Here is a 51,517-nt window from a genome sequence, read left to right as displayed (position 1 = left end):
CGCGGGCGGGGGGGGGGGCGCCGCGCCGGGGGGGGCCGGCCCGGGGCGGGCGCGGCCCGCCCCCGGGCCGCCGCCGCCCCCCCCGCCCCCGCCGCGCGCGCCCACCGGGGCCGCGCGCCGGCTCACTCGCCGCCGCCGCTGGGGGACCACCGCAGTTCGACGCCGCTGCGCCGACCCTCCTCGGTGACGCTCACGGCCAGGCCCATCGCCCCCCACTCGGCGGGGTTCTGCACCTCGGTGTCCGTCAGCACCTGGCGCATGTCGAAGTAGCCGGCGACCACGGCGTCGTCCATCTCCTGCATGGTCTGCTGGAACACCGGGTCGTCGCCCAGGCGCCCGGTGGCGCTGCTGCCGCTCGCCACGACGACGGCCTCCCCGTCGGTGCTCACACCCGGGGGAGTGGCGTACGGGTCGGAGGCGGCCACGTTCTCGACGAAGTCGCCCAGCACGCCCTCGTCGCCCCCGACCGCGCGGTACTGGAACGAGAACTCCTCGCCGCCGCCGTAGGCCGAGCCGAAGAAGCTGTCCAGGTCCATGCCGGTGACGCCGAACGCCGTGGACGAGCCCAGCAGGTCGGTGAAGCCCTCCGGCAGCGGAGCGCCCATGGCGTTGAACTCGCGCTCCATCTCCTGCATCTCGCCGCTGCCGCTCAGGAACGGGATCTCGTCGCTCTCGTAGGCGTCGGTCAGGGCCGTGTCCAGGCCGCTGGCGCCGAACGCCATGACGGTGCTCTCCGGCAGCGACTCCATCGCCGCCACGCTCGCGCCCGGCGTCTCGGCCAGCCAGGCCAGGTCGGCGCTGTCCACCTCGAAGTCGAAGACGTCCGCCCGCGCCTCCAGGTAGTCGCCGTCGATCCGCAGCGACGCGGTCGCCCGGCCGCTCACCTCTCCGGTCTCCGCGGCCATCCCGCTCTGGAGCTCCGCGGCGACGCCCTCCACCTCCATGAGGCGGGTGAAGTCCGTCCAGCCCACGGCCAGGCTTCCGCCGGGCACGTCGGCCACGTCGCCGGAGTAGACGTCGGAGCCCTCCAGGGTCCCGTGCTCGTCCACCTGCGCGGCCCGGTCGGCCAGCGCCGCTTCGGAGGTCGAGAGCAGGGCGAAGCCGTTGGTCATCTCGAAGTGGAGGGTGTCGTCGCCGCTCGCGAGGGACGCCAGCTCCTCCTCGGCGCGCCGCTCGTCCTCGACCGCCAGCGCCATCGCCATCGCCAGGCCGGAGCCCTCGTCGACCTCGGCCGCGGCGTCGGCGGTCGGCCACACGGAGACGCCGACGCGCTGGCCGATCCACTCCTCCACGTCGGCCTGGCGGGACTCGGGGAAGGCCTCGACGAAGACCTCCGCGAACAGCTCCGTCATGTCGCCGTCGGGCTCGTCCATCTCCTCGGTCAACTCCGCCGGGAGCTGGTCGACGAACCGGATCAGCTCCATGGCCTGGGACCCGTCGATCGACAGGTCGACCTTGCCGAACGCGACGGAGCTGCCGGGGAGCACGGACTCGGGCTGCGGACCGCCGAAGCTCACCAGGGAGACGGTGGCCCAGACGGTTCCGCCCATCACGACGAGCGCCACACCCGCCGCGGCGGGGATGAGCCAGCGGTTGCGCCCGCCGCCACCGCCCGGAGGCGGGCCGTACCCGCCGGAGTACTGGCCGGGGGGCGGGCCCCCGGGGACGCCGCCGCCCGGCGCGCCGGGCACACCGGGCGGAACGCCCGGAGCGGCGTACTGCTGGCCGGGGACGGGGCCCTGCGGCGGAGGGAAACCCTGCCCAGGCTGCCCGGGCGGCTGAGGCTGCCACTGGGGCTGCTGTGAGGGATCGGGGTGGGACATCGGACCTCCGACGGGGGAATTCTTCGCGCGCGACCGCGCAGCCAACGCCGGGTCTGATGCCTGCCGACCCCGGTGTGGTTCGCGTTCCGCGCCACTTTCGGACGGCCGGTCGGGGAGAAGGGCGCCCGAGCCGCCCCCACCGGCCGGGGGAGCGGCGGGATCCTGCCACCGGGCGCCGGGGCCGGGCCCGGACAGGGGTGTCCGGGCCCGGAACGCCGGGTCAGGGCGCGGAGGTGAGGTCCACGCCGCTGTACGCGGACAGCTTGCTCAGGCGGTGCTCGCTGAGCACCTGGCGGACGGTGCCGCTGCGGCCGCGCATGACGAGGGAGTCGGTGACGACGCGCGAGGACTCGTACCGCACGCCGCCGACCAGCTCGCCGTCGGTGATGCCCGTCGCGGCGAAGAACACGTCGTCGGACGCGACCAGGTCGTCGGTGTACAGCACGCGGTCCAGGTCGTGCCCGGCGTCGAGGGCCTTGCGGCGCTCCTCCTCGTCCTTCGGCCACAGGCGGCCCTGGATGACGCCGCCCAGGCACTTCATGGCGCAGGCCGTGATGATGCCCTCCGGGGTGCCGCCGATGCCCAGGAGCAGGTCGACGCCGGTGCCGGCGCGGGCCGCCATGATCGCGCCGGCCACGTCGCCGTCGCTGATGAACTTGATGCGGGCGCCCGCGTCGCGCACGTCCTGCACGAGCTGCTTGTGGCGGGGCCGGTCGAGGATGACCACCGTCACGTCCTGGGGCGACTTGCCCTTGGCGCGCGCCACCGCGCGGACGTTGTCGGCGACGGGGGCGGCGATGTCCACCACGTCCGCCGACTCCGGGCCCGCGGCCAGCTTCTCCATGTAGAACACCGCGGACGGGTCGAACATGGTGTTGCGCGGGCTCATCGCGATCACCGCGATGGCGTTGGGCATGCCCATGGCGGTCAGGGTCGTCCCGTCGACGGGGTCGACGGCCACGTCCCAGTCGTGTCCGCCGCCGTCGCCCACGCGCTCGCCGTTGTAGAGCATCGGGGCGTTGTCCTTCTCGCCCTCGCCGATCACGACCGTGCCGTTCATCGACACGGTGCTGATCATGTGCCGCATGCCGCGCACGGCGGCGCCGTCGGCGCCGATCTTGTCACCCTTGCCGACCCAGCGGGCGGCGGCGAGCGCCGCGGTCTCCGTGACGCGGACCAGCTCCAGCGCGAGGTTGCGGTCGGGCGCCGCGGGCTGCGCGGACGGGCTACTGGGCTGCGACATGGACGTGACACCTTCCGACAGGGAACAGGGCGGGGGGACAGGTCTTAGGGTAGTCACCCGACGTGATCCCCGGGCGGCCCCGGGTACCCCCGCGGCGGCCCGAGCCGGTCCTCCGGAGGGCTCGAAGGTCTACTCTGGCGGGATCCGGACCGGAGCGGCCGGACTGGAGTGAGGGTGTGACAGTGGACAAGACGGACAAGCCGGAGAAGCTGGTGAAGCCCGCGCGGGTCTCCCCACGCGGAGCGGCCACCCGCAGCGCCCTGCTCAGGGCGGCGGCCCAGGTCTTCCACACGGTGGGTTTCGCCAAGGCCGGCGTCAGCGAGGTCGTCTCGGTGGCGGGGGCCAGCGTCGGGAGCCTCTACCACCACTTCACCGGCAAGGCGGACCTCTTCCTCGCCCTGTACGAGGAGTTCCAGCAGCGCCAGCAGGAGCGGACCCACCAGGCGGTCGTGGAGGCCCGGGCGGGCGGTGAGAGCGATCCCACACGGCTCATGAACATCGCCGCGCACGCCTACCTCCTCGGATGCATCGAGGAGGGCGACACGACCCGCCTGTTCTTCAGCGGGGACGGCCCTCCCGGGTTCGACCACCAGCTGCGGTCACGGCTCACCCGGTGGACCGACCGCAACGTGGCGCTGTTCCGCAAGGCGGACGAGCCGGTGGACGAGGCGCTCCTGATCGTCGTGAGCGGGGCCATGCTGCTGGCCGTGGCCGAGGTGGTGCGCCGCGACGACGCCGAGGCGCGCAGGCTCGCCGACGACATCACCGGCCTGCTCACCCGGCTCGAACCCCGGCACCGGACCGCGGACCCCGAGGGCTAGGCGGCGTTCCGCGGGGCGTCGCGGGCCCGCGTCCGCCGGGCCGCCTCCCGCGTCGCCGACCCCGCTCGGACGGCCGGGCCCGGGGACGGGCGGGACCGACGCGGGGCGGGGGTGCGCGTCGTCAGGGCGTGTTCCGTGGATGCCGTCCGTCGCGAGCGGCGCATCCGGTGCGTTCATCGCAAGGCCGAAGAAGGAGTCAGGGCGGGGTCCTGTCGACAGAGGGGAACGCAGCGAGGGGCGTGCCGGGGCGACGCGCAGCGAGGCGAGTGTCCGCGGAACAGGCCCTAAGCCCACCCCGGGTCGGAAAGGCCCCGGACCTGCGGCAAGCTGGACCCTGTCATGAGTGAGTACAGCCGGTCCAGCGCGACCTTCAAGAACTACGCCATCTCCCTCGGGATCCTCGTGGGCATCGTCCTGATCATGGCGTTCGTGGTCTCCACGCGCTCGGGCGAGCACATCCCCACCGTGGACTACCGGCCGGACGCCGACGTCCTGGGGGAGGCCGCCGACTACCCCGTGAGGGCGCCCTCGGCCGAGCTGACCGACGAGGGGTGGACCCCCACCAGCTCCACCCTCAACGTGAGCGGGCCGGTCGAGTGGAGCGTCGGTTTCGCCACCGCGGCCGACAGCCACGCCATGTTCACCCAGAGCGACGCCGACCCCGAGCAGGTCGTCGCGGAGCGCGTCAAGGAGGCCGAGCGGGTCGGCGCGGTCGCGGTCGGCGGACGCGAGTGGGAGCACTACGACTCCGAGGACTGGGGCGCCCTGGTCCTGCGGGAGGACGACGTGACCCTGGTCGTCTCCGGTTCGGCCGACCTCGACGAACTGGCCCACCTGGCCGAGGGGCTGGAGGACCGCCCCGCGCCGGAGGGCGGCGGGGACGCGGAGCCCTCGGAGTCCCCCGAGGTCTAGGCGTACTGACCTGAGAGGTCAGGTACGCGGGTGGCGGGAGGACCGCCGACGGCGGTGGGGAACCGGTGGTGACCGTCGTGGCGCAGCCGCCCGGTGAACGCCTCCGCGCGTTCGGTCCCGCCGGTGCGGGGGCGGGCGCAGGCCCGTTCCCCGGCCGGGGCGCGGTGGAAGCGTTCCGCCCTGCCGTCGGCCCGGGGCCGGCAGGGGCGGGTCCGCTTGCGCTTGACACCGGCCCCGGACACGGCGAACGCCCGGCGGGCGCACCCGCCGGGCGTCCGGTGTGCCGGGGCCGGGACTACTCGGCGCGCAGGTCGCGGCGGAGCTCCTTGGGCAGCGAGAAGGTCAGCGTCTCGTCGGCGGTCGTCACCGGGGAGACGGAGCCGTAGCCGTGCCCGGCGAGCTTGTCGAGCAGTTCGCGCACCAGGATGTCCGGCACGGACGCGCCGCTGGTGACGCCGACCGTGGTCACGCCCTCCAGCCAGGCCTCGTCCATGAGGGACGCGTTGTCGATCAGGTAGGAGGCGTCGGCGCCCGCGTCCAGGGCGACCTCGACCAGGCGGACCGAGTTCGACGAGTTGTCGGAGCCGACCACGATGACCAGCTCGCACTCGGGCGCCATCGCCTTGACGGCGTCCTGGCGGTTGGAGGTGGCGTAGCAGATGTCGTCGCTGGGCGGGTCGAGCAGGTTCGGGAACCTCTCGCGCAGGGCGTCGACCGTCTGGGTGGTCTCGTCCACCGAGAGGGTGGTCTGGGACAGCCAGGAGACGTTGTCCGGGTTGCGGACCCGGACCTTGTGGACCTCGTCCGGGCTCTCCACGATCTGGATGTGCTCCGGGGCCTCACCGCTGGTGCCCTCGACCTCCTCATGGCCGATGTGGCCGATGAGGATGATGTCGCGATCCTCCGCCGCGAAGCGCTTGGCTTCCTTGTGGACCTTGGTGACGAGCGGGCAGGTCGCGTCGATCGTCTTGAGCTGCCGCCTCCCCGCCTCCTCGTGGACGGCGGGGGAGACGCCGTGCGCGGAGAACACGACGATGGCGCCCTCGGGCACCTCCTCGGTCTCCTCGACGAAGATCGCGCCGCGCTCCTCCAGGGTGCGCACCACGTGGGTGTTGTGCACGATCTGCTTGCGCACGTAGATCGGGGCGCCGTACTGCTCCAGGGCCTTCTCGACGGTGATGACCGCGCGGTCGACACCGGCGCAGTAACCCCGGGGGTTGGCGAGGAGCACACGGCGTTGGTTCGTGGCAGTCGTCATCGCAGTCATGCGTACATCCTAGGTGGCTTGGTCCGTGTACGACCCTGGTGTGGGCGATGGCACCGTTACGGGGATATCCGCGCCCGACCGGGGCCAAGGTGACGGTATCGCAACAGGATGTGTCCGGTCGTGGATCGAAGTGGCGAAATCGTTCGCCCATCCCCTGCTCGGGGTGTTCCCCCTCCTCTATCCTGGTTCACCATCGCATCTGTCACAGGCGGTTCGCCCCGACTCGGCCTTGCCCGGTCTGCTGGACGCGTGCCGCCGACCCCACCGCCGAGACCACCCAGGAGCCCCCGTCCTATGTCGAACCCGACGATCGCCACGAAACTGATCACCCTGGCCAAGGGAATCTTCGGGCGCAAGAAGCAGGCCGCCCCCGCGGACACCGCCGCCCCCGAGCCCGCCGCCGCTGCGACCGGGGAGAAGGCCGCTGCCGGGAGCCCGGCGCCCGCCGGGGAGAAGGCCGCCGCGCCCGCCGCCCCCGAGCCCGCCGCGGAGGCGGAGGCCCCCGGGGCCGAGGCGTCGGAGGCCGCGGAGAAGGCGCCCGCCGTCTCCGAGCCCGCCGCCGCGGAGCCGGCGCAGGCCCCCGGGGAGAAGGCCGGGGCAGGGGCGACCCCCGCCCCGGAGTCCGGGACCCCCGAGAAGGAGGAGACCCCCGGGAAGGAGGGGGCCCAGGTCCGCACGGAGCCCGTCGTCCCGGCCACCGAGGACGTCCCCGAGGAGGCCCCGGCCATCGCCGAGGAGCTGGCCGCCGCGGAGGCGCACACCACCGTCGCCAGCGACGAGGTGCTGGAGAAGGTCCGCAAGGATGCGGCGCCGGCCGTCGAGGACCTCGCCGTGCCGACCTACGACGAGCTCACCCTCCCGTCCGTCCGCGCGCGCCTGCGCAAGCTCACGATCGAGCAGGTCCGCGACCTGCGCGCCTACGAGGTCGCGCACGGCGGGCGCACCGAGTTCATCAAGATGTACGACAACCGCATCGCCAAGCTGGAAGCCGGGGCGTAGCGGCCGGCGGGCCCGGCGGGCGCCTGTGCCGTGCCCCGGCGGAACCACACGGGGGCGGGGAACGTCCTACTGACGAGCGCACCCCGGCGCTTCCCCGCTCGAAGGACTATGACCATGCGTTCTGCGACTTCCACCGCCGCACTCCTCGCAGCGGCGGCCTTCTGGCTGACCGGCTGCTCGGTCGGCATCCCCGGCACCGACCAGGAGGTCAGCGTCGACCCCGACGGCGTCTCCGTCGGCAGTGAGGACGGAGAGGTCTCCGTCGACTCGGACGGCGACGTCACGGTCGGGAACGAGAACGGCGACGTGACCCTCGACGAGGGCGGCGGCGTGACCATCGACGACGGGACCGGCGACATCAACATCGCGTCGGTCGAGGGCAGCGTCACCGAGGACTGCGACGGCCGCGACGTCAACGTGACCGCCAGCGGCGCGGAGGTCGTCCTCAACGGCCAGTGCGGCGCGGTCACCGTCACGGGCAACTCCCTCACCGTCCACGTCGGCGGCGCCGAGTCCATCCGCGTGACCGGTGCCGAGAACACCGTCCACCACGCCGGGGGCGACCCCGACATCACCGACATCGGTATCGACAACACGGTGTCCGCGGGCGGGGACGCCCAGGGCTGACCGGGTCCGGGCGCGGCCGCCACGGCGCGCGGCCGCGCCCGGTGACCGGCCTGCCCGGAACTGTCCCCGGCCTCCCCTAGGCTCGGTTGCCATGGGCATGGAGAGTTCCGCCGAGGCGCCGCAACCGGTACGAGTCGTCCTCAACGCCGTCGGCCAGTGGATCGGCCGCCTGGGCCGCATCTGGGTCGAGGGGCAGATCGCCGAACTCAACCGCCGGGGGCGGATGGCCTACATCACGCTGCGCGACCCGGTCGCGAACGTGTCGGTGCGCGTGGTCTGCCAGACCTCGGTGCTGGACGCGCAGAGCCCGCCCCCCGAGGCGGGGGCGCGTGTCGTCGTGCACGCCAAACCCGACTTCTACGAGGTGCGCGGCACCTTCTCGCTCCGCGCTCTGGAGATCCGCCACGTGGGCCTGGGCGAGCTCCTGGCCAGGCTGGAGCAGCTGCGGCGCACCCTGGCGGCGGAGGGGCTGTTCGACGAGGGGCGCAAGCGGCCCCTGCCCTTCCTCCCCGCCACGGTGGGGCTGGTCTGCGGGCGCGACTCCGCGGCGGAGCGCGACGTGCTGGAGAACGGCCGCCGCCGCTGGCCCGCCGTCCGCTTCGAGGTGCGCCAGGTCGCCGTCCAGGGCGACCGGGCGGTCCGCGAGGTGCTGGAGGCCCTGAAGGAGCTGGACTCGCACCCGGAGGTCGACGTCATCGTGATCGCCCGGGGCGGCGGCTCCCTGGAGGACCTGCTGCCGTTCTCCGACGAGGCGCTGGTGCGTGCGGTCGCGGCGGCGGGCACGCCCGTGGTGAGCGCGATCGGCCACGAACAGGACACCCCGCTCCTGGACCTCGTCGCCGACGTGCGCGCCTCCACGCCCACCGACGCGGCCAAGAAGACCGTCCCCGACGTGGGAGAGCAGCTGGAGATCATCAGGCAGCTGCGCGACCGGGGGCGCAGGGTCCTCACGGGCGCGCTGAAGCGCGAGCTCTCCTGGCTCTCGGGCATCCGGTCCCGTCCGGTCCTGGCCAGCCCCGTGCGGGAGATCGACCGGCTCGCGGAGCAGGTCGCGGACATGCGCGACCGGGCCCGCCGGAGCCTCACCCTGTCGCTCGACCGGGCCGGGGAGGGCCTCGGCCACACGAGGGCGCGCCTGCACGCCCTGTCCCCGGCCACGACGCTGGCACGCGGGTACGCCGTCGTGCAGCGCCAGGACGGGTCGGTGGTGCGCTCGGCGGCGGAACCGGACGCGGGGGAGTCCCTGCGGGTGAGGTTCGCCGAGGACAGCCTGACCGCCACCGTGGAGTCCGTCCACACCGAAGACACCACCGAGGGGGAGTAGAGATGGCCGCCAAGGGCACGAAGACCGACGGCAAGGACGGCGGCGGGGCCGCCGTGCCGGAGCTGAGCTACGAGGAGAGCCGCGAGGAGCTCAACACGGTGGTCCGCCGACTGGAGTCGGGCGGGCTCAGCCTCAAGGAGTCCCTGGCCCTGTGGGAGCGGGGCGAGGAGCTGGCCCGCGTGTGCGAGCAGTGGCTGGAGGGCGCCCGGGCCAAGATGGCCGCCGCCATGGACGAGCGCCGGGAGGACGACCCCCCGGCGGACGGGGACGCGCCCTTCTGATCCGCGCCGGCCCCCGGCGACGGCCCGGCACGCGGTGGGAACGCCCGCCGGGGGAACGGGGAGCCGGCCCCCGCGGGGTGCGCCCGGCGGCGGCGCTACCCGCGGCCGTTGAGCTCGTCGCCCAGGTCGCGGAGGTTGCCGGGCAGGCCGCGGAAGACCCCGATGACCAGGACCAGCGCGGTGCCCAGGAAGAGCCAGGGGGCCGCCTCGGCCAGCCGCGAGGCGAGGCCCAGGAGCAGGACCCGCGCGAACCCCTCGTTGCCCAGGGCCAGCACGCCCTCGGCGGCGGCCACGGCCACGAAGAACGCCAGGGGCGGGCTGACCGACAGCGGGAGCAGGTCGGCGGGGCGGACCGAGGACGCCGTCGCCAGGCAGGCGACCGTGAAGGCGATGCCCGGCACGGCGGGGACGCCCGACCACTGGGCGATCATGGTCCCGGCGAAGCTCAGCACGGCGATGACCAGGACCCCGCCCCGGCCGGTCAGGCGGGGCGGCCGGCGCACGGGGTTCCCCTCCGGGGCGCCCGGGGCCGCGCCCGCTCTCCTCCGGGCGCTCCGCGCGCCCCTGCCGCGGCCCTCGGGCCGCACGAAGTACGGTGCGTGCCCGGGCTCCGGACCGTCCGCCTTCCGCGGGGGCATAACCGTTCGCCTCCCCAGTTTATTACTCACGGTTCTTAGTGTGTCACTTCTAGTAATCGTAGGGCGTCTTTTCCGGGGAACGTGTCGCCATTTCGGTCACTTGCCCCTTCCGTCGCGAACACGCCTCCCACGCGTCGGACACCAGCATGACGCACCGCGGTTCCGCCGCTCCGGAGGCGGTCGCCCGAGTTGTCCTCGGCCGCCTTGTCGAACCTGCCTCGACCTGCGGTTTCACGACCCGTGCACGCTCTTTCGGGGCTCTTTTCCGGTCGAACCATTGCTTTCGTTACCCACATGCCGAATACCGTCGAAATGCGAGCCCTCCCGGTCTCCCACGTCGGGAACCGCCCCACGGACCCCGTCGCGCCCCGGGGGGCCGTCCGCCACCGGTCCGCCGAGCGCGTACCCGTCCTCTCCCGGGACGTCCGGCCCGTACCCCGACAACTCGGGGGCCGCCACCGTGCGCGGGCGCTCCTCCACGCCGCTCGGACGGTCCAGCCCGCCCTCCACGAGGCCCAGCTCGCCGAACCGCCGGGCGGTCACGAGCACGCGGCTCTCCAGCGACCCCACCGTCTGGTTGTAGGCGGTCACGGTCCTGGTCAGCGCCCGTCCCAGGCCCTCCACGTGCCCGCCCAGCCTCCCCAGCCGTTCGTGCAGCTGCTTGCCGAGGTCGAACACCGCCCTCGCGTTCTCGCTCAGCGCCTCCTGCTGCCACGCGTACTGCGCCGTCCGCAACAGGGAGATCAGCGTCGTCGGCGTGGCGATGTGGACCCGCCGCGCCATCGCGTGTTCCAACAGGTCGGGGTCGTGCTCCAGGGCCGGGGCCAGGAAGGCCTCTCCGGGGATGAACAGCACCACGAACTCCGGCGCCGGGGTGAACGCCGCCCAGTACGACTTGGCCGCCAGCTGGTCGACATGTGTGCGGAGGTGCCGCGCGTGGGCGCGCAGGCGCTCCCCCGCGGCCTCCTCCCGACCCGCCTCCACGGCGTCCAGGTACGCGGAGAGCGGCACCTTGGAGTCCACGACGATGTTCTTGCCCCCGGCCAGGCGCACCACCATGTCGGGGCGCTGCGACCCGTCCCGCGTCGCCGCCTGCTCCTCGAAGTCGCAGTGGGGCCCCATTCCCGCCAGCTCCGCCACCCGGCGCAGCTGCAGCTCGCCCCACCGGCCGCGCGCCTCGGGCCGCCGCAGCGCGGTCACCAGGGACCGGGTCTGCTCCCCCAGGCGCTCCGACCCCTCGCGCACGTACTCCACCTGCTTGGCCAGCTCCGCGTGGGCGGCCACGCGTCCCGCGTCCACCTCCCTGAGCTGCCGCTCCACCCGGTTCAGCGTCTCGGTCAGCGGTTCCACCATGCGCTCCACCGCCCGCCGCCGCTCGTCGAGGTCCCCGCCCGCCTGGGCGCTGACCGCGCGCAGGCGTCCCTCCGCGAGCTCCAGGAAGCGCTGGTTGGTCTGGTCCAGGGCCTGCGCGGACAGGGCGCGGAACCGGTCGCCGAGCTGCTCCTCGACGTAGGCCGCCCGCTCCTCGGCGGCCCGGGCGTCCGCACGGGCCTCGGCCTCCCTCCCGCGGGCGAGGATCCAGCCCACGGCGGCGCCGATCGCCAGGCCGACCAGGAGCATGAGTACGAGTGCGAGACCGTCCATGGCGCACATGGTGCCAGCCGCCGTGCGCCCCGGTCTCCCCGCCACGCAGGACATCGGCGGGCAGGCCGACCAAGTCCGGCATGTCCGACGCCCCGGGCCCCGCGGCCGTCCCGCGCGGGGCCGTCCCGTGGGAGGCGGCGTCGCCACCGGGGCTCCGGGGGGCGGTGGGAGGACGCGGACCCGAGTCCGCATCCGGACACCCTCTTTCCTCGTGCAAAAGTTTTCGAGACCCTGGAGGTCCGTACGCGAAGGCCGGAGCCCCGCACCGGCCCCGGATCCCCCGCAGTCCCCCTATCCGAGGAGGCCCCTCCCATGCGACTGGAGACCTACAGCAGCGGCGCCGGAGACCACACCATCGCCCTCGTCCACGGGGCCATGGCACACCACGGGACCTGGCACGCCGTCGAGGCCGAACTGGTCGGCCGCGGCCACCGTGTGCTCGGCGTGGACATGCGCGGCCACGGACGCAGTCCGCGCGGCCGCTACAGCGTCGAGGCGCTCGGGGACGACCTGGCGGACTCCCTCCCCACGGGGCTCGACGCGGTCGTCGGACACTCGATGGGCGGGGTCGCGCTCTCCCTGGCCGTCGAGCGGCTCAGGCCCCGCCGGGCGGTCTACGTCGACCCGGCGTTCCGGCTCCCGCCCATGGCCGACGACGCGGGCGAGCGCATGCGCAGGGTGTTCGCCACCGCGGACGTCGAGGGCGTGCGCCAGCTCAACCCCAGGTGGAGCGACGCCGACGTCGAGAAGGAGCTCAGCGGCTTCGCCTCCTTCGACCCGGCGTTCTTCGACTTCGTCGCCTCGGAGGTCGCCGGAAGGGACTTCCTCCCGGAGAGGCCGGCCGTCCCCTCCCTCGTCCTGCGCGCGGGGAACGGCATCACCGTCGACCCGCGTGCGGCACGGGAGCTCGCCGAGCGCGGCTTCACCGTACGGGTCGTGGAGGGGGCGGGCCACTGCGTCCACCGCGACGAGCCGGCGGCCCTGGTCGACGCCCTGGACGACTGGGCGCGCGGCCGTGCGCCGTCGTCCCCCCGCAAGACCGCGGCCGGAGCGGCCCGGGCGCTGCTGTAGCCGCCCGGGAGCCCTCCCGGCCGACCACGGCCCCGCCCCCGGGCCGCGCGCGGTCCGGGCGGGCCCCGGCGCGGGCCGCCCCGCCGGCTCAGGCGCTCCTGGGACCCGGGGAGCAGGCCCCGAGCGCCTCGCGCCAACCGGACACCGAGGCCCAGAAACCGGAGGGGGCCGGCTCGGGCGTGAACAGCCACATCCTCTCCGAGGCGGGTGAGGCCCGTCCGGCGATCTCCGGACGCGGCCGGTAGGGGGGCCTCCCGCTCACCGGGTACCACGTGTACTCCAGCGGGTCGAGCAGCGCCATCAACCGCTCCTCGACCCCCCGGTCGGGCCGGACCCTGACCAGCATCCACGGCCGGTACCGGCGCAGCACCTCCAGCCCCCCGGCGACCACGTCGGGCTCCGTGCCGACCGTGTCGATCTTCACGACCGCCGGGGCGGCGGACGCGGTCTCGCTCCACCGGGCCAGGGTGCTCACCCCCACGGTGATGTGGGACAGGTCTCCCCGGGCGGCGTGCACCAGCGTGTTGCACATGTCGTTGTTCCTGGCCCGGCGCAGGTGGGCGGTGCCGTTGTGGTTGCTCAGCGCCAGCTCCACCACCGAGAACCCCAGGTCCGCGGAGGACGACACCGCGCGGGCGGCCGAGGCGATCTCGGGCGTGGGCTCGAAGGCGAACACGGGCCGGCTGCTGCGCGCGGCGGCCAGCACCGAGTAGACCCCCACCCCCGACCCGACGTCGAGCACCGCCCCGGGCCGCGTGTGGCCGAGCATGGCGAGGAAACAGGCCAGGCTGTCGGGTTCGTGGCGGGCCAGGCCGAACGCGGCCAGGCGCCGGGGCACCGTCAGGTCGCCGGGGAGCCGCAGGGTGAGGCTGTCCGGCCCGGTCCCGCGGGCGTCCGACGCCAGCCGGGGAAGGGCGAAGGTGAAGCTGCGGCTCCACGGCGGGACGTGCGCGGGGTCCAGACCGCCCAGCCGCCTCGGCAGGCGCACGCGGATCTGCCGTGTCGCGAAGCGGACGAGCGGGTAGCGGCGCACGAGCGCCCGGAGTTGTTCGGTGACCACAGTTGTCCTCCCCCAGGAACGTGGCCGCGGCAGGGGCGGGTGGGCGGAAGGCCCCGCCGCCCCCGCGGCGGGGCCGCGCCGGCGCGCGGTACCCCCGGACGTGCCGCCCGCCCGTCGCGCCGGGTCGGTCGAGGAGCCCACCGTGCCCCTGTGGCCCCCGTCGCCCCCGCCGGGCGCGGACCGGACGTCCACCGGATGCCGCCTCCCCCGTGTCAGCGGCCGTGTTTTCGACCGGGGACGCGGGGTGCGGGAGCCCGGTGCGCGGCACACGGCCGCCCGGACGGTTTCCGCCCCCGGTCCCCGGAGACGTTGAACGAACCTACTGTGAGCAGCGTCCCCTGTGCAGCGTGTTTCGGTGATCGGTCCCGGTTTCCGGCGGCGGGGGACCGTCCCACCCGCCGGTCCGCATAGACTCTGGCCTTGTGAGTCTGTCTATCGGGATCGTCGGCCTGCCCAACGTCGGCAAGTCCACCCTCTTCAACGCCCTGACCAAGAACGACGCTCTGGCGGCGAACTACCCGTTCGCGACCATCGAGCCCAACGTCGGGGTCGTGGGCGTGCCCGACGGCCGGCTCGGGAAGCTGGCCGAGATCTTCGGTTCGGCCAAGGTCCTCCCGGCGACGGTGGACTTCGTCGACATCGCGGGCATCGTGCGCGGCGCCTCCACCGGTGAGGGCCTGGGCAACAAGTTCCTCGCCAACATCCGCGAGAGCGACGCCATCTGCCAGGTGATCCGGGCCTTCGACGACCCCGACGTCACGCACGTCGACGGCGACGTCGAGCCCTCCCGCGACATCGAGACCATCAACACCGAGCTGATCCTCGCCGACCTCCAGACCCTGGAGAAGGCGCTCCCGCGCCTGGAGAAGGACGCCAAGCGCAACGCCAAGGACAAGGACGCCCAGGAGCTGCTCCAGGCCGCCCGGCGGGCCCAGGAGGTCCTGGACGGCGGCACGTCGCTGTCCGCCGCCGAGGGCATCGACCTGGACCGGCTGCGCGAGCTGAGCCTGCTCACGGTCAAGCCGTTCATCTACGTGTTCAACCTCGACACCGACGAGCTCGCCGACGAGGCGCTGCGCGGCAAGCTCCAGGCCCTCGTCGCCCCGGCCGAGGCGATCTTCCTCGACGCCAAGATCGAGGCGGAGCTGGCCGAACTGGACGACGACGAGGCACAGGAGCTCCTGGAGTCCCTGGGGCAGTCCGAGTCGGGCCTGGCACAGCTCGCCCGGGTCGGCTTCGACACCCTCGGGCTCCAGACCTACCTGACCGCCGGGCCCAAGGAGGCCCGCGCCTGGACGATCAGCAAGGGCGCGACCGCCCCCGAGGCCGCCGGCGTCATCCACACCGACTTCCAGCGCGGCTTCATCAAGGCCGAGGTGGTCTCCTACGACGACCTCGTGGCCGCGGGCGACATGCAGACCGCCCGCGCCGCGGGCAAGGTCCGCATGGAGGGCAAGGAGTACGTGATGGCCGACGGCGACGTGGTCGAGTTCCGCTTCAACGTCTGACCGGACCCGGGATCCCGCAGCACCCGTGAGGGGCCGCGCGCCGCCGTGACCGCGGCGGCACGCGGCCCCTCACGCGCTGTCGGCGGGCGCCGCGCCCGGCACGGGGGCGGACCGGCCCGGTGCCCGCAGCCGGGCCAGGACGCCGAGCACGAGCAGCGCCTGCGCCGCGGTGTAGGTGAGCATCACCCAGAAGCCGTCCCCGGGGAGGCCGAACCCGGGGACGAACGCCCTGAGGGCGATCAGGCCGTCGGAGACGAGGAACAGCGCCCCGCCGACCCCCGCGAGCGGGTGGACCCCGGTGGCGAGGACCGCCGCCGTCCCCAGGCAGAGCCCGTACAGGAGCACCGGGACCAGCAGGTCTCCCGCGCCGGGGGCGCAGGCCAGGGTCAGCGCCCCCACGGCCGCGGCGTAGGGGACGAGGAGCGCCCTGCGGCGGTGGAGGACGCTGTCCGACCGCAGGGGCGCGAAGGCGACGGCGTACACGACCTGCGCGACGAGGAAGAACCCCACCATCAACAGGAACGCCGTGTCGCCCGAGGCCAGCGCGGGCGCGGTGTCGCCGAGCCAGGAGAGGCCGAGGGCGGTCGCGGCCAGGGCGGCGAGGCGTGCGCCCGGCCGGGCGGCCTCCGCGAGGAGGACGGCGGCCAGGACGGGCATCAGCAGCGCCTGTGTCGGGCGGGACCAGTCGTCGGCGCCGTGCCACTGGACGGCGAGGTGGAGGGCGGACAACGCGGCGTAGAGGGCCAGCAGGGCCCGAGCGAGGGGGCGGCGGGGGAGCATCGCGCCATCCTAGGCGCCGCACCGCGCCCCGCAGGGCCCCGGGGACCCCGCCGCGGGGGCGCCGTGCGTGCGGGGGCGGTGGGAGGGGTGGGGCCGCGGTGGCGTCCTCGGGCTCCCCGGAGGGCTTTCGGATCCGCCGGAAGGAGATCCCGGTTACATCCCGTCAACGGTTTCCTGCCCCCGGAGGACAGAACTTGCTCCCTGCCGAGTGACTAATCGCTTTCCGGCCCAACCAAAACTGCGCCGATGTACACAGCCCCACCTTGAGTTCTCTGAACCGTTGCTGTGGTATGCACCTTTTGGGAAGTTCTACCGTTGCGCGCAATGCGTTGTTGGCGGGGAAACGCGGAGTCACGGAGGCCGCTCCCAACCCCCACAATGCCTCACTATAGGGATGGGGTAGACAAGGGCGTGGCGGATACGCCGTCCGAAGCGGGCGGCGCGGAACTGTGTGCAGGAGGCGGGGATGGCGAAGGCGTCACGACGCGGCACCGCCGTACGTGACCGGGAGGGCGACGAGATGGAGTTCGACGCCCCCCGAACCCGACGGCCCCGTGCCGGGTCGGGCGGGCGCTGGTGGGTCGGCGTGGGACGCGCCGTCCTGTGGGCGTTCATCATCGTCGTCGTCTTCAACGGCATCTGGTTCCCCCTGCGCGGGGGGTTCGCCCTGCCCACGGCCTCCGAGGAGCCCGAGCAGGCGGAGGAGCCCGCCTACCCGGAGACGGCGGCCGCGGCCTTCGGCCTCCGGTTCGCCGACGCCTACCTCGACACCGCCGACACCGAGGCGCGACTGTCGGCCCTGGCGGCGTTCGTCCCCGAGGGCGAGGCGGCCGGGCTCGAGGTCCCCGCCGACAGCCTCACCGGGGACAACCTCACCGTCGTCGCCGTGGACGTCCACGACGACCACAACGCCTCCATCATCGTGCGGGCCGACGTCAACGGCGAACCCATGCGCCTGGACGTGCCCGTCTACGCGGACGGGGACTCACTGGTGGTGGCCGGCGCCCCGGCCTTCCTCGCCCCGCCCAGCCGGGCGAGCCTGCCGGAGGAGGCCTCCTTCGAGACCGACCCGCAGGCCGCCGAGCAGCTGACGGAGGTGCTGTCGGGCTTCTTCGAGGCCTACGCGGGGGAGCCCGCGCACCTGGAGCGCTACGTCGAACCGGGCGTCACCATCGCCCCACTTCCGGAGAACAGCCTGGAATTCGTCGAACTGTCCGATATGGCGGTGCCATCACAGTCCCCGAACGGGGATGATGACGTACGACGGGTAGCGGCCACGGTCACGTGGAGCGTCCCGGCCCCCGACGGGGCCGAGGTCGGACAGGTGACACAGAACTACCTGGTCACGGTCGTCGACTCCGGTTCGGAGTGGCACGTCCGCGACATCCAGGGAGCCCCCCGCTCGTTCGGCGGGTGACGGGGCCAGTAGGCAAGGAGACGAGAAGAACCATGAGCACACCGGTCACGACAGCGGAGGACGGCGCCTGACATGCTCCCCCTGCTGTCATCCACACCTGACGTGTTCCATGCCGTTGGCGCCACCGACCTGCTGACCCTCGCGGTCGGGACCACCCCGACGGAGAACGCCCCCGACACCGGGGGCCTCGCCGACTTCCTGCGCGGCTTCTTCGGGCCCCTCTTCCTCGTCATCGTGTCCATCGTGGCGGTGTTCTTCCTGTTCACGAGGGAGATCACACGGTTCGCGCAGTTCATCATCCTGGCGATCTTCATCGGGATCGTGTTCTACGTCCCCGGCATCATCGAGGTCATCGCAGTGGCGCTCGCCCGAGCGATGGGCGTATCGACGGAATAGGCGAGGGAGGCCGGGAACGTGGATCTGCCCACGTACACCAACATCTGGCGTATCGAGAAGCGGCTGTACAAGCTCTACGATTTCCGGCTGCCCATGCCGCTCCCGGTGGGCACGTTCGGGGTCGCCCTGGGCGTGTTCGCGCTCTGGGTGGTCCTGCTCAGCATCCTCAACGCGCCCTTCGTGTTCGGCAACGGCTGGCACCTGGTGCTCTGGGTCGTGCCCCCCGGGGTGATCACGGTGCTGGCGACGCGGCCGGTCATCGAGGGCAAGCGGCTCACCGAGCTGCTCCTCTCCCAGGCGCGCTTCCTCGCCGAGGCCAGGGTGTACACCCGTCTGGCCCCCGAGTACGAGCCCTCCGAGGTCCGCGTCGCGGTGCGCGTGTGGCACCGCGACCCCGAGGCGGGCCCCCTGGCCGTGCCCAGGCGCCGCCGCGCCGAGCGCCGGGCGGTGGAGGCCGCCCCCGCCGCGGCCCCGGCCGAGGAGACGCCGGCCGTGCGCCCCGCCCCCGCGTCCGCGCCCCCGCTGCCCGGCCTGGCCGAACGCGTCTCCGCGTCCGCGCCGGCGGTCGAGGAGGCGCCGGCGCCCGCCGCGCCGGGGAGGGGCGCCGGGCCCGGGGACCGCGAGCCGGTCCGCGTCCCGGCGGCGCCCCTGCTCCCGTCCTCCGCCGTGCGCGCGTCCGCGGCGCCCTCCCGGGCCGCGTCCCCGGAGGAGCGGACCGCGCCGGAACGGGCCGGGGAGGCCGGGGCCCCCGCGCGCGAGGAGCGCGTCCCGGTCGCCGTCGCGTCCCTCGCGCGACCCGGCGACCGGGCGCCGGAGGAGGCCCGGGGCGGGGCGTTCCACGCCTCCGGGGAGCCCGGGGGGCCCCACGGGGACCCCGGCACGCCGGACGGCCCCGACGGGCCGCGCCGGGGGGTCGGCCGCCGCGTGCTCAACTACTTCGGGTGGGGCCTGCGACCGGAGCGCCCCGCCGCCCCGGAGGAGGCCGGGAGCGGCGACGACGGCGAACGGGACGCGTTCGACGACGAGCCGGTCCACCGGACCGAGAACGACGAACAGCGCGACAGCGACGCGTGGTTCGCCAACCTGCGCGCCTCCTCCGGCGAGACCCCCGTCGGCCTCACCTCCAAGAGCGCCTACTCACTCGGCGACACCGGCGCCCTCAGCCGGGACGAGGTCGCCGACGCCGTCGCCGGGAACCGGGCGCCGGGACGGGAGCGCCGCCGTGCCGAGGAGGTGATGTCCGCCCCCGACCCCGAGCCGCAGGAGGACACGCCCGCCGCGCGGCGCCTGCGCGGCCGCACCCAGGGGATCCGGGTCGCGAAGGACCTGGAGGAGCGCCGCACCGAGCAGGTGCGCGAACGGGGCCCGAAGGAGCAGCGCCCCGTCCGGGCCCAGGGACTCGGCCTCCCCGAAGCGGGGACCGCGCCCGCCCCCGGCGAGGGGGACCGGGCCTCCGAGGAGCCCCGGGCTCCGCGCCGCCGGGGACGCCCGCACGCCGCCCCGTGGGACCTGGACGAGGGACGGACCGGGGAGGGCCCCGCCGACCACGCGGACCTGTCCGACTACGCGGTCCGCTTCGCGGCCGCCACCGGCCGGCCCGCCGCGGAGACCGCCGTGCCGTGGCTGCCCCCGGCCGCCGCCTCCCCGGAGGAGGCGGACCGCGGGGACGACGGGCGGGCTCCGGAGCACGGGACCGGTCCGGCTTCCGGCCAGGACGCGCGGGTCGCCGTCGACGACGACCACGACACCGGGGAACCCGGGGACCCGGCCGACTCCGCCACGGTCTCCGGGGCCCCGCAGGCCCCGGTCATGCGGGAGGAGGCGCGGACCCGGGGCCCGCGTCCCCCGGAGTCCCCCGCGACGGGTCCCGCACCCGACGCCGCACCCGACGCCGAGGCGTCCCGCACCGCGGCCGCGGTCCCCGCACCGGAACTGGACCACGGCACCGGCGAACAGGACGCCATGCCCCGGAGGCCGGAGGAGGAACCGCAGGACCGGGGACCGGAGTGGGACGCGCACATGTCGGTGCTCGACCGGCACCTCATCACGGCGGACACCCCTGCCCCGCCCCGCCCCAAGTTCGCCGACGCCGTCCCCAGCACCGAACGGGACGCCCCCCGGGACCCCGGCGAGTGGTTCGAGGACGGGAAGAAGCGCCACCCGGACCAGCCCAAGGTCGGCGACCGCGGGAACCCGGTCATCCCGGCCGGCGAGCTGCGCGAGGACGCCGTCGCCGTGTCCGGACCGGCCGGCGCACCCGGCACGGAGGAGGTCCGGACGGAGGCCGCCGAGCCGGTGCGCCGCGCGCCGGAGCAGGAGGACGCGGCGGAGCCGGCCGGGCGCGCGGAGACCGTCCCGGAGCAGGCGGCCCCGGAGGAAGGGGCCAAACCGCCCACCCAGCTCGACCACGGGACCGGCGAGCTCGTCAGCTTCGCTGAGGTCCGCGACGAACCCGGTCGGGCCGACCGCAACGTGCGCGCGGACCCCGGAGCGGGCCCGGCGCGCCGGCGCACGGTCTCCGACCTGGAGGAGGCCGAGGCCGCGGCCCTGGCCCGCCGCGCGGCAGCGGTCCGCGACGCCGGGCGCGGGGAGGACGGCCGCGGAGACGGCGTCCGCCCGGCGGGGACCCGCTCCGAGATCGCCCGCTCCGAGGCGGCCGGTTCCGGGACGGAGGCCGCCGCGGCGGCCCCGCGAACCAGGTGGACCATGCGCGCCACCGGCGCGGCGGAGGACGCGCCGCCCGCCCCGGGGGACGCACCGGACCGGCGGGACGCCTCCGCCGACGCGGACGGGCACGAGGGCGCCGCCCGCGGCCCCAGGGGCAACCCCGGCATGGCCGACGCCCTCGCGGCGGAGGGCCCCGGATCCGGGGACCCGTGGTCGCGGGGGACGGCGGACCCCGGCGGCACGGGCGCCGCCGCGCCCGCCGCCGCGGCCCGGGACTCCGGCGACGGGGCGCCCGGTACGGACCCGGAGCCCCCCTCGGACCCGGGGGCCGCGGACGGCGACGACCCCGGTGACGGCGTCTTCCACCGGGTCGCCCAGAACGCCCGCAAGCTCGGACAGCTCTTCGGCCAGCCCGCCCCGGGCGACGAGCCCGAGGCGTCCCCCCGGGACCCCCGGCCCCAGCTCGAACTCGACCACGGCACGGGCGAACAGGAGAGCCTGGGCGACACGCCCAACGGCGTCCCGTCGCAGCGGCCCCGGCCTCCCGAGCCCGTCAGGGAGCCGGAGGAGCCCCTCCGCGGCGAGCCGGGCGGCAGCGAGTCCGGCGGCACCCGGGGCTGGCGGCGCCTCGCCAAGGTCGTCACCGGCGGGGCGGCGCCCGTCCGCTCGGACCTGCCCCCCAGCGACATCGAGCGGCTGCGCACCCCGCTGGAGGGCCCGCGCAGCCTCGTGGTCCTGGGGTGCACCGGAGGGGCGGGGCAGACGGTCACCGCCCTCATGATCGGCCACACCCTGGCCGCGCACCGCGACGACCTGGTCGTCGCGGTCGACGTCAACCCCGGACCCAACGGCCTCTCCCGCAGGGTCGGGGCCCAGACCCCGGAGACCCTGACCGCCCTGCTCGCCAACGCGGACGCGATCGGCGACTACGCCCGGATGAGCGGCTACACCAGCCAGTCGGGCACCGGACTGGAGGTCGTCCAGACCCTGGACGACCCCTACGTCCAGACCCTGGACGACCGCGACTACGGCCAGCTCGCGTCCCTGCTCGGCTCGTTCTACGGCATCACCCTGCTGGACCCCGCGGCCACCGGCGTCGCGCGGGCGCTGCCGGTCGCGGACGGCCTGGTACTGGTCGCCCCGGCCAACGCCGACGCCGAACGGGCGGTCTCGATGACGTTCGACTGGCTGGACGGCAACGGCTACAACGCGCTGCGGGCCAACTCGGTGCTCGTCGTCAACGGCGTCAGCAAGCGCAGCCTCAAGGACGTCGACGCCGCCGAGCGGGTCGCGCGCGGGCGCTGCCGGGCCATCGTCCGCATCCCGTGGGACGACCACCTCGGCTCGTCCTACACCAGGATCGACGTCGGGGCCCTGCGCCCGGCTACCAAGCGCGCCCACGGCGCGCTCGGAGGCGTCCTCGTCAACGCGCTCGTCCGGTAGCGGCCGGGACCGGCCCCGGCCGCCGCCCGGCAGGCGGCTACCGGGCCGGGAACCGACCGGCGCCCGGAGCCCTCGGGGGCTCCGGGCGCCGGTACGGCACGGGGACACGGTGAACCGCCGCGCGGGCAGGAGCGGGGCCCGTCCGCGCGGCGGTGGTTCAGCGCCCCACGGGGGTGAAGTCCCGGGAGGCGATGTGCTCCGGGCGCGGTCCCGCGGAGCCGAACGGCGTGGTGCAGGCGTTCTCGACGCTGTTGAACACCACGAACACGTCCGATCGCGGGTGCGGCGTGATGTTGTCGCCGGAGCCGTGCATGCAGTTGGCGTCGAAGACGGTCGCCCCGCCCGCGGGACCGGTCAGCACCTCGATGCCGTGCTGGTGGGCGAGCAGCGAGAGCGAGCTCTCGTCGGGCACGCCGACGCCCCGCGTCTTGGGCGGGGTCCGGTGGTGCGGGCTCGGGGCCGGGTCCACGCACGAGACGAACGTGCGGTGCGAGCCGGGGATGGCCATCAGGGCGCCGTTGTGGGGGTGGTTCTCGGTCAGGGCGACGGAGAAGCTCACCGCCCGCATCCGCGGCATGCCGTCCTCGGCGTGCCACGTCTCGAAGTTGGAGTGCCAGAAGAACGAGCCGCCGCCGAAGCCGGGCTTGTGGTTGACGCGGCTCTGGTGCACGTACACGTCCGATCCCAGGATCTGGCGTGCGCGCCCGACCAGGCGCGGGTCGTTGACGAGTTCGGCGAAGACGTCGCTGAGCTCGTGCACCGCGTAGACCGACTGGACGCCGCCCGACTCGGGGTCGACGACCACGCGGTCGTCCTCCCGGAGGCCGGGGTCGGCCGACAGCCGCTCCAGCTCGGCGCGGTAGGCCTGGACCTCCTCGCCGCTGACGAGGGAGTCGATCTGGGTGTAGCCGCGCCGGTCGTAGTCCGCGATCTCCTCCGCGGAGAAGGGCCCGCCGTCGGCAGACCCCCACACGGTGGGGGACCTGCGGTACAGGAGTGCGGGCTCGTGGGCCTTGCGGGTCGGGTACTCGTCCGCGGTCGGTATGTCTATCAGGAGAGTCATGGCCTGTCCCCGTGGGGTTCGTCCTCTCTGAGGTAGACGGCGTTCCCTACGACATGCGAACTTAACAAATATCGGCCGGAGATTCCTGAATCGCCCACGGCTCTCGTGTTTGTCGTTTACATTTCCGGGTAGGACCGTTTTACTTATGGGCCGAAACGCATAAATGCGCTCTCGCCGGCCCCGCCCCGACCGCCCCCGGCGTTCGGATCCTCCGGGCCCACCTGCCCTCCGTCGCCCCCGGTGCCCCCGGTCGGCGTGCCCGGACGTCCGCGCAGGTGGCCGCTCCGCCGTCACAGGCAACGAAACACGCCGTCACCCAGGGCGATTTACTTGTGATCTGGTTCACGAGTAAACGGTACAGAGGTCGGGACAAAATTAAGGGGGGAGACGCGGGGCCGTCACTTCCGAACAGGTGCGAATTCCCTGTCCGGTACTGGCGCGGAAAGCGTCGTTACCCCACAGTAGTGGGGTCCTTGTTTCCTCGACCCGCTCAAGAGGAGAAAAACGTGACCCCCTTCCCCCGCGCGGTCCCGCGCGTACTCGCGGCCGCCGCCGCGGCGACCCTCGCCGCCGTCATCGGATGGTCCACGCCCGCCGCGGCGGACCACGTCCTGCCGCCCGGCATCCCCAGCACCTCCGAGGCCCGCGCCCAGCTCGGCTCCCTGACCGTCGCGGCCAAGGGGCCCCAGACCGGCTACGACCGCAGCCTCTTCCCGCACTGGAACGTCGTCGACAGCCCCTGTACCGCCCGCCAGGTCGTCCTGCTCCGCGACGGGCACGACGTGGTCACCGACGACGACTGCCAGCCGACCTCCGGCAGCTGGTACAGCGCCTTCGACGACACCTGGGTGTACGACGAGCCGTCCGACATCAGCGTCGACCACCAGGTGCCGCTGAGCGAGGCGTGGAAGACCGGCGCGGCCGACTGGTCCACGTCCCGGCGCGCCGACTTCGCCAACGACGTCACCAGCTCGCAGCTGTGGCTCGCCACCCCGTCCAGCAACGGCTCCAAGGGCGACAAGGACCCGTCCCAGTGGATGCCGACCAACACCGCCGTCCACTGCGACTACGTCAAGTCCTGGATCAACGTGAAGTACGTGTACGACCTCACCGTGACCTCCGCGGAGAAGTCCTCCGTCCAGGGCACCCTCGACTCCGCCTGCTGAACGGCGACCGCCGCCGCGGGACCGCGCGACCGCGGTCCCCGGGCCCGCCCCCGCGACGGGGGCGGGCCCCTCCCGTACGGGCGCGCGCCACGTTTTCGCGGGGATTCTGGCGCGCCGTAACCCCGTCCGCTTCTACGGCCCCGGCACGATGCTCCACTATGGAGGGTGGCACAGGCGGCAGGCCCGGGTGCGTCCGCCTTCCGGGCCCGCCCGACACGCGACGCGACCAGAAGGGCTCAGAGATGACCGGTACCAGGGGGACCCGCGGCGCGACCCGCCTCACGGTCCGCTACTTCGACGACCGCGTGCTCTTCAGCGACAACGAGGCCTGGGCCTACTTCCGGCTCCCGACGGTGTCCTACGAGTTCACCACCCCCGAGGAGCGCCAGGCCCTGGCCACCAACATCACCATCGCCCTCGCCGCCATCCGCATGAACGACGCCGAGGTCCACCTGCGCGTCGCCCACCGCACCTACCCGGCCGCCCAGTGGGCCACCAGCCTGGACGGGACCTCCGACTCCGGCCCCGGCTGGTACGACTACCTCGACGAGATGTACAGGCACGTGTGGGCCAAGGACTTCTGGACCAAGGAGGTCTACCTCGGGGTCCGCCTCGGCCTGCGGGGCTCCGGCACCGGCCTCGGCCTGTTCTCCCAGGTGTTCGGCGCCTACCAGCGCACCGAGGAGGTCCTCGGCATCGACGACGACGCCGTGGACGACAAGGAGATCGCCCGCTGGACGGACCAGTCCGAGCGGCTCGGCCGCGCGCTGGCGGCCAGCTCCCTCCACGCGCGCCACGCCACCTCCGACGAGATCGCGTGGCTCATCAGACACTCGGTCAGCGGCTCCGCCGAGGAGGTCCGGCCCTCCGCCGCCGGCCGCCGCACCTGGGGGCGCGGCGAGATCGAGGCGCTGGTGGACGGGGTCGTCCACAACGGCCGCTCCATGCTCCGCCTCGAACAGCCCTCCGGCTCCACCCACGTCGCGTTCCTGTCGTTCGCCCGCTTCCCCGACCTGATGCCCTTCCCGGACGGCGAACCGTGGCTGCACCACGCCGACGCTCTCCCCTTCCCGGTCGAGGTGTCCCTGCGGATGAAGCTCATCCCGCCGGCCAAGGCATCCAAGGACGTCGGCCGCAAGCTCGCGCACGCCCGCGACATGGACGCGCACATCCGCGAGGCCGGGGTGGAGGCGCCCATCGCGCTCGCCGAGCAGATCGACGCCGCCCGCATGCTGGAGCACGGCATCACCAAGGAGCGGCTGCCCTTCGTCTACGGCTGGCACCGGCTCATGGTGTCCGCGCCCACCGAGCGCCTCCTCGTCCAGCAGGTCGAGGCCGTCGTCGAGCACTACCGCGACATCGGCATCGACGTCATCAACTCCACCGGCGACCAGTTCTCCCTGTTCAACGAGTCCCTGCCGGGTGACCGCATCCGGCTCCAGGCGTACGCCCAGCGCCAGCCCCTGCGCACCATCGCGGGCGGCATGCCCACCGCCACCGTCGAGGTCGGGGACCGCGTCGACCGCAGCGGGGGCGGCTGGGTGGGCCCCTACATCGGCGAGAGCATCGGCCGGGCCCGCTCCATCGTGCACTTCGACCCCATGGTCGCCGCCGCGCGCAACCGCCCCACCGCCATCGCCATCACCGGCGAGCCCGGCGGCGGCAAGACCACCCTGGCGCTCCTGCTCATCTACCAGCTGGCCCTGCGCGGCGTCACCGTCGCCGCCATCGACCCCAAGGGCGACGCCGAGTCGCTCGTCGAGCTCCTCCGGCGCCGGGGCCGCAAGGCCAGGATCATGTCACTGGGATCGGCCCAGCCCGGGCTGCTCGACCCGTTCGCCTTCGGCGACGACCTCGCCGCCAAGAAGACCATGGCCACCGAGACCCTGCGGCTCCTGCTGCCCCGCATGAGCGAGGAGCGCGAGTCCGCCATGATCCAGGCGGTCGCCGCGGTCGCCAACCAGCCCCGGCCCTCCCTCGCCAAGGTCGTCGACCACCTCGTCTCCTCGCCCGGAGCCGCCTCCCGCAACCTGGGCGCGGTCCTGCAGTCCATGTCCGAGATGCGGCTCGCCTCGCTCTGCTTCGACCCGCAGGGCGAGACGCAGATCGACTCCGAGGGCTGGACCACCGTGTTCACCCTGGGCGGGCTCACCCTGCCCGACTCCGGCGTGGGCCGCGACGACTACTCCTACGAGCAGAGGCTCTCCGTCGCCCTGCTCTACCTGGTGTCCCAGTTCGCCCGCCGCCTGATGAACGGCCTGGACCGCCACCTGCCCAAGGCGATCTTCCTGGACGAGGCGTGGGCGGTCACCTCCACCCCCGAGGGCGCCAAGCTCGTCCCCGAGGTCTCCCGGATGGGCCGCTCCCGCAACACAGCGCTCATCCTCGTCTCCCAGAACGCCGGGGACCTCCTGAACGAGCAGGTGACCAACTGCCTCTCCTCGGTGTTCGCGTTCCGCTCCAGCGAGCGCTTCGAGGTGGAGAGCGTCATGGCCCTGCTCGGGGTCGACCCCACCGAGGACCACCTCGCGGTGCTGCGCAACCTGGGCAACGGCGAGTGCCTGTTCCGGGACCTGGACGGCCGGGCCGGGCGGATCGGCGTCGACCTCGTCTCCGACCGGCTGCTGCGCTGGCTCGACACCAACCCCACCCGGCAGCGCCCGGGAGACGAGGACGACCTGGTGGCGGCCGGGCACGACGAACCGGTCTGACGGGCCGCGTCGCGGACGGGACCCGCAGGCGGCGGCGGTGCCCCGCGCGCCGGGCGCCGGGCGCGGCAAAGGCGTCCCGGGTGGCAGGTTCGGGGCGGCCCCGGGGTGGGCATCTCCTCTTTTGTCGGGCTCCTCCCCGGGCGCCCGCCCCCGCCCCGCCTCCCGACAGACCCACCACTCACGAGGGACCGCCCATGAGTGAGGACGTCATCCGGCCGCGACCCGTCGTCGACCCCTCCCTGCCCGAGGAGCTGCGGGAGGAGGTCACCTGGCAGGCGCGCGCGCCCGACCGCTTCCCGCGCCGGTACGACACCGGTTCGGCAGGGCGCCGGGCCCGGCTGAGGGAGGGCGGCGTCCAGCTGCTCGGGGTCGGGACCACCACGGCACTGGCCCTGTTCACCGCCGGCTGGCACCTGGGCATGGTGATCGTCAGCATCAGCCTGGTCGCCTACGTCGCCGCACTCGCCTGCCGCGGGGACGCCCGCCCCGCGATGCGCGCCACGGGGGCCCTCGTCGGGGCCGGCGCCGTCGCCGCCGCCCCGGTGTGGCTGATGGACGCCGTCCCGCAGGACCCGTTCCCGGGCATGCCCTGGGTCCTGTTCGGCGTCCTCGTCGCCATGGTGGCCGCCGACGCCCTCACCTCAGGCGCAGAACGGGCGGTGGAGGGGCCCAGACAGCAGTTCGTGGTCCTGGCCGACGACCTCACCGAGGCCGACCGCGCCCTGGTCGCGGAGGTGCAGCGCACGATCGACCTGGTGTCGGACGCGCGGGCCGACCTCGGCACGGACGCGCTGGACACCGACCGGGCACTGGCGGTCCTCCGCGAGCAGGAGTGGCGGATCGCCTCGCTCCTCGCCCGGCAGCGGGAGCTGCGCCGCGCCCACGCGCGCCGGTGGCAGCGGGCGTCGTCGCCCAGGGTCCGGGAGGCGCTCAGACCCCAGCGGGAGCACCTGGGCGCGGTCGAGGACGCGGTCCGCGCCCGGGTCGCCCAGATCACCGAGTACGGGGTCCTGGTCGAACGGGCGGTGGCCGCCCACCGGGAGTGGGAGCAGTGCCAGGAGGCGGTGGACTCCACCGCCGACTACCTCGACCACCGGGTGTCCGCCGGGTTCCTCGGCGCCGCCTCGGCGGACGTGTCCGAGCTGTGCGCCACCGCCGAGTCGGCCCGCAGGGTGCGCGACGAGAGGGTCGGGCGCGTGCTCGCGGCGGACGGGCTGCTCACCGCTCCCCCATGAGGCGCCGCGCGGTCGCGGACCCGCTCAGGCGGTGCCCCCGCCGAACCCGAAGTGGGCCCGCACCCGCTGCGGGAGCAGCAGCAGGCCGCCGATCGCCACGTTGAACACCAGCACCAGCACGTAGAACGCCAGCTGTTCCGGGTTGTAGATCAGCACCGAGAACAGGCCGAAGAACAACCCGATCGCCGCGATGCCCTGGACGATCACCACCGCCCCGAACACGAGGCGCGAGCGCAGGACCGCCCCGGCCGCCCCGATGACCGAGTAGGACCCCCACAGTCCCAGGAGGAGTACCGTTCCCCAGCCCGCGGCGCCCCCGTTGACGGCCTCGGCCGCGAACAGCACGGTGAGGAACAGCAGGTAGGCGGCGTTGAGCGCCAGCATCGCCGCCGCGACGACCACCTGCACCGGCCTGCCCGCCGCGGGCGCGCCGTGCGCCCACGCCCCCCGGACCCCGGGCGCCGGCTGGGCACCGCTCCCCGGGGCGAAACCGGCGTGCCCGGATCCGTGCCCGGGGGCGGCGGCCCTCCCGGCCAGGGTGAAGTGCCCGGTCCCCGGCGCTGCGGGAGCCTGCGCGTGCGGGGCCTGCGCCCCGTACCTCCCGGTCGGCTGCCGCCGGTACGGGCGGCCGGGCGCCGTCATCGGGTGAGGGGTGTCGTGCGCCCCGGGCGCGGCGGGTTCGGCGGGGTTCGGCCGGTGCGCCGGGTGGCCGCCCGACACCCCCGTGTGCGCGGACGGCCCCTGGGGCTCCTGGGGCCCCGAACCGCCGGCCACCGACGGTATCCCCATCACGCCGGGCACCGTGGGGCCGCCCGGGGCTCCGGGCCGCAGGGTGTCCGGGAAGGCCGGGTGGCCGCCGGTCGGCTGCCGCTGCGCCGGGTACGCGCCGCTCGGGCCGGAGCCCTGCCACCGGGTCACGCCCGCGCCGGCGCCGCCGGGCCCGGACGCGGGGCCGCCGCCGGGGGCGCTCTGCGGACCCGTGCCCGGGCCGGGGTCGGCGCCGCCCGTGTGGGCCCGTCTCTCCCGGGCCAGGAGGGCCAGGGCCTCCGCCGGGTCGGGCCGCCGCGCCGGGTCCCGGTCGAGCAGCGCCCCGATGAGCGCCCGCAGCGGCGCGCTCGCCGGGTCCTCGCCGTATCCCGGCACGGACAGCGGCGGCGGCATCGGCGCCGTCAGCACCGCGCTGATGATCCCCGTGATGCTGTCCCGCTTGAACGGGGTGTGCCCCTCGAGCAGGGAGTACAGGGTGACGCCCAGACTCCACAGGTCGGACGCGGGCAGCGCGCGCTCCCCCTCGAACCGCTCCGGCGCCATGTACTCGGGCGAGCCGATGTACACGCCGGTCTGGGTGAGGGCGGCGCCGCCGTCCACGTTCGCGATCCCGAAGTCCGTCAGGACCGTCCGGCCGTCGTCGGTGAGCATGATGTTGGCGGGCTTGACGTCGCGGTGGGTGACCCCCGCGGCGTGCGCCGCCCTCAGACCGCCGAGCAGCGACCTCGCCGCCTCCTCGACCCGCTCCACCGGCATCGGACCGTTCCGGTCCAGGTGGTGCTGCATCGACGCGCCGCTCAGCAGCTCCATCACGATCCAGGGGCTGTCGTCGTGCTCGAGCACGTCGTGGATGGTGACCACCGACGTGTTGGTGATCCTGGCGGTCGCCTGCGCCTCGCGCAGGGTGCGCGCCCGTGCCTCGGCGCGGTCCTCCGGGTCCATGCCCTCGGGGAGGATGACCTCCTTGACGGCCACGTCGCGCTGGAGGGAGGGGTCCCAGGCGTGCCACACCGTGCCCATTCCGCCCGCGCCGAGCCTTTCGCGCAGCTCGTAACGGCCGACGGTGCTACGGCCGGGGGTGGGCATAGGGGCGCATCCCTTCTGGCGGTGGGGGACGATGCGCGGCCAATCTATCCGGGAAAGGCCATGCCGCCGCGCCTCGCGGTGCTCGCCGCCGTTCTCTGAGGCTTTCTCACTGTAATCCGGCAAGACCCTCCACCCCCGGGCGCGAACGGCAGGTGACCGAAAGCGGTCACCGCCGAGGGGTGTCGTTCCGGGGGAGGGAGCAGGGGTCTTCCGGGACACTGACCACGGTACCGGTGCGGTGCGACGGAATCCTCGGCGAACGGGGCCCGGCCGGGGGAGAGGGGCCGCCCGAACGCGAGGGCGTCCTGGTCAGGGCCATTAACGACCTTGGCCATGTTTCGGCGTCCGGGCGCGCACCACGGAAACTCCCCGGAACGGTGTTCCTTCCGATACACGACCCCTGGTGATTTCGTCACCCAGGGATACGTTCCCTCACGCGTGGTGATGAATTCGCGCCGTTCCGCCGTCCCCTCGCGGGCCCCCGTCCGCGAGGCCGACGGCCGCCGACTCGTGGTGCGCCGGTTCCGCGCGGGGAACGGCCGGTTCCGTCGCCCACGCGACCGGCAGGCGGAGCAGCGCCGCCGCGCACAGGGCCGCAGCCGCCCACGCGACCGCGCGACCGCGGACGGAGGCCAGGACGAGGGCGGCGGCCGCCCCCTGGACCGCGGCGGCGAGCGGCGGCCCCCAGGGCGGGCCGACGCCGAACCAGGGGTACAGGAGAGCGGTCTGGGCCAGCGCCAGCGCCACGGACGCCGTCAGCAGGGCGGCGGTGGCGCCGGGGCGGGGGAGCCCCGTGCCGCGCAGCACCGCGTACAGGGCGGCGTGGGCCGCGGCGAGCCCCGCGAGGCCGGCCCCGGCCCAGGCGGCGGACGCGGCCGTGCCGGTGGTGGCCGTGAAGAGGGCGAAGGCTCCCACCACGAGGAGGATCCCCGTGGCGGCCGACGGGTACAGGACGGCGCACGCGAGGAGCACGGTGAGGCGCCCCGCCGGGAGGGGAGGCCCCGCGGGTCCTCCGGGGGCGCGGGGCGGGTCGGCCGGGTCTGGTCGCGGAACGGTCATGCTGCGTCCTCCGTGCGTGTCGGTGCGGGAGCCTCCGGCGGCGGAGCCGTGGACCGGTTCGGCGGTTCGGCGGGGTGCGTGGTTTCGGTCGGGCGCCAATGGCGTCTCGGGGGTCCGCAGAAGACCGGAACGGAACCGGGTGCCAGTCCGATTGGTGGCAGGGTGTCTACTTCTGACTGAGAACCCGAGTGTGATGCCCCTCATAGTCGCCTGGTGGAGAGAAAATTGTGGCCTTGCGTTTTTTGGGGGTTTCGGAAGGCCGTGCATGTCTTCTACCTGCGGAAATGCTTGGAATGGTGACTTTTGTACACGCTGGTCTGGGTGTCGGGAGGGTGGGAACCGGAAATCCACTCGCGTTGTACCCATCCCCCGGCCCGGTGATGGCGCACCATAGAAGATGGGGTAAAGACATGCGGGGGTCCTGCGGTCGCGCACGGCCGCGCGCGGAGCTGTGCACGCGCGCGTGTGCGACCACCGGCAGGACCCTGTGTCTGCCATCGTCCCCGCACGAACACACGACGCAGGAGCCAGCAGATGACGCATCAGAACGTCCGACGGCGGGGATGGCGACGCCTCCTGATGACGTTCCTGATGCTCTCCGGCTTCCTGCTGCTACCGCTCACCGGCGCCCAGGCCAACCCGCTCTGCCCCGGGGAGCCGGCGCCGCTGCCCGAGTCCGCGGGCAGCGGATCCGACGGGCTCCTCGTGCCCCCGCAATCACAGTCCGCCATCGCCGGGGCCCCCGACGGGCTGCCGCCCGACGCCAGCATGTACGGGCAGTACGGCACCGCGGGCCAGCAGTGGCACATGATCACCGAATCGTGCGTCGACGGGATCAGCAACGGCGCCCAGGCCACGCTCGCCAACACCGCGTGGGACCTGTCGAAGACCGTCAACCAGTCGACGATCACCGTCTACCAGGCGGCGACCTCGGACGGACTCCTCGCGAGCTTCAACGAACTCGTCGAGAACGTGGTCGTCACCCTCAGGGAGGGGATCTGGCGCCCCCTCATCCCCACCGTCGTCATCCTCGGCGCACTGTGGCTCGGGTGGTTCGGCCTCATCCGCAAGCGGATGACCCTCACCATCGAGTCGACGATCTGGATGATCGGAGCCACGGCCCTCGGGCTGTGGATCATGATCAACCCGGCCCAGATCATGGGCATGGCCGGCGGACTGGTGAACTCCGGCAGCCAGCTGGTGACCAGCACCGTGGGGCAGGTGCCCTACGGGGGAGGGTCGGGGACGTGTCCTTCCGGTGCCGAACCCCCGGAAAGGGCCGACTGGGAGTCCGAGTCGGACTTCCAGGTGCGGCGCAACGCCGACATGCTCTGGTCGAGCCTGGTCTGCCAGCCGTGGGTCGCGGGGCAGTTCGGTAACGGACCTTTCGCGAGCAGTGCCGTTGAAGACCATGCAGTGGACCTGATAGCAGCTCAGAGCGTGGGACGGATCGAGCAGCAGCAGATCAGGGAAGGCGAGCTCGACGCGAACACGCTGATCGAGGAGAAGCAAGAATCCTACGAGGCCATCGCTGCTGACGTGCAGGAGTTCTATCCCAGCATCTATCCGCTCTTCTCGGGGCAGGACCAGGGCAGCCGCCTGGGGGTGGCGACGCTCGCGCTCTTCGCGTCGGTCTTCGCCGGCGGGCTGATCCTCGCGGGGTCCGTGGCCCTCATCGTCCTGAAGATCGCCTTCCTCATCCTCTTCCTGTTCGCCCCGGTCTTCCTGCTCATCGGGATCCACCCCGGGTACGGGCGCATGGTCCTGCTGCGCTGGGTGGAGCTGATGATCGGCTTCCTGCTCAAACAGATCTTCGTCGTGCTCCTCATCTCCCTGCTGGTCATGTGCTACGGGATGGTCATGTCCACCAGCCTCGGCTGGGGACTGCAGATGATCCTCCTCGCCCTCTTCACCGTGGCGCTGTTCGTCTACCGCAAGCCCTTCGTCTACCTCTTCGCCTCGGTCAACGCGAACACGTTCACCTCGAGGATCGTGAGCGACGCCGCCCAGAGCCAGGCGCTCAGCAGGAGCGCTATGGTCCTCCCGCCGATCGCCAACCTGAAGACGCAGGCGTGGGGCCTGCGCCGGGCCCCGCAGATCGCCGCGGGAGCGGCCGGGGTCCCCGCGGGCGGAGGGGGCGTCCCCTCCACCGCCGCCGAGACGGGCGTCGGCGACGAGGTCCCGGCCGACGGGGTCCCGGTGCGTGCGGACGGCGTCCGCGCCCGCGGCGGCGGATACGGGCGCGTCCGGGGGGACGGGGACGCCCCGCCGCTGAACGTCAACAGGAGCAACAGCGGAGGGGCGGGACCACGCCCCTCCGGCGGAGCCCGCGACGGGAACCAGGCGCCGAGCCTCGACGGCGCGCGGTCCGGAGCTATCCCGCCCCGCCCGAGCGGCGGCTACACCGGCACCGGCGACAGCGGGTGGGCGGGCGTGTTCGGCACCGGGAACGGCAGCCGGGGCGGCTCCGACCGGCGTGACGGCGGCGGAGGCTCCGTTCTCGGCGGCGGTTCCCCCGTCTCCGGGAACAGCCGGGCGGCCGGCTCCGACCGGCCCGAGCCGAGCACCGGCCGGGGCATCTTCGCCGGACGGGAGGACACCCCGGCCCGCGGCGGCCTGGACGCGCGCGGATCCCGTTGGGGCGCTCCCAGGGAGAGGCGCGAGCGGCAGGCGCCGCAGCGTCCGGCGCGCCCCGCGCCCTCCAGCGAGGGGCGCGGCCGGGGAGACGGCGACGGCGGCTGGCTGACCGGTTCGGACAAGCGCCGCGACAACGCGCCCATCACCCCGTTCTGGGGGGAGAGCCGGGGCTCCGGCACGCGGGACCGCAAACGCGACGTCCCCTTCTGGCTGAACGACGACTGACGGACAAAGGCCCCGAACCATGCCCAATCCTCTCCCCGAACGCGCTCAGCGGGCTGTCTTCATCGGTCTGATAGCGGTGCTGGTCGTGTTCGGGCTGTACCTCAGCCTCGGCGGTTTCGGGGGCGGCGACGAGGAGGCCCCCTCCGCCGCCCCGGAGGAGCCCGGGGCGTCCCGGAGCGGGGACACCGAGCCGGCGGCCCCCGACGGGCTCTCGACGGTGGAGCCCAGCCCCATCGACACCACGGCCGAGGAGGACGTGGACGTCCTCGACTGGTTCCCCTTCACCGAGGAGGAGCTGAGGGCGGCGGGGGCGACGGCGCGGACGTTCGCCGAGGCCTACGGGACCATCGACTACACGGGCTCCCCCGAGTCCTACTACGCCTCGATGGAGGCCCTGGCGACCGACGAGTACGCCCGGGTGCTCGTGGACGCGAGCAGGGCGGGGGCGTTCTGGGAGGAGATGTCCGAGGCGGAGGCCGTCGCGCAGGGCAGGGCGGAGGTCGACTCCGTGCGTACCTACGGCAGCGACTCCATCACCTTCGTCGTGACGGCCCAGTCCATCACCGAGACGGCGAACGCCGAGTTCGACGAGGAGCTCGGGGAGTTCGCGATCACCGTCGTCCGAGGCGGCGGCGCCTGGCAGGTCTTCGACTTCCAGCCCGCCGACGCGGGCCAGTTCGGGGAGGAGTAGTCCACGTGTCCCCCCTCTTCAAGCCCTCTCCGCCCGTTCCCTCCGACCGGGGTGCGGCCGGCCTCTGGGTGGGCGTGACCGCGGTGGTCGCGGTGGCCCTGACGGTCATGCTGGCGATGTTCGTGATCCCGGTCATCACGACGTCCACCCAGCAGGTCGGCTCCCTGATGGCGAGCGGGCTCGTCTGCACGCCGAACGCCGACGCGGAGCAGCCCGACGCGAGCGGCTACGCCATGGACTCCATCCCGGAGAACTACCTGGAGATCTACCAGGAGGTCGGGGAGGAGAAGGGCATCCCCTGGAACATCCTCGCCGGGGTCGGCCAGGTCGAGTCCCACCACGGGCGCTGGGAGGGGCCCGGGATCACCGAGGGACACAACGACTGGGGGGCCGCCGGACCGATGCAGTTCGGCTCCCTCGACGGGTCGGCCGCGGGGAACAGCTGGGGGGGCGAACCCGTCCAGGCCGTGGAGGAGCGCCCGGAGAACGGGTACGGCGTCGACGGCAACGGGGACGGGGTCGTCAACGTCTACGACCCGGCGGACGCCATCCCCGCCGCCGCCGACTACCTGATCGCACACGGCCTCGAGGACGACGTCCGTCAGGCGATCTTCGGCTACAACCACGCCTGGTGGTACGTGGACGACGTGCTGGAGTGGGCCGAGCAGTACGCGGGAGGGGAGTTCGACACGAGCGGCTCCATCCGAACGGCCGTCCTGTGCGAGCTGGACCAGGACGGGCAGTTCATCGGACGCGCCCCCGACGAGCTGACCCAGGCGGTCGTCGACTGGGCCCTGGACCAGCGGGGGAAGCCCTACATCTGGGGCGGGACCGGTCCCGACGGCTACGACTGCTCCGGACTGACCATGAAGGCCTACGAGAGCATCGGCGTCACCGTGCCCCGGGTCTCCCAGGACCAGTGGAACTTCGGGCCCGAGATCCCCATGGGGGAGGAACAGCCCGGTGATCTCGTCTTCTTCGACGTGACCCGGGCGGGGGAGCCGCCGGGGCCGGGGCACATGGCCATGGTGATCGGGGACGGCCTGATGGTCGAGGCCTGGTGCACGAACTGTGGACCGATCGCGGTGCGCGAGTACGATGACCCCAATCGTTCGGACATCGTGGGATTCACCCGGCCGCTCGAGCACCCGGATGTGATAGCCCAGTTGGAGGCGCAGGATAACCGTGGTTGACGAGAAGGCACCGCCCGCGAAGCAGGGTTTGCACGGGTGGAGGGCCGCCGCCGCGGTGTTCGGGTGCGGAAGCCTGGCGGCCTTCGGGGTCTTCGGTGCCCTCGTCGGCGCGGCCAGCCTCTTCTTCAACACGGTCTCCTCAGGAATAGCGGCTGAGGGCGACTCTTCAGCCCAAGCGGTCGTTCCTGAGCAGACCATCAAGCCACGTGACAGTATGCCCACGGATTCTCTGGATCTGTGTGGTGGAACGATTCCACAAGTGAACGAGGTCAGTTCCACAAGAACAGATCCTGGTGGCAATTACAGTGACCCCGGGGAGGGAGAGACTCCTCGTACGGTTATGGACGAGTGCGCCTGGAATGTGATCCCTGCCGGTGACAGGTCTTCGGTCTGGACGCTGGATTTTTCCTACGCTTCCTTCGTGGTGGATGAAGAAGGAAATGAGGCGAGTGGTCAGGCAGGTGCGTACTTCGATGAGAGTGCCTCCCTTATTGGCGATCTCGCTCTGAGTTCGCACTCTGAAGGTTCAGCGGATTTTGCCGACGCATCTCACTATGTTCACGGTCTCACCGAAGAAGGGACGACTGTCTATGTGATAGTCGTTCGCTCCGGCGATACCGTTTACGAGATGGAATTCGAAACGGACCGTGATTTTTCCAACGGTGAGTTGGTGCCTGTTTCACTGTTCGAACACGAGCGCGACGCGCTCGTCGAGTACATCGAGGTCAGGTTGGGGATCCTCGGGCCCGGCTAAGGCGCGAGCCGAAGCCTGGGCAGCGCGTCAGGCGACGCCGGCCATGAAGTGGTGGCGGCACAGGGTCGCGTAGGACTCGTTGCCGCCGATGTGCACCTGGGCGCCCTCGTAGACCATGACGCCGTCCACCACGCGCGCGTTGTGGGTGGCCCGGCCGCCGCACCAGCACCGGGCGGAGACCGGCAGGACCTCTATCTTGTCGGCGAGTTCCACCAGGCGCTTCGAGCCCGGGAACAGCTGCCCCTGGAAGTCGGTGAGGATCCCGTAGCAGTAGACGTCGATCCCCATGCCGTCCACGACGCCGGCCAGCTGGCCGACCTGCTTGTAGGACAGGAACTGGGCCTCGTCGCAGATGACGTACGGCGCCTTGCGGTCGGCGACGTCGTCGTACAGGTCCAGGTGGTCCCCGACCTCGACCGCGGGGGACTCCAGCCCGAGCCGGGAGGAGATGATGCCCGCTCCGGCCCGGTCCTGCTTGGTGTAGAGCACCCCTTCGCCGCCACGTGAGTGGTGCTCCTGGAGGGCCATCGTGCTCTTGCCCGAGTTCATCGAACCGGTGAAGTACTTCAGCTCCGCCATGTCTCTTCCTGGGTCGCGGGCGCCGGGGCCGTCGACGGCTCGGACTCCTGCCGTGGCCGGCTGTGAAGATATCAGCGGTCGGCCGTTCCCCCCGAATCACCGTCGGCCGTCCGGCCCCCCGTCGCGCAGGTGGGGGCGTCCGCCCGGCCCGGGATCCCGCCGCCGGAGGGGGCTCCTGGGCCGGGAGCCCTCCGGCCCGGTCGGCGGCGCGAGCCGGGGTGTGGGATGTTCCACGCGCCCGCCGTCGGCGCTCCGCTGCGGGCTCCGTGCCGCCGCGGGGCGTACCGTCTTCGGTGGCGCCGCCCGGCGGGAGGGTGTGCGGAAAGCAGTCGAGTCCACTTCGATATATTCAGGTCGTCGGTGTCCGAATTCGGGGTGGAATTGTCGAGGGGGAAGTGACGTTGCGGCGTGCTCAGGTCACCCGGATGGTCGAGAGCCGATGGTTCTCCAATGTGATGCTCGTGGTGATCCTGATCAATGCCGTGATTTTGGGATGGGCCACTTATGGGAGTTCTGCACTTCCGTATCTCCTCATCGCCGAGCGCGTCGTCATCGGCGTGTTCGTCGTCGAGATGACCCTCAAGATCTACGCCTGGAGGGGCGACTTCTTCCGCGACCCCTGGAACTGGTTCGACTTCTTCGTCGTCGCGATCTCCCTCGTCCCGACGACCGGGCCGTTCGCGGTGCTCCGGATCCTGCGGGTCCTCAGGATCCTCCGCGTGATCACCGCCGTGCCGCAGATGCGGATCATCATCACCGCCCTGTTCAAGGCCGTGCCGGGGATGGGGACGGTCATAGGCCTGCTCCTGGTGGTCATCTACACCTCGGGGATCATCGCCCAGCAGTTGTTCGGCGAGGAGGTGCCGGAGTTCTTCGGGAACCTCGGCACGTCGCTCTACACGATGTTCCTGCTGATGACGACGGAGAACTGGCCGGACGTCTCCGACGCGGTGCTGGAGGAGCACCCGCTGGGGTGGGTCTTCTTCGTCCTGTACATCGTGCTGACGGCGTTCATCATGCTGAACCTGGTGATCGGCGTGATCGTCACCTCCATGGAGCAGGAGGTGAACGAGAGCCGCTGGGTCGAGGACCAGGAGATGGAGGAGGTCCAGCACGAGGCCGTCATGGCCCGCCTGGCGGAGCTGGGGCAGCAGGTGGAGCGGCTCAACCGGATGCTGGTCGAGCGCGACGGCGGCCCCGCCCCGGAACAGCCGGTCGGCCGGGGCGGCGACGCCGCGCAGCCGGCCCCGGGGCTCTAGGGGCCGGACCCGCCTTCCCGCCGGCCCCTCCCGCGGCGGGGCCTACTCCCCGAGCTGGCGGCGGAACGGCCGGCGCGCGGCGTTGAACTGGGACCAGGACGGGTCCAGCTGGCTGCGCAGCTTCACCTCGCCCTCGGGCCAGTCCTTCAGGACGGCCTCGAACTCCGGGAGCACGCCCGAGTCCGGGTCCAGGTAGTAGCGGTAGTCGCGCCGACCGCCGACGGTCTGCTGCATGAACAGCGCACCGTTGTCCCCCAGCACGTCCGAGACACGGGCCTCCAGGTCGGCCAGGGCGGAGGCCGAGGCGCCGGAGGGCAGCCTGTCCTCGTCCGCGTGCGTGTACGGCACGACCACCTGCACGAACAGGGAGAACGCCGGGAAGTCGCGGCGGGTCAGCGGGTGCCGGAGCATGATCTCGACCGCGCCCTGGATGGGGATGCGCCCGTGCAGGGTCGCCCAGCCGCCGGAGCCGCCGAGCAGGTCGGCCATCTGCCGGACCACGGACGGCATCGACGTGGGGGGCAGCGGGTCCAGGGGAGGCTCGTCCAGCGGCGCCGTCAGGCCGATCCACCGCACCAGGTCGTCCTCGCCGAGCGCCAGCAGGGCCACGTGCTCGGCGACGCCCTCGCGCGTCTCCTGGGACAGGAACATGTTGTCCGGGTGGTAGACGCCCACCTCGATCCGCCCGGTCCCCTGGTTCACGCGCATGGACACCGACACGTGCGACAGGTCCAGTTCGTGGTCGTCCCAGCGGACCACGGAGGACAGCCGCTCGTGGTCGGCGGGGCGCACCGGCCGGAACAGCCACTCGGCGTCCTCGGGGGCCGACCGGGCCCAGCGCTCGGACAGGATGCGCGCCTCCTCGGACGCGCCGGGGCGCAGGGTGAGGGCGTGGGCGGGGCCGTCGGTCAGCTTGGACGGGTCGTCCAGGGCCGCCAGCTGCTCCAGGAGCTTGTCGGGGTCGGTGTCCGCCGACAGGTCGAGGTCGTCCAGTCCCCCCTGCCGCTTGGGCGCGGCGCCCACCTCCCAGTCCAGGTCGGGGTGGATCGCGCGGACCAGCGCGGTGACGCGCTCGGAGACCTCGGAGGGGGCGGGCCGGTCCGCGTCGGCCGCGCCCGCGAGGGCGTCGCGTACGGAGGGCCACGCGTCCCAGAACGCGGTGACGGACGTGGTGGAGTCGGCGGAGCGGCGACGACGGAACAGAGCCATGTCACGATTTTCGCAGAACCGGGCGACCACCCTCGCCCTCACCGGCGGGCGCGTCCCCGGTGGCGCCCCGCCGCGTGCGGGCCGGACCCGCCGGGGCGCCGCGGGCCGCGTGCCCGGCGCCCGTGGCCGCGACCCCCGGCGGGCGCATACGCTGGAACCACTATGACTTTGCGTGTACTGGCCGCCATGTCCGGCGGGGTCGATTCCGCGGTCGCCGCGGCCCGGGTGGCCGAGGCGGGCCACGACGTCACCGGCGTTCACCTGGCGCTCTCCAAGAACCCACAGTCCTACCGAACGGGTGCGCGCGGCTGCTGCACCGTGGAGGACTCCCACGACGCCCGCCGCGCGGCGGACGTCATCGGCATCCCCTTCTACGTGTGGGACATGTCGGAGGAGTTCGACCGGGAGGTCGTGCAGGACTTCGTCGCCGAGTACGAGGCGGGCAACACGCCCAACCCGTGCCTGCGCTGCAACGAGAAGATCAAGTTCGAGGCGGTGCTGGACCGGGCGGTCGCGCTGGGGTTCGACGCCGTGGCGACCGGCCACCACGTCCGCAAGGTCGACGGCCGCCTGGTGCGCAGCGTCGACCGGGCCAAGGACCAGTCGTACGTGCTGGGCGTGCTCGACGCCGGCCAGCTGGAGCACGCGATGTTCCCCCTCGGGGACTGCACCAAGGACGAGGTGCGGGCCGAGGCGGAGCGGCGGGGGCTGTCCGTGGCGGACAAGCCCGACAGCCACGACATCTGCTTCATCGCCGACGGCGACACGGCGGGGTTCCTCAACCGGCGCATCGGCGAGAGGCCGGGCCCGATCCAGGACGAGGACGGCAACGTCGTGGGCACGCACAACGGCTCCCACACGTTCACGATCGGCCAGCGCAAGGGCCTGGGGCTGGGCGGCGCGCCCGACCCGCGCTACGTGCTCTCGATCGAGCCGGTGGGCAACACCGTCACGGTGGGGCCGCGCTCGTCCCTGCGCGTCGACGGGATCACCGGGGTGCGGCCCGTCTGGAGCGGCAGCCTGCCGCCGGTGGAGCCGATCGAGTGCCGCGTGCAGCTGCGCGCCCACGGCGAGGTCTACCCGGCGACGGTGTGGCAGCGCGAGGGGGACGAGGGCGCGGAGCTGGTCGTCCGGCTGGCGGAGCCCGCCACGGGTGTGGCCGCGGGGCAGGCCGTGGTGGTCTACGAGGGGGACACCGTGCTCGGCTCGGCGACGATCTCCTCCACCTCCCGGGCCGCGGCCTCCGTCTGAGGCCGGTCCGGGCGGGGCCCCGCCCGGCCGGGTCGGGACGGACGGAGCCCCGGCGGGTGACCTGCGACCCCTTGCCGAAGTTAGGTTAGGCATAGCATAGTTACTGGCCGAGGTTAGGGAGCTCGCCCATGCCAGAATTCGGTTTCCTCGACGGCCAGCCCTTCTGGATCGTCTACTTCACGCTGCTCGGCGTGATCCTGTGCCGTGCCCAGGCCACCTACTGGATCGGCCGCGGGCTCGGGGCGGGCGTGACGCGGAGCCGCATGGGCGCCGCGCTCGGCCCGCGGCTGGAGGCGGCCCGGCGCCGCATCGACCGCTACGGCGCGCCCGTGGTGACGCTGAGCTTCTGCACCGTCGGCGTGCAGACCGCCGTCAACCTCTCCGCCGGGGCCATGCGCATGCGCTTCCCGCGCTACCTCGCGGCGATGTTCGTCGGCTGCCTCGTCTGGGCCGGCCTGTGGGGCGTGATCATCGGCGGCGTGGTCGGCACCTGGCTGGAGCTCTTCCTGAGCTCGCCGTGGACCGCCCTGGGCGTCGTGGCCGCGGCCTGCGCGCTGGTGGCCCTCCTCGTCGTGCGGGGCCGCCGTGCCCGCGCCCGCTCGGGGGGCGGGGCGGACGACGGGGGGACCGGCGGCTCCCCCGGGGCCGCTCCGGACGCGGCCGGCGCCGCCGACGCGCGCGACGGGCAGGACGCCGGCCCGGCGCAGGCCGTCGCCGCGCGGCCCGCCTGAGGCCCGCCCCCTCCCGACAGCTCCTCCCCGGGGCCCGACCTGCGCGGTCGGGCCCCTTTCGCCGTGCCCGGACGGCTCCCGCTCGAAGGCATTGACACCACTCGTGTTGTAGTACTACATTCAAACCACTTCACCTGAAGTACTACAAGCAAAGTCGTACGAGAAGGAGCCCTGTGCGAGCTCGCACCACCATCCCCGCCGTCACCGTCCCGCCCGTCCCGCCCGTGCCGCTCAGCGCCGTCACCGCGCCACCCGCCGACGGCGGGAGGCCCGGTCCGGCCGGACGGTTCCTCCCCGGCGCCGGGATCGACCACCGGCGCCGGAACCGCCCCGCGCCGCGCCCGGCGCCCCACCCCCGCCGGCCCTTCCGCCCCGGGGGCAACCGATGACCCTGTCACCGCGCCCCGCGGAAGGACGGAGCCCCCGCCGGGGGACCCCGTCGGACCACGGGGGCGGACGGTGACCGCCGTGCCGGCCGCCGACCCGCACCACGCCCGTGCGGGTCGGCGGTAACACCCCCCGCCTCCCCTTGCCCTAACCTTGGGCAACGTGAGCGAACAGCAGTCCTACCCCTGGCCGGACGCCTCCTCCACGGGGGTCGGCTCCTGGCCCGGAGACGATCCCGACGAGGCCGTCCGCACGATCCTCGGCGAACTCCCCGCCCTCCCCCACCTCCCCGAGCTCCCCGAACGCGGTGTGGGGGCCGACATGGTCGGCCGCACCGCCGGGCTCCTGGTCGACCTCCCCGTCGAGGTGCAGCCCAGCGGATGGCGGGTCGCCGACACCCCCGGGCGCGACCTCGCCCGCGCCACCGGCTTCATGTCCTACGACCTCGACGCCCTCACCGAGCACGCCCACGCGTTCACCGGCACCCTCAAGATCCAGGTCGCCGGCCCCTGGACCCTCGCCGCGTCGGTCGAGCTGCGCAACGGCCAGCGCCTGGTCTCCGACCCCGGCGCCTGCCGCGACCTCGCGGAGTCCCACCTCGAAGGCGTCCTCGCGCACGTCGACCGGGTCCGCGGGCGCGTCCCCGGCGCGCGGCTCCTCGTCCAGGTCGACGAACCCTCCCTCCCCGCCGTCCTGCTCGGCTCCCTGCCCACCGCCAGCGGGCTCGGCCGCGTGCGGCCCGTGGACAGGGTGCGCGCGGAGGACGTCCTGCGGAACCTGTTCTCCGGGATCTCCGGGGCCGGGGCCGTCCCCGCAGCGCACTGCTGCGACCCCGGCGCGCCCCTGGACCTCCTGCGGCGCAGCGGCGCCCGGGCCCTGAGCCTCGACGCGCTCCTCCTCACGCGCGACCACGACGAGATGGTCGGGACGGCCGTGGAGGCGGGCACGGGGCTGCTCCTGGGGGTGGTCCCGCCGACCGACGCCACCCCGGCGCAGGCCGCCCGAATGTCCGACCCCGCCGCTACCGTCGATCCTGTTCGCGACCTCTGGAACCGGTTGGGAATCACCCCTGACCTGCTCTCCCGCGCGGTGGTCACCACGCCCACGTGCGGACTGGCGGGCGCCTCCCCGGGGCACGCGCGCGCGGCCCTCACGGCGGTGCGCGCCGGCGCCAGGGTCCTGCGGGACGAGCCCCGCAGACAGGCGTCCTAGAAGTCCGCGACCGCGACAGGTGAGCACGAGAGCAGCAGAAAGGCAGCGAGTGAGCGCGCTCGACGACACCACCGACATCCCCGACGAGGTACGAGCCCGCCACGAGGAGCTGTGCCGGGAGCTGGACGACCACAGCTACCGCTACTACCTGGGCAACCCGATCGTCTCCGACGCCGAGTACGACACCCTCATGGGCGAGCTGCGCGGCATCGAGGACCGGTACCCCGTCCTCGCCACGCAGGACTCGCCCACCCAGAAGGTCGGCGCCCCCATCAGCGTCGACTTCGCCGAGGTCGAGCACCTCGTGCGGATGGAGAGCCTGGGCAACGCGTTCGACACCGAGGAGCTCAACGCCTGGGGCGACCGCTCCGCGGCCGAGGTCCCGGTCGGCGCCTACCTCTGCGAGCTCAAGATCGACGGCCTCGCGGTCGACCTGGTCTACGAGAAGGGCCGCCTCGTGCGCGCCGCCACCCGGGGCGACGGCCGCGTGGGCGAGGACATCACCCTCAACGTCCGCACCATCGGGGTCGTCCCCGAGCGGCTGCGCGAGGACGTGCGTCCCGCCCCCGAGCTGCTGGAGGTGCGCGGAGAGGTCTTCCTCCCCGTGGAGGACTTCGAGGCCCTCAACAAGCGCATCACCGCGACCGGCGAGCACACCCCCTTCGCCAACCCCCGCAACGCCGCCGCCGGCTCGCTGCGCCAGAAGGACCCCCGGGTCACCGCGACCCGGCCCCTGTCGATGATCGTGCACGGGGTGGGCGCGTACGTCCCCGCGGGCGGGGGCGGCGGGAAGGACGTCGCCTTCACCAGCCAGTCGCAGGCCTACGCCCTGCTGGGGGAGTGGGGCCTGCCGCTGAGCGACCGCTACAAGGTCGTGGGGACCATGGAGGAGGTCCGCGAGTACGTCGCGTACTACGCGGCGCACCGCCACGAGCCCGCCTACGAGATCGACGGCATCGTCGTCAAGGTCGACGACTTCGCGCTCCAGCGCAGGCTCGGCTCCACGAGCCGCGCCCCGCGCTGGGCGATCGCCTACAAGTACCCGCCGGAAGAGGTGACCACCCGGCTCGTCGACATCAAGGTGGGCGTGGGCCGGACCGGGCGCGTCACCCCGTACGGCGTCATGGAGCCCGTGGTCGTGGCCGGGTCCGAGGTCGAGTTCGCCACACTGCACAACTCCCAGGAGGTCGCCCGCAAGGGCGTGCGCATCGGCGACACCGTGGTCCTGCGCAAGGCGGGCGACGTCATCCCCGAGATCGTCGGCCCCGTCCTGGAGCGCCGCGACGGCAGCGAGCGCGAGTTCGTCATGCCCGAGCGCTGCCCCGAGTGCGACACCCCGCTCGGCCAGCAGAAGGAGGGCGACGTCGACCTGCGGTGCCCCAACGCCCGCTCCTGCCCCGGACAGCTCCGGGAGCGGGTCGCCTTCATCGCCAGCCGCAAGGCCCTGGACATCGAGGCGCTCGGCTACGTGGCGGCCACCGCCCTGACCCAGCCGCTGGAGCCCGCACAGGCCCCGCTGCGGGACGAGGGGGACCTGTTCGACCTGACCGTCGACCAGCTGCTGCCCATCCGCACGCACGTGCTCGACCCGGACACCACCGAGCCCAAGACCGACCCGAAGACCGGCGAACCCAAGGTGGTGTCCTTCTTCGCCAACCTCAGGGGCGAGCCCAAGAAGACGGTCGAGAAGCTGTTCGAGCAGCTGGAGGAGGCCAAGGCCAAGCCGCTGTGGCGGGTCCTCGTGGCCCTGTCGATCCGGCACGTCGGCCCGCGCGCGGCCGAGGACCTGGCCCGCCACTTCCGTTCCATGGACGCCATCCGCGGGGCCACCGAGGAGGAGCTGGCCTCGGTCGACGGCGTCGGTCCGACCATCGCCGCGTCGATCCGCGAATGGTTCTCCGTGGACTGGCACACCGAGATCGTCCGCAAGTGGGCCGAGGCGGGCGTGCGCATGGAGGACGAGGAGCCGGAGTTCGGCTCGCGCTTCCTCGAGGGCGTCACCGTCGTGGTGACCGGCTCCCTGGAGGGGTTCACGCGCGACGGCGCCAAGGAGGCGATCGCCGAGCGCGGCGGCCGCGCGACGGCGTCGGTGTCCAAGAAGACCGGTTTCGTGGTGGTGGGGGACAGCCCCGGGTCCAAGTACGACAAGGCCGTCAAGCTGGGTGTGCCCGTGCTGGACGAGCAGGGGTTCCGGGTGCTGCTGGACGAGGGCGCCGACGCCGCCGTCGGCGTGCGGCTCAACCGCTCGCCGGAGGACGGGGCCGACGCGGCGGAGGGTCCCGCCGCCGGGGAGGCCGCACCCGAGGGGACCGACGCCTAGCGGCGGCGTTCCGCGCCCCCGCCCCGGTCCGGAAAGCGGTCCCGCGCCCCCGCACGCGGTGGGGCGGCGGGGGCCGGACCGGCCGGGGCGGCCCCGTGTCCGGGCCCCGCCGACCGGCTGGTCACCACCCGGGGCCGCGGAGGGACAGGGTTCCATTTTGTGCGTCCCCCACCCCGCGCAGCCCGCACCTTGGTTAACTGATAGTTCCGGGCAAGCGACAGTTGGTGACGAAGCCGCGTAAGCTGGACACGGACACGTTAGATGTGGACGCATCTAAAACCGCGATTCGGTCATGAGGGGTGGCCGGATCGCGGGAACCCCGAGCGCGGGACCGGCGGCGCCGCGCCGCCGCCGGCCCACGGCCCCTCGCGAGGACCACGGATGAAGGACCCCATCAGCACCAGGGACATCGGTCCCCGTGCCGGGACACCGCTCTGGCTCTACATGCTGGGCACCACGGTCGCCGGTGCGGGCCTGCTCGTCGTCTCCAGCCTCGGCCTGGGCCTCGACGAGCTCCGCGGCCTCGCGGTCGAACCCCTCCCCTGGGTCCTGCTGTGCATGATCGTCCTCGGCGAACTGCGGCCCATCTCCATGCCGGGGCAGGCCCCCGGCAGCGGCGCCCCCACGTCGCTGCCGTTCTCCTTCGCGCTCGTCCTCCTCCTCGGTCTGCCCGTCGCCGCCCTCGTCCAGGCGGCCGCCACGACCGTGGCCGGCTTCGCGCGCGGCCACGCCCCCCACCGCACCGCCTTCAACGCCGCCCAGTACACGCTCTCCCTCGGGGTCGCCGACGCCGTCCTCCGCCTCGCTCTGCCCGGCCTCGCCGCCGACGGCCCCGCCCCCGCGGCGGGCGAACTCGTGGCCGTCGCCCTCGCCGGGGCCGCCTACTTCGCCGTCAACCGCGTGCTGGTCGTCTGCGCGGTGGCCATGCACGAACGCGTTCCGCTCAGACAGGTCATGTTCAAGGGGATCGGCCAGCAGCTCTACGCCAGCGGCGTCCTCATCAGCCTCGCCCCGCTCGTCGTCGTCGCCACCGCGCACTCGGTCCTCTACGTCCCCCTCTTCGCCTTCCCGCTCGGAGCCCTCTACACCAGCGCCATGCTGTCGGTGAAGCGCGACCACCAGGCCAACCACGACGAGCTCACCGGGCTGGCCAACCGCAAGCTCCTCACCCACCGGTCCCGCCAGGAGATCGCCCACGCCCACCAGCGGGAAGGCGGTGTCGGCCTCCTCCTGCTCGACCTCGACCGGTTCAAGGAGGTCAACGACACCCTCGGCCACCCCACCGGCGACCGCCTCCTCCAGACCGTCGCCTACCGGCTCACCCACAGCGTCCGCCCCGGCGACCTCGTGGCCCGGCTCGGCGGCGACGAGTTCGCGGTGCTCCTGCCCCAGGTCGGCGACACCTCCGCCGCCCGCGAGGTCGCCGCCCGCCTGCGCGGCGCCCTCGCCGAGCCCGTCCGCCTCGACGGCATGGACTTCGACCTGGAGGCCAGCATCGGGATCGCGCTCTTCCCCCGGGACGCACCCGACTTCCCGCTCCTCATGCAGCGCGCGGACGTCGCCATGTACGTCGCCAAGGCCGCCCGCACCGGGGTCGAGTGCTACGACCCCGGCAAGGACCGCAACTCCACGGCCAGGCTCAGCCTCTACAGCGAGCTCCGGCGGGGCCTGGCGGAGGGCGCGCTGGAGATGCACTACCAGCCCAAGGTGTCCCTCGACGACGAGCGGCCCGTGGGCCTGGAGGCCGTCGCCCGCTGGCGCCACCCCACCCGGGGGCTGCTCGCCCCCGAGGAGTTCATGCCGGTGGTCGAGCAGTCCAACCTGTTCCGCGCGTTCACCGGCCAGGTCCTCGACATCACCCTGGCCCGCGCCGCCCGGTGGAGCGGGGAGGGGATCCGCCTGCCCGTCTCCGTCAACCTCGGGGTCCGCGAACTCCTCGACCCCGAACTCCCGACCACCGTGGCCGCCGCGCTGCGCGAGCACGGGGTGCCGCCCCAGCGGCTCGTCCTGGAGATCGGCGAGCACGCCCTCATCACCGACCCCGAGGCCGCCACGGCCGCCGTCCACCGGCTCCGCGCGCTCGGCGTCGGCCTGGCCCTCGACGACTTCGGCACCGGCCACTTCACCCTGGCCCAGCTCGCCGGGCTCCCCCTCGACGAGGTGAAGATCCACGAGTCCTTCACCACACGCCTCGTGGACGGGCCCGACAACGGCCACACCGTCGTGCGGGCCGCCATCGCCCTGGTCAGGGCTCTGGGCATGCGCGCGACCGCCGAGGGCGTACGCAACGGCTCCCTCGCACTCGCGGCCCGGTCCACCGGGTGCCACGCCGCCCAGGGGAGCCACTACTCGCCCCCGCTGGCCGCCCGCGAGGTCGTCGCCTGGGTGGCCGCCCACGAGGGCGGCGCCCCGGCCGACAGCCACGTCTGACACCGAGGGCGGCGCCCCCGGAAAACGCCATAGGATTGACCCGATAGTCCTTCCGCCGAAGAAACGGTTCGCATTCATGACCGCCATCACCCGCGATGAGGTCGCACACCTCGCCCGGTTGTCGCGGCTGGCGCTCGACGAGGGCGAGCTCGACACGCTCGCCGCCCAGCTCGGTGACATCCTCACCGCCGTGGCCAAGGTGCAGGAGGTCGCCCAGGGCGACATCCCGCCCAGCTCGCACGCCCTGCCGCTGACCAACGTCTACCGCCCCGACGAGGCCAGGCCCGGCCTCACCCCCGAGCAGGCCCTGGCCGGGGCCCCGGCGGTGGAGGAACAGCGGTTCCGGGTCCCGCGGATCCTCGGAGAGGGTGAGTAGCCGATGAGCGACGTCATCAGCCTGACCGCGGCCGAACTCGGCTCGGCCATCAAGGGGGGCGAGGTGTCCTCCGAGGAGGCCACCACCGCCTACCTGGACCGCATCGAGGCGGTGGACGGCGAGATCAACGCCTTCCTGCACGTGCGCCGCGAGACCGCCCTCGACCAGGCCCGCGCGGTGGACGCCCGCCGCGCCGCCGGCGAGGAACTGGGGCCGCTCGCGGGCGTGCCCGTCGCCCACAAGGACGTGTTCACCACCAAGGACATGCCCACCACGGCCGCCTCCAGGATCCTGGAGGGCTGGCAGCCGCCCTACGACGCCACCGTCACCGCGCGCCTGCGCGAGGCCGGACTGGTCATCCTGGGCAAGACCAACATGGACGAGTTCGCGATGGGCTCCTCCACGGAGAACTCCGCCTACAAGGTCACCCGCAACCCGTGGGACACCGCCCGCATCCCGGGCGGCTCCTCCGGCGGCTCCTCCGCGGCCGTCGCCGCGTTCGAGGCGCCCCTGGCCACCGGGACCGACACCGGCGGCTCCATCCGCCAGCCCGCCGCCGTGTGCGGACTGGTCGGGGCCAAGCCCACCTACGGGGGCTCGTCCCGCTACGGGATGATCGCGTTCGCCTCGTCCCTGGACACCCCCGGTCCGTTCGCACGCAACGTGCTCGACGCCGCCCTCCTCCACGAGGCGTTCTCCGGCCACGACCCCCGCGACTCCACCTCCGTCGACGCCCCGGTCCCGCCGGTCGTGGACGCCGCCCGCCTGGGCGACGTCGACGGCCTGCGCGTCGGCGTGGTCAAGGAGCTGGACAGCGACGGCTTCCAGCCGGGCGTGCGCCGGCGCTTCCACGAGACCCTGGAGCTCCTGGAGTCCCTGGGCGCGAAGATCGTGGAGCTGTCCTGCCCGAGCTTCGACGCCGCCCTCTCGGCGTACTACCTCATCGCCCCGAGCGAGTGCTCGTCCAACCTCGCCCGCTTCGACGCGATGCGGTACGGCCTGCGGGTGGGCGACGACGGCACGCGCAGCGCCGAGGAGGTCATGTCGCTGACGCGGGCCCAGGGCTTCGGCCCCGAGGTCAAGCGCCGCATCATGCTGGGCACCTACGCCCTGTCGAGCGGCTACTACGACGCCTACTACGGCAGCGCCCAGCAGGTGCGCACGCTGATCAAGCGCGACTTCGACGCCGCGTTCGAGAGCGTCGACGTGCTGGTCTCGCCGACCACGCCGACCACGGCGTTCCCGATCGGCGAGCGCTCCGAGGACCCGATGGCCATGTACCTGGCCGACCTGTGCACGATCCCGTCCAACCTGGCCGGAAACGCGTCGCTGTCGGTCCCGTGCGGTCTGGCCCCCGAGGACGGCCTGCCCGTCGGCTTCCAGATCATGGCTCCGCCGCTGGCGGACGACCGGACCTACCGGGTGGCCTCGGCCGTCGAGCGAGCCCTCACCGAGCGCGACGGCTCCCTGATCGCCCGCAGCCCGTACGCGGTCGCCTAGCGGCCGGTCGGCAGAGCCCCGTGTGCCCGCCTCCCCTCCGGGGGACGGCGGGCACACGCGTCCGCGGCCGCGTGGACCTGTTCTAGTCGGCGGTTCCCGTGCCGGCTGCCGCCCTGCGCCTGCGGGCCAGGAGGAGGAGCACCGCTCCGACCCCCAGGGCGAGCGCGCCGGCCGCGACCAGGGCGGTGACCGCGCCGCCGGTCAGGGCCAGCGGCCGCCCGTCGCGCTCCGCGGGGCCCGTGGCGCCGGCGGCCTCGGCGGGGCTCTCCGAGGTCTCGATCGGAGGCGGGGTCCCGCCCTGCCCGTCCCAGGCCGCGGAGGCGGAGTCCGACACGGTGATCTCGCTGTCCTGGGCGGTGATCAGGGTCTGGGTCGGGGCGTCCGGCTCCTCGCCCTTGAACAGGCGCCCGGTCCGGACGGTCGCCTCGGCCTCCAGGGTGAACGCCGCCTCGCCCGCCCCGGCGTCCGCGGGAACGGCGAAACCGACCGTGGAGCCGTCGCCGACCTCGGTCACCGGCTCCCCGGTCCCGAGGTCCACCAGCTCCACGCCCTCGGGGGCGTCCACGGTCACCGGGACCTCCTCGGCGCTGGTCTCCACGGTGAACTCGCCGACGGTCCCGCCGGCCAGCCCGGAACCGCGGTCGGGGCTGACGGTCAGCGCCGACCCCGGCTCGTCGGGCGTCTCCTCCGCGTGTTCCACGAGGTGGTCGTAGAGACGGACGACGTCGCGCTCCGTGACCCCGGCGTCCAGCTCGGGCCCCTGGTGGACCTCCTCCAGGTCGAGGCCGTTGCTGAAGTGCCAGACCGCCGCCTGGGTCGCGGTCAGCGCCTCCGACGCGTCCAGGCCCGCGATGCCCGTGTCCTCGCGCAGCTCCCCGACGCCGGTGACCGGATAGGAGTTGAGGAGGATCCACCGCACCTTGCCCGGTTCGGCGAAGTCGCCCCTGCCGGGGTAGGTGTCCCACCGGTCCTCCCGGTACCAGGCGTCGCCGACGATGCCGGTGCGGAAGTCGATGCAGTAGGCGGTGAGGAGCTGGTCGCCCTCCAGGTCGACGTTGAACGTGCTCGTGGTCGTGTACGTCTCGCCCCTCATGGTGACGGCGTGGCCGTGCTCCGCGACGCCCGTGTACTGCCCGCGCACCGAGTAGACGGCGGGTTCGGAGGGGAGGGAGGCCGCGGGGGCCGCGGGGCCGAGGACGAGCGCGGAGACCGCGGCGACCGCGAGGACGGGGCGTGCGGGTCCGGGACGGGGGATGGGCACGTGCGTCACATCGCTTCCTGGGGTGCTGCCGTGCCGGGGGCGGCCCGGGGCCGGGGACCGGCGCGGCACGGGAGGGCAGAGGGGGAGGAACTGCCACGGGAGCGGGGGCGCGCAGGGAGTTCCGGTCGCGGTGAGGGGGCCTACCCGGCCGATGCTAATGACCCGGACCCGTGCCTCCAACCCGGTGAGGCGGGATTATCGCGGTGTGTCCGGAAGCGGTCACGGTGTGAACGGCGAAGGGCCCGCCCGCGTGGTCTCCCACGGGGACGGGCCCTCGGACGCGACTGCACGGAGGCGGCCGGAGGGGGACTAGGCGTCCGGGTCCGCGGCGTTGGCCGCGGCCTTGCGCTTGCGGCTCAGGTAGATCGCTCCGCCGCCGGCGCCGAGCGCGGCGACACCGGCCGCGACCAGGCCGGCCAGGGCGCCGCCGGTGACCGGCAGGCTCGGCCGGTCGCTGTCGTCGACGGGGGCCGAGGGCGTGTCACTGGGCTCG

40 protein-coding genes (1 of these 40 cut by a window edge) are annotated in these 51,517 nt (G+C 73.5%); 26 read left to right on the top strand and 14 right to left on the bottom strand.

The window, feature by feature from the left end; genetic code table 11:
* Positions 1 to 122: 122 nt before the first annotated feature.
* Positions 123 to 1,823 carry a hypothetical protein gene (locus ACIRPH_RS24850; RefSeq protein ID WP_402918494.1) on the bottom strand — a complete coding sequence of 567 codons (1,701 nt, stop codon included), beginning with the start codon at positions 1,821 to 1,823 and terminating at the stop codon, positions 123 to 125.
* A 220-nt stretch (positions 1,824 to 2,043) separates the two neighbouring features.
* Positions 2,044 to 3,066 (bottom strand): class II fructose-bisphosphatase, encoded by a 1,023-nt coding sequence (gene glpX / locus ACIRPH_RS24845; RefSeq protein WP_402918492.1) that lies wholly within the window; start codon positions 3,064 to 3,066, stop codon positions 2,044 to 2,046.
* A gap of 176 nt (positions 3,067 to 3,242) precedes the next feature.
* Between glpX and ACIRPH_RS24840 the strand changes: the two genes are divergently transcribed.
* Together ACIRPH_RS24840 and ACIRPH_RS24835 are read left to right on the top strand one after the other, a co-directional pair.
* A complete protein-coding gene (locus ACIRPH_RS24840; RefSeq protein ID WP_402918489.1) occupies positions 3,243 to 3,887 on the top strand; it encodes a TetR/AcrR family transcriptional regulator in 645 nt (214 codons plus the stop codon).
* Positions 3,888 to 4,226: 339 nt separating this feature from the next.
* Positions 4,227 to 4,799, top strand: coding sequence for a DUF4245 domain-containing protein (locus ACIRPH_RS24835; RefSeq protein ID WP_402918486.1), 573 nt, complete (start codon positions 4,227 to 4,229; stop codon positions 4,797 to 4,799).
* Positions 4,800 to 5,094: 295 nt separating this feature from the next.
* Here the strand turns inward: ACIRPH_RS24835 and ACIRPH_RS24830 are convergent, their stop codons facing one another.
* Complete coding sequence (locus tag ACIRPH_RS24830) at positions 5,095 to 6,066, bottom strand: 4-hydroxy-3-methylbut-2-enyl diphosphate reductase (protein ID WP_267946537.1); 972 nt, start codon at positions 6,064 to 6,066, stop codon at positions 5,095 to 5,097.
* A gap of 294 nt (positions 6,067 to 6,360) precedes the next feature.
* Between ACIRPH_RS24830 and ACIRPH_RS24825 the strand changes: the two genes are divergently transcribed.
* The 4 genes from ACIRPH_RS24825 (at position 6,361) to ACIRPH_RS24810 (ending at position 9,297) form a co-directional block, all read left to right on the top strand.
* Positions 6,361 to 7,065 (top strand): hypothetical protein, encoded by a 705-nt coding sequence (locus tag ACIRPH_RS24825; RefSeq protein ID WP_402918482.1) that lies wholly within the window; start codon positions 6,361 to 6,363, stop codon positions 7,063 to 7,065.
* A gap of 114 nt (positions 7,066 to 7,179) precedes the next feature.
* Positions 7,180 to 7,692 (top strand): DUF3060 domain-containing protein, encoded by a 513-nt coding sequence (locus tag ACIRPH_RS24820; RefSeq protein ID WP_402918479.1) that lies wholly within the window; start codon positions 7,180 to 7,182, stop codon positions 7,690 to 7,692.
* Positions 7,693 to 7,783: 91 nt separating this feature from the next.
* The gene (gene xseA, locus ACIRPH_RS24815) at positions 7,784 to 9,016 is read left to right on the top strand and encodes an exodeoxyribonuclease VII large subunit (RefSeq protein WP_402918476.1); all 1,233 of its coding nucleotides are present in this window, start codon (positions 7,784 to 7,786) and stop codon (positions 9,014 to 9,016) included.
* Positions 9,017 to 9,018: 2 nt separating this feature from the next.
* The gene (locus ACIRPH_RS24810; protein ID WP_402918473.1) at positions 9,019 to 9,297 is read left to right on the top strand and encodes an exodeoxyribonuclease VII small subunit; all 279 of its coding nucleotides are present in this window, start codon (positions 9,019 to 9,021) and stop codon (positions 9,295 to 9,297) included.
* A gap of 95 nt (positions 9,298 to 9,392) precedes the next feature.
* Here ACIRPH_RS24810 and ACIRPH_RS24805 read toward each other — a convergent pair whose 3' ends face one another.
* The gene (locus tag ACIRPH_RS24805; protein ID WP_402918470.1) at positions 9,393 to 9,935 is read right to left on the bottom strand and encodes a DUF6542 domain-containing protein; all 543 of its coding nucleotides are present in this window, start codon (positions 9,933 to 9,935) and stop codon (positions 9,393 to 9,395) included.
* A gap of 231 nt (positions 9,936 to 10,166) precedes the next feature.
* Positions 10,167 to 11,579: a DNA recombination protein RmuC gene (locus ACIRPH_RS24800; protein WP_402918468.1), complete on the bottom strand. Its 1,413-nt coding sequence runs from the start codon at positions 11,577 to 11,579 to the stop codon at positions 10,167 to 10,169.
* Between the two features lie 312 nt (positions 11,580 to 11,891).
* Between ACIRPH_RS24800 and ACIRPH_RS24795 the strand changes: the two genes are divergently transcribed.
* The gene (locus ACIRPH_RS24795; RefSeq protein ID WP_402918465.1) at positions 11,892 to 12,650 is read left to right on the top strand and encodes an alpha/beta fold hydrolase; all 759 of its coding nucleotides are present in this window, start codon (positions 11,892 to 11,894) and stop codon (positions 12,648 to 12,650) included.
* Positions 12,651 to 12,738: 88 nt separating this feature from the next.
* Here ACIRPH_RS24795 and ACIRPH_RS24790 read toward each other — a convergent pair whose 3' ends face one another.
* Positions 12,739 to 13,710 (bottom strand): FkbM family methyltransferase, encoded by a 972-nt coding sequence (locus ACIRPH_RS24790; protein WP_402918462.1) that lies wholly within the window; start codon positions 13,708 to 13,710, stop codon positions 12,739 to 12,741.
* 422 nt (positions 13,711 to 14,132) lie between these two features.
* On the opposite strand from ACIRPH_RS24790, the gene ychF reads away from it, so the two are divergent.
* Positions 14,133 to 15,218 carry a redox-regulated ATPase YchF gene (ychF, locus tag ACIRPH_RS24785; protein WP_402918459.1) on the top strand — a complete coding sequence of 362 codons (1,086 nt, stop codon included), beginning with the start codon at positions 14,133 to 14,135 and terminating at the stop codon, positions 15,216 to 15,218.
* 69 nt (positions 15,219 to 15,287) lie between these two features.
* Here ychF and ACIRPH_RS24780 read toward each other — a convergent pair whose 3' ends face one another.
* Positions 15,288 to 15,998 (bottom strand): lysoplasmalogenase family protein, encoded by a 711-nt coding sequence (locus tag ACIRPH_RS24780; RefSeq protein WP_402918456.1) that lies wholly within the window; start codon positions 15,996 to 15,998, stop codon positions 15,288 to 15,290.
* A gap of 466 nt (positions 15,999 to 16,464) precedes the next feature.
* On the opposite strand from ACIRPH_RS24780, the gene ACIRPH_RS24775 reads away from it, so the two are divergent.
* From ACIRPH_RS24775 to ACIRPH_RS24765, 3 genes are all read left to right on the top strand, one after another.
* Complete coding sequence (locus ACIRPH_RS24775; RefSeq protein ID WP_402918453.1) at positions 16,465 to 17,415, top strand: conjugal transfer protein; 951 nt, start codon at positions 16,465 to 16,467, stop codon at positions 17,413 to 17,415.
* 72 nt (positions 17,416 to 17,487) lie between these two features.
* The gene (locus ACIRPH_RS24770; RefSeq protein ID WP_402918450.1) at positions 17,488 to 17,811 is read left to right on the top strand and encodes a hypothetical protein; all 324 of its coding nucleotides are present in this window, start codon (positions 17,488 to 17,490) and stop codon (positions 17,809 to 17,811) included.
* An 18-nt stretch (positions 17,812 to 17,829) separates the two neighbouring features.
* Positions 17,830 to 21,921, top strand: a complete 4,092-nt coding sequence (locus ACIRPH_RS24765) for a TcpE family conjugal transfer membrane protein (protein ID WP_402918447.1) — start codon at positions 17,830 to 17,832, stop codon at positions 21,919 to 21,921.
* Positions 21,922 to 22,078: 157 nt separating this feature from the next.
* On the opposite strand, the gene thpD is transcribed toward ACIRPH_RS24765, so the two are convergent.
* Positions 22,079 to 22,984 (bottom strand): ectoine hydroxylase, encoded by a 906-nt coding sequence (thpD, locus tag ACIRPH_RS24760; RefSeq protein WP_402918444.1) that lies wholly within the window; start codon positions 22,982 to 22,984, stop codon positions 22,079 to 22,081.
* Between the two features lie 506 nt (positions 22,985 to 23,490).
* Here thpD and ACIRPH_RS24755 point away from each other — a divergent pair.
* The 3 genes from ACIRPH_RS24755 (at position 23,491) to ACIRPH_RS24745 (ending at position 28,096) form a co-directional block, all read left to right on the top strand.
* Positions 23,491 to 24,150 (top strand): DUF1524 domain-containing protein, encoded by a 660-nt coding sequence (locus ACIRPH_RS24755; protein WP_402918441.1) that lies wholly within the window; start codon positions 23,491 to 23,493, stop codon positions 24,148 to 24,150.
* 242 nt (positions 24,151 to 24,392) lie between these two features.
* Entirely contained in the window at positions 24,393 to 26,861 is a 2,469-nt protein-coding gene (locus ACIRPH_RS24750) for an ATP-binding protein (protein ID WP_402918438.1), read from the top strand.
* Between the two features lie 194 nt (positions 26,862 to 27,055).
* Positions 27,056 to 28,096: a hypothetical protein gene (locus ACIRPH_RS24745; RefSeq protein ID WP_402918436.1), complete on the top strand. Its 1,041-nt coding sequence runs from the start codon at positions 27,056 to 27,058 to the stop codon at positions 28,094 to 28,096.
* A 24-nt stretch (positions 28,097 to 28,120) separates the two neighbouring features.
* On the opposite strand, the gene ACIRPH_RS24740 is transcribed toward ACIRPH_RS24745, so the two are convergent.
* Positions 28,121 to 29,950, bottom strand: coding sequence for a protein kinase (locus ACIRPH_RS24740; RefSeq protein ID WP_402918433.1), 1,830 nt, complete (start codon positions 29,948 to 29,950; stop codon positions 28,121 to 28,123).
* Positions 29,951 to 30,382: 432 nt separating this feature from the next.
* Positions 30,383 to 31,009, bottom strand: coding sequence for a hypothetical protein (locus tag ACIRPH_RS24735; RefSeq protein ID WP_402918430.1), 627 nt, complete (start codon positions 31,007 to 31,009; stop codon positions 30,383 to 30,385).
* Positions 31,010 to 31,543: 534 nt separating this feature from the next.
* Between ACIRPH_RS24735 and ACIRPH_RS24730 the strand changes: the two genes are divergently transcribed.
* From ACIRPH_RS24730 to ACIRPH_RS24715, 4 genes are all read left to right on the top strand, one after another.
* Entirely contained in the window at positions 31,544 to 33,871 is a 2,328-nt protein-coding gene (locus ACIRPH_RS24730; RefSeq protein ID WP_402918427.1) for a conjugal transfer protein TrbL, read from the top strand.
* Positions 33,872 to 33,890: 19 nt separating this feature from the next.
* Positions 33,891 to 34,562: a hypothetical protein gene (locus tag ACIRPH_RS24725; RefSeq protein ID WP_402918424.1), complete on the top strand. Its 672-nt coding sequence runs from the start codon at positions 33,891 to 33,893 to the stop codon at positions 34,560 to 34,562.
* Between the two features lie 107 nt (positions 34,563 to 34,669).
* On the top strand, positions 34,670 to 35,755 hold the full coding sequence (locus ACIRPH_RS24720; RefSeq protein WP_402918624.1) for an NlpC/P60 family protein: 1,086 nt from the start codon (positions 34,670 to 34,672) through the stop codon (positions 35,753 to 35,755).
* Positions 35,748 to 36,509: a hypothetical protein gene (locus ACIRPH_RS24715; RefSeq protein ID WP_402918422.1), complete on the top strand. Its 762-nt coding sequence runs from the start codon at positions 35,748 to 35,750 to the stop codon at positions 36,507 to 36,509. Before ACIRPH_RS24720 ends, ACIRPH_RS24715 begins: the two co-directional genes overlap by 8 nt.
* Positions 36,510 to 36,536: 27 nt before the next feature.
* On the opposite strand, the gene ACIRPH_RS24710 is transcribed toward ACIRPH_RS24715, so the two are convergent.
* The gene (locus ACIRPH_RS24710; protein WP_402918419.1) at positions 36,537 to 37,088 is read right to left on the bottom strand and encodes a thymidine kinase; all 552 of its coding nucleotides are present in this window, start codon (positions 37,086 to 37,088) and stop codon (positions 36,537 to 36,539) included.
* A 425-nt stretch (positions 37,089 to 37,513) separates the two neighbouring features.
* Here ACIRPH_RS24710 and ACIRPH_RS24705 point away from each other — a divergent pair, with 425 nt between their 5' ends.
* The gene (locus ACIRPH_RS24705) at positions 37,514 to 38,347 is read left to right on the top strand and encodes an ion transporter (protein ID WP_402918416.1); all 834 of its coding nucleotides are present in this window, start codon (positions 37,514 to 37,516) and stop codon (positions 38,345 to 38,347) included.
* Positions 38,348 to 38,389: 42 nt separating this feature from the next.
* Here ACIRPH_RS24705 and ACIRPH_RS24700 read toward each other — a convergent pair whose 3' ends face one another.
* Positions 38,390 to 39,556 carry a DUF695 domain-containing protein gene (locus ACIRPH_RS24700; protein ID WP_402918413.1) on the bottom strand — a complete coding sequence of 389 codons (1,167 nt, stop codon included), beginning with the start codon at positions 39,554 to 39,556 and terminating at the stop codon, positions 38,390 to 38,392.
* A gap of 162 nt (positions 39,557 to 39,718) precedes the next feature.
* Here ACIRPH_RS24700 and mnmA point away from each other — a divergent pair, with 162 nt between their 5' ends.
* The 7 genes from mnmA (at position 39,719) to gatA (ending at position 49,763) form a co-directional block, all read left to right on the top strand.
* Entirely contained in the window at positions 39,719 to 40,807 is a 1,089-nt protein-coding gene (mnmA, locus tag ACIRPH_RS24695; RefSeq protein WP_402918410.1) for a tRNA 2-thiouridine(34) synthase MnmA, read from the top strand.
* A 128-nt stretch (positions 40,808 to 40,935) separates the two neighbouring features.
* Positions 40,936 to 41,538, top strand: coding sequence for a DedA family protein (locus ACIRPH_RS24690; RefSeq protein ID WP_402918408.1), 603 nt, complete (start codon positions 40,936 to 40,938; stop codon positions 41,536 to 41,538).
* Positions 41,539 to 42,087: 549 nt separating this feature from the next.
* Positions 42,088 to 43,137, top strand: coding sequence for a methionine synthase (locus tag ACIRPH_RS24685; protein ID WP_402918405.1), 1,050 nt, complete (start codon positions 42,088 to 42,090; stop codon positions 43,135 to 43,137).
* Between the two features lie 49 nt (positions 43,138 to 43,186).
* Entirely contained in the window at positions 43,187 to 45,457 is a 2,271-nt protein-coding gene (gene ligA, locus ACIRPH_RS24680; protein WP_402918402.1) for an NAD-dependent DNA ligase LigA, read from the top strand.
* Positions 45,458 to 45,838: 381 nt separating this feature from the next.
* A complete protein-coding gene (locus ACIRPH_RS24675; protein WP_402918399.1) occupies positions 45,839 to 47,887 on the top strand; it encodes a putative bifunctional diguanylate cyclase/phosphodiesterase in 2,049 nt (682 codons plus the stop codon).
* Between the two features lie 76 nt (positions 47,888 to 47,963).
* Positions 47,964 to 48,263 carry an Asp-tRNA(Asn)/Glu-tRNA(Gln) amidotransferase subunit GatC gene (gatC, locus tag ACIRPH_RS24670; protein ID WP_267946504.1) on the top strand — a complete coding sequence of 100 codons (300 nt, stop codon included), beginning with the start codon at positions 47,964 to 47,966 and terminating at the stop codon, positions 48,261 to 48,263.
* A 3-nt stretch (positions 48,264 to 48,266) separates the two neighbouring features.
* The gene (gene gatA / locus ACIRPH_RS24665) at positions 48,267 to 49,763 is read left to right on the top strand and encodes an Asp-tRNA(Asn)/Glu-tRNA(Gln) amidotransferase subunit GatA (RefSeq protein WP_402918396.1); all 1,497 of its coding nucleotides are present in this window, start codon (positions 48,267 to 48,269) and stop codon (positions 49,761 to 49,763) included.
* A gap of 82 nt (positions 49,764 to 49,845) precedes the next feature.
* Here the strand turns inward: gatA and ACIRPH_RS24660 are convergent, their stop codons facing one another.
* The gene (locus ACIRPH_RS24660) at positions 49,846 to 51,033 is read right to left on the bottom strand and encodes a thioester domain-containing protein (protein WP_402918393.1); all 1,188 of its coding nucleotides are present in this window, start codon (positions 51,031 to 51,033) and stop codon (positions 49,846 to 49,848) included.
* Between the two features lie 300 nt (positions 51,034 to 51,333).
* On the bottom strand, positions 51,334 to 51,517 hold the 3' end of the coding sequence (locus tag ACIRPH_RS24655; protein WP_402918390.1) for a thioester domain-containing protein. It continues 1,043 nt past the right edge of the window; the window shows 184 of its 1,227 coding nt (coding positions 1,044-1,227); its start codon lies off the right edge, out of view; the stop codon is at positions 51,334 to 51,336.

The organism is Nocardiopsis sp. NPDC101807, from assembly GCF_044766605.1.
In the GTDB taxonomy this organism is placed as follows: domain Bacteria; phylum Actinomycetota; class Actinomycetes; order Streptosporangiales; family Streptosporangiaceae; genus Nocardiopsis; species Nocardiopsis tropica.
This window is presented reverse-complemented; position numbering and strand designations above follow the sequence as displayed.

Excerpts from the sequence above, each read along its gene's own strand:
- ACIRPH_RS24850 (WP_402918494.1), bottom strand. The coding sequence starts at position 1,823 with ATGTCCCACCCCGATCCCTCACAGCAGCCCCAGTGGCAGCCTCAGCCG.
- glpX (WP_402918492.1), bottom strand. The coding sequence starts at position 3,066 with ATGTCGCAGCCCAGTAGCCCGTCCGCGCAGCCCGCGGCGCCCGACCGC.
- ACIRPH_RS24835 (WP_402918486.1), top strand. The coding sequence starts at position 4,227 with ATGAGTGAGTACAGCCGGTCCAGCGCGACCTTCAAGAACTACGCCATC.
- ACIRPH_RS24830 (WP_267946537.1), bottom strand. The coding sequence starts at position 6,066 with ATGACTGCGATGACGACTGCCACGAACCAACGCCGTGTGCTCCTCGCC.
- ACIRPH_RS24825 (WP_402918482.1), top strand. The coding sequence starts at position 6,361 with ATGTCGAACCCGACGATCGCCACGAAACTGATCACCCTGGCCAAGGGA.
- ACIRPH_RS24820 (WP_402918479.1), top strand. The coding sequence starts at position 7,180 with ATGCGTTCTGCGACTTCCACCGCCGCACTCCTCGCAGCGGCGGCCTTC.
- xseA (WP_402918476.1), top strand. The coding sequence starts at position 7,784 with ATGGGCATGGAGAGTTCCGCCGAGGCGCCGCAACCGGTACGAGTCGTC.
- ACIRPH_RS24810 (WP_402918473.1), top strand. The coding sequence starts at position 9,019 with ATGGCCGCCAAGGGCACGAAGACCGACGGCAAGGACGGCGGCGGGGCC.
- ACIRPH_RS24805 (WP_402918470.1), bottom strand. The coding sequence starts at position 9,935 with ATGCCCCCGCGGAAGGCGGACGGTCCGGAGCCCGGGCACGCACCGTAC.
- ACIRPH_RS24800 (WP_402918468.1), bottom strand. The coding sequence starts at position 11,579 with ATGGACGGTCTCGCACTCGTACTCATGCTCCTGGTCGGCCTGGCGATC.
- ACIRPH_RS24795 (WP_402918465.1), top strand. The coding sequence starts at position 11,892 with ATGCGACTGGAGACCTACAGCAGCGGCGCCGGAGACCACACCATCGCC.
- ACIRPH_RS24780 (WP_402918456.1), bottom strand. The coding sequence starts at position 15,998 with ATGCTCCCCCGCCGCCCCCTCGCTCGGGCCCTGCTGGCCCTCTACGCC.
- ACIRPH_RS24775 (WP_402918453.1), top strand. The coding sequence starts at position 16,465 with ATGGCGAAGGCGTCACGACGCGGCACCGCCGTACGTGACCGGGAGGGC.
- ACIRPH_RS24770 (WP_402918450.1), top strand. The coding sequence starts at position 17,488 with ATGCTCCCCCTGCTGTCATCCACACCTGACGTGTTCCATGCCGTTGGC.
- thpD (WP_402918444.1), bottom strand. The coding sequence starts at position 22,984 with ATGACTCTCCTGATAGACATACCGACCGCGGACGAGTACCCGACCCGC.
- ACIRPH_RS24750 (WP_402918438.1), top strand. The coding sequence starts at position 24,393 with ATGACCGGTACCAGGGGGACCCGCGGCGCGACCCGCCTCACGGTCCGC.
- ACIRPH_RS24745 (WP_402918436.1), top strand. The coding sequence starts at position 27,056 with ATGAGTGAGGACGTCATCCGGCCGCGACCCGTCGTCGACCCCTCCCTG.
- ACIRPH_RS24740 (WP_402918433.1), bottom strand. The coding sequence starts at position 29,950 with ATGCCCACCCCCGGCCGTAGCACCGTCGGCCGTTACGAGCTGCGCGAA.
- ACIRPH_RS24735 (WP_402918430.1), bottom strand. The coding sequence starts at position 31,009 with ATGACCGTTCCGCGACCAGACCCGGCCGACCCGCCCCGCGCCCCCGGA.
- ACIRPH_RS24730 (WP_402918427.1), top strand. The coding sequence starts at position 31,544 with ATGACGCATCAGAACGTCCGACGGCGGGGATGGCGACGCCTCCTGATG.
- ACIRPH_RS24725 (WP_402918424.1), top strand. The coding sequence starts at position 33,891 with ATGCCCAATCCTCTCCCCGAACGCGCTCAGCGGGCTGTCTTCATCGGT.
- ACIRPH_RS24720 (WP_402918624.1), top strand. The coding sequence starts at position 34,670 with ATGCTGGCGATGTTCGTGATCCCGGTCATCACGACGTCCACCCAGCAG.
- ACIRPH_RS24710 (WP_402918419.1), bottom strand. The coding sequence starts at position 37,088 with ATGGCGGAGCTGAAGTACTTCACCGGTTCGATGAACTCGGGCAAGAGC.
- ACIRPH_RS24705 (WP_402918416.1), top strand. The coding sequence starts at position 37,514 with ATGGTCGAGAGCCGATGGTTCTCCAATGTGATGCTCGTGGTGATCCTG.
- ACIRPH_RS24700 (WP_402918413.1), bottom strand. The coding sequence starts at position 39,556 with ATGGCTCTGTTCCGTCGTCGCCGCTCCGCCGACTCCACCACGTCCGTC.
- mnmA (WP_402918410.1), top strand. The coding sequence starts at position 39,719 with ATGACTTTGCGTGTACTGGCCGCCATGTCCGGCGGGGTCGATTCCGCG.
- ACIRPH_RS24690 (WP_402918408.1), top strand. The coding sequence starts at position 40,936 with ATGCCAGAATTCGGTTTCCTCGACGGCCAGCCCTTCTGGATCGTCTAC.
- ACIRPH_RS24675 (WP_402918399.1), top strand. The coding sequence starts at position 45,839 with ATGAAGGACCCCATCAGCACCAGGGACATCGGTCCCCGTGCCGGGACA.
- gatC (WP_267946504.1), top strand. The coding sequence starts at position 47,964 with ATGACCGCCATCACCCGCGATGAGGTCGCACACCTCGCCCGGTTGTCG.
- gatA (WP_402918396.1), top strand. The coding sequence starts at position 48,267 with ATGAGCGACGTCATCAGCCTGACCGCGGCCGAACTCGGCTCGGCCATC.